At 46.5% G+C, this 50,037-nt stretch carries 56 protein-coding genes; 39 read left to right on the top strand and 17 right to left on the bottom strand.

All coding sequences use genetic code 11. From position 1 onward, the window contains the following. The first annotated feature begins 8 nt into the window (after positions 1 to 8). From JHC35_RS00770 to rplS, 12 genes are all read left to right on the top strand, one after another. Positions 9 to 731, top strand: coding sequence for a Nif3-like dinuclear metal center hexameric protein (locus JHC35_RS00770; protein ID WP_295041471.1), 723 nt, complete (start codon positions 9 to 11; stop codon positions 729 to 731). Between the two features lie 61 nt (positions 732 to 792). Beyond that, the gene (locus JHC35_RS00765) at positions 793 to 1,515 is read left to right on the top strand and encodes a C4-type zinc ribbon domain-containing protein (protein ID WP_295041470.1); all 723 of its coding nucleotides are present in this window, start codon (positions 793 to 795) and stop codon (positions 1,513 to 1,515) included. After that, positions 1,508 to 2,695, top strand: coding sequence for a lipid IV(A) 3-deoxy-D-manno-octulosonic acid transferase (waaA, locus tag JHC35_RS00760; protein WP_295041469.1), 1,188 nt, complete (start codon positions 1,508 to 1,510; stop codon positions 2,693 to 2,695). Before JHC35_RS00765 ends, waaA begins: the two co-directional genes overlap by 8 nt. Further along, positions 2,673 to 3,410, top strand: a complete 738-nt coding sequence (locus JHC35_RS00755) for an RluA family pseudouridine synthase (protein WP_295041468.1) — start codon at positions 2,673 to 2,675, stop codon at positions 3,408 to 3,410. Before waaA ends, JHC35_RS00755 begins: the two co-directional genes overlap by 23 nt. A 69-nt stretch (positions 3,411 to 3,479) precedes the next feature. Next, a complete protein-coding gene (locus tag JHC35_RS00750) occupies positions 3,480 to 3,719 on the top strand; it encodes a hypothetical protein (protein ID WP_295041467.1) in 240 nt (79 codons plus the stop codon). A 3-nt stretch (positions 3,720 to 3,722) separates the two neighbouring features. Beyond that, complete coding sequence (locus tag JHC35_RS00745) at positions 3,723 to 3,983, top strand: type II toxin-antitoxin system RelE/ParE family toxin (RefSeq protein ID WP_295041466.1); 261 nt, start codon at positions 3,723 to 3,725, stop codon at positions 3,981 to 3,983. Positions 3,984 to 4,142: 159 nt separating this feature from the next. Then, positions 4,143 to 5,489 (top strand): signal recognition particle protein, encoded by a 1,347-nt coding sequence (ffh, locus tag JHC35_RS00740; RefSeq protein WP_295041465.1) that lies wholly within the window; start codon positions 4,143 to 4,145, stop codon positions 5,487 to 5,489. 145 nt (positions 5,490 to 5,634) lie between these two features. Next, the gene (gene rpsP, locus JHC35_RS00735) at positions 5,635 to 5,865 is read left to right on the top strand and encodes a 30S ribosomal protein S16 (protein WP_013459360.1); all 231 of its coding nucleotides are present in this window, start codon (positions 5,635 to 5,637) and stop codon (positions 5,863 to 5,865) included. Between the two features lie 2 nt (positions 5,866 to 5,867). Beyond that, on the top strand, positions 5,868 to 6,107 hold the full coding sequence (locus JHC35_RS00730) for a KH domain-containing protein (RefSeq protein ID WP_295041464.1): 240 nt from the start codon (positions 5,868 to 5,870) through the stop codon (positions 6,105 to 6,107). Beyond that, positions 6,088 to 6,642, top strand: a complete 555-nt coding sequence (gene rimM / locus JHC35_RS00725) for a ribosome maturation factor RimM (protein ID WP_295041463.1) — start codon at positions 6,088 to 6,090, stop codon at positions 6,640 to 6,642. Before JHC35_RS00730 ends, rimM begins: the two co-directional genes overlap by 20 nt. Further along, complete coding sequence (trmD, locus tag JHC35_RS00720; protein WP_295041462.1) at positions 6,642 to 7,337, top strand: tRNA (guanosine(37)-N1)-methyltransferase TrmD; 696 nt, start codon at positions 6,642 to 6,644, stop codon at positions 7,335 to 7,337. The genes rimM and trmD overlap by 1 nt, the downstream gene beginning before the upstream one ends. After that, on the top strand, positions 7,327 to 7,686 hold the full coding sequence (gene rplS / locus JHC35_RS00715) for a 50S ribosomal protein L19 (RefSeq protein WP_295041461.1): 360 nt from the start codon (positions 7,327 to 7,329) through the stop codon (positions 7,684 to 7,686). The genes trmD and rplS overlap by 11 nt, the downstream gene beginning before the upstream one ends. A 390-nt stretch (positions 7,687 to 8,076) precedes the next feature. Here rplS and smpB read toward each other — a convergent pair whose 3' ends face one another. From smpB to JHC35_RS00690, 5 genes are all read right to left on the bottom strand, one after another. Beyond that, positions 8,077 to 8,529, bottom strand: a complete 453-nt coding sequence (gene smpB, locus JHC35_RS00710) for an SsrA-binding protein SmpB (RefSeq protein WP_295041460.1) — start codon at positions 8,527 to 8,529, stop codon at positions 8,077 to 8,079. Between the two features lie 230 nt (positions 8,530 to 8,759). Then, entirely contained in the window at positions 8,760 to 9,521 is a 762-nt protein-coding gene (locus JHC35_RS00705; protein ID WP_295041459.1) for a 4-(cytidine 5'-diphospho)-2-C-methyl-D-erythritol kinase, read from the bottom strand. Next, on the bottom strand, positions 9,518 to 9,748 hold the full coding sequence (gene csrA / locus JHC35_RS00700) for a carbon storage regulator CsrA (protein WP_295041458.1): 231 nt from the start codon (positions 9,746 to 9,748) through the stop codon (positions 9,518 to 9,520). The genes JHC35_RS00705 and csrA overlap by 4 nt, the downstream gene beginning before the upstream one ends. Continuing rightward, positions 9,742 to 10,563, bottom strand: a complete 822-nt coding sequence (gene truB / locus JHC35_RS00695) for a tRNA pseudouridine(55) synthase TruB (protein ID WP_295041457.1) — start codon at positions 10,561 to 10,563, stop codon at positions 9,742 to 9,744. Before truB ends, csrA begins: the two co-directional genes overlap by 7 nt. Then, positions 10,564 to 12,612 carry a UvrD-helicase domain-containing protein gene (locus JHC35_RS00690; protein WP_295041456.1) on the bottom strand — a complete coding sequence of 683 codons (2,049 nt, stop codon included), beginning with the start codon at positions 12,610 to 12,612 and terminating at the stop codon, positions 10,564 to 10,566. Positions 12,613 to 12,776: 164 nt separating this feature from the next. Here JHC35_RS00690 and JHC35_RS00685 point away from each other — a divergent pair, with 164 nt between their 5' ends. After that, on the top strand, positions 12,777 to 13,676 hold the full coding sequence (locus JHC35_RS00685) for a LysR family transcriptional regulator (RefSeq protein WP_295041455.1): 900 nt from the start codon (positions 12,777 to 12,779) through the stop codon (positions 13,674 to 13,676). 112 nt (positions 13,677 to 13,788) lie between these two features. Here the strand turns inward: JHC35_RS00685 and JHC35_RS00680 are convergent, their stop codons facing one another. The 3 genes from JHC35_RS00680 to cysK are packed head-to-tail and all read right to left on the bottom strand — an operon-like array spanning position 13,789 to position 15,761. Further along, positions 13,789 to 14,250 (bottom strand): hypothetical protein, encoded by a 462-nt coding sequence (locus JHC35_RS00680; RefSeq protein ID WP_295041454.1) that lies wholly within the window; start codon positions 14,248 to 14,250, stop codon positions 13,789 to 13,791. An 18-nt stretch (positions 14,251 to 14,268) separates the two neighbouring features. Further along, positions 14,269 to 14,838 carry an aminotransferase class IV gene (locus JHC35_RS00675; protein WP_295041453.1) on the bottom strand — a complete coding sequence of 190 codons (570 nt, stop codon included), beginning with the start codon at positions 14,836 to 14,838 and terminating at the stop codon, positions 14,269 to 14,271. Then, positions 14,838 to 15,761, bottom strand: a complete 924-nt coding sequence (gene cysK, locus JHC35_RS00670) for a cysteine synthase A (protein WP_295041452.1) — start codon at positions 15,759 to 15,761, stop codon at positions 14,838 to 14,840. Before cysK ends, JHC35_RS00675 begins: the two co-directional genes overlap by 1 nt. Before the next feature lie 224 nt (positions 15,762 to 15,985). On the opposite strand from cysK, the gene JHC35_RS00665 reads away from it, so the two are divergent. Then, complete coding sequence (locus JHC35_RS00665) at positions 15,986 to 17,443, top strand: acetyl-CoA carboxylase biotin carboxylase subunit (protein WP_295041450.1); 1,458 nt, start codon at positions 15,986 to 15,988, stop codon at positions 17,441 to 17,443. A gap of 31 nt (positions 17,444 to 17,474) precedes the next feature. Here JHC35_RS00665 and JHC35_RS00660 read toward each other — a convergent pair whose 3' ends face one another. Further along, entirely contained in the window at positions 17,475 to 18,692 is a 1,218-nt protein-coding gene (locus tag JHC35_RS00660) for an apolipoprotein N-acyltransferase (RefSeq protein WP_295041448.1), read from the bottom strand. Between the two features lie 69 nt (positions 18,693 to 18,761). On the opposite strand from JHC35_RS00660, the gene yajC reads away from it, so the two are divergent. From yajC to rlmC, 10 genes are all read left to right on the top strand, one after another. Beyond that, positions 18,762 to 19,028 carry a preprotein translocase subunit YajC gene (gene yajC / locus JHC35_RS00655; protein WP_295041446.1) on the top strand — a complete coding sequence of 89 codons (267 nt, stop codon included), beginning with the start codon at positions 18,762 to 18,764 and terminating at the stop codon, positions 19,026 to 19,028. Next, positions 19,018 to 20,592 carry a protein translocase subunit SecD gene (secD, locus tag JHC35_RS00650; RefSeq protein WP_295041444.1) on the top strand — a complete coding sequence of 525 codons (1,575 nt, stop codon included), beginning with the start codon at positions 19,018 to 19,020 and terminating at the stop codon, positions 20,590 to 20,592. The genes yajC and secD overlap by 11 nt, the downstream gene beginning before the upstream one ends. A 2-nt stretch (positions 20,593 to 20,594) precedes the next feature. Further along, a complete protein-coding gene (gene secF, locus JHC35_RS00645) occupies positions 20,595 to 21,566 on the top strand; it encodes a protein translocase subunit SecF (protein WP_295041442.1) in 972 nt (323 codons plus the stop codon). A gap of 24 nt (positions 21,567 to 21,590) precedes the next feature. Further along, positions 21,591 to 24,038 (top strand): leucine--tRNA ligase, encoded by a 2,448-nt coding sequence (gene leuS / locus JHC35_RS00640; RefSeq protein ID WP_295041440.1) that lies wholly within the window; start codon positions 21,591 to 21,593, stop codon positions 24,036 to 24,038. 3 nt (positions 24,039 to 24,041) lie between these two features. Next, on the top strand, positions 24,042 to 24,539 hold the full coding sequence (gene lptE, locus JHC35_RS00635; RefSeq protein ID WP_295041439.1) for an LPS assembly lipoprotein LptE: 498 nt from the start codon (positions 24,042 to 24,044) through the stop codon (positions 24,537 to 24,539). An 11-nt stretch (positions 24,540 to 24,550) separates the two neighbouring features. After that, on the top strand, positions 24,551 to 26,086 hold the full coding sequence (locus JHC35_RS00630) for a GGDEF domain-containing protein (RefSeq protein WP_295041437.1): 1,536 nt from the start codon (positions 24,551 to 24,553) through the stop codon (positions 26,084 to 26,086). Then, positions 26,083 to 27,246 (top strand): bifunctional folylpolyglutamate synthase/dihydrofolate synthase, encoded by a 1,164-nt coding sequence (locus JHC35_RS00625; RefSeq protein ID WP_295041435.1) that lies wholly within the window; start codon positions 26,083 to 26,085, stop codon positions 27,244 to 27,246. The genes JHC35_RS00630 and JHC35_RS00625 overlap by 4 nt, the downstream gene beginning before the upstream one ends. Further along, the gene (gene mfd, locus JHC35_RS00620; protein WP_295041433.1) at positions 27,224 to 30,211 is read left to right on the top strand and encodes a transcription-repair coupling factor; all 2,988 of its coding nucleotides are present in this window, start codon (positions 27,224 to 27,226) and stop codon (positions 30,209 to 30,211) included. Before JHC35_RS00625 ends, mfd begins: the two co-directional genes overlap by 23 nt. 128 nt (positions 30,212 to 30,339) lie before the next feature. After that, positions 30,340 to 30,774 (top strand): CZB domain-containing protein, encoded by a 435-nt coding sequence (locus tag JHC35_RS00615; protein WP_295041431.1) that lies wholly within the window; start codon positions 30,340 to 30,342, stop codon positions 30,772 to 30,774. A gap of 12 nt (positions 30,775 to 30,786) precedes the next feature. Beyond that, positions 30,787 to 31,905 (top strand): 23S rRNA (uracil(747)-C(5))-methyltransferase RlmC, encoded by a 1,119-nt coding sequence (gene rlmC, locus JHC35_RS00610; protein ID WP_295041429.1) that lies wholly within the window; start codon positions 30,787 to 30,789, stop codon positions 31,903 to 31,905. On the opposite strand, the gene JHC35_RS00605 is transcribed toward rlmC, so the two are convergent. Continuing rightward, complete coding sequence (locus JHC35_RS00605; RefSeq protein WP_295041427.1) at positions 31,872 to 32,114, bottom strand: hypothetical protein; 243 nt, start codon at positions 32,112 to 32,114, stop codon at positions 31,872 to 31,874. The genes rlmC and JHC35_RS00605 overlap by 34 nt on opposite strands. A 43-nt stretch (positions 32,115 to 32,157) precedes the next feature. Here JHC35_RS00605 and JHC35_RS00600 point away from each other — a divergent pair, with 43 nt between their 5' ends. The 5 genes from JHC35_RS00600 to JHC35_RS00580 are packed head-to-tail and all read left to right on the top strand — an operon-like array spanning position 32,158 to position 34,729. Next, a complete protein-coding gene (locus JHC35_RS00600) occupies positions 32,158 to 32,739 on the top strand; it encodes a hypothetical protein (RefSeq protein WP_295041425.1) in 582 nt (193 codons plus the stop codon). Continuing rightward, on the top strand, positions 32,736 to 33,545 hold the full coding sequence (locus tag JHC35_RS00595) for a TIGR00282 family metallophosphoesterase (RefSeq protein ID WP_295041423.1): 810 nt from the start codon (positions 32,736 to 32,738) through the stop codon (positions 33,543 to 33,545). The genes JHC35_RS00600 and JHC35_RS00595 overlap by 4 nt, the downstream gene beginning before the upstream one ends. Before the next feature lie 3 nt (positions 33,546 to 33,548). Continuing rightward, positions 33,549 to 34,190 carry a 3-methyladenine DNA glycosylase gene (locus tag JHC35_RS00590; protein ID WP_295041421.1) on the top strand — a complete coding sequence of 214 codons (642 nt, stop codon included), beginning with the start codon at positions 33,549 to 33,551 and terminating at the stop codon, positions 34,188 to 34,190. Further along, positions 34,187 to 34,537, top strand: coding sequence for a VanZ family protein (locus JHC35_RS00585; protein ID WP_295041419.1), 351 nt, complete (start codon positions 34,187 to 34,189; stop codon positions 34,535 to 34,537). The genes JHC35_RS00590 and JHC35_RS00585 overlap by 4 nt, the downstream gene beginning before the upstream one ends. Before the next feature lie 60 nt (positions 34,538 to 34,597). After that, positions 34,598 to 34,729 (top strand): hypothetical protein, encoded by a 132-nt coding sequence (locus tag JHC35_RS00580; RefSeq protein ID WP_295041417.1) that lies wholly within the window; start codon positions 34,598 to 34,600, stop codon positions 34,727 to 34,729. Between the two features lie 212 nt (positions 34,730 to 34,941). Here JHC35_RS00580 and JHC35_RS00575 read toward each other — a convergent pair whose 3' ends face one another. The 5 genes from JHC35_RS00575 to rho form a co-directional block, all read right to left on the bottom strand. Then, positions 34,942 to 35,127 carry a hypothetical protein gene (locus JHC35_RS00575; protein ID WP_295041415.1) on the bottom strand — a complete coding sequence of 62 codons (186 nt, stop codon included), beginning with the start codon at positions 35,125 to 35,127 and terminating at the stop codon, positions 34,942 to 34,944. A gap of 174 nt (positions 35,128 to 35,301) precedes the next feature. After that, positions 35,302 to 35,520, bottom strand: a complete 219-nt coding sequence (locus tag JHC35_RS00570) for a cold-shock protein (protein WP_295041413.1) — start codon at positions 35,518 to 35,520, stop codon at positions 35,302 to 35,304. Positions 35,521 to 35,708: 188 nt separating this feature from the next. Next, positions 35,709 to 37,367, bottom strand: a complete 1,659-nt coding sequence (locus JHC35_RS00565) for a DNA polymerase III subunit gamma/tau (RefSeq protein WP_295041411.1) — start codon at positions 37,365 to 37,367, stop codon at positions 35,709 to 35,711. Between the two features lie 19 nt (positions 37,368 to 37,386). Then, on the bottom strand, positions 37,387 to 38,172 hold the full coding sequence (murI, locus tag JHC35_RS00560; protein ID WP_295041409.1) for a glutamate racemase: 786 nt from the start codon (positions 38,170 to 38,172) through the stop codon (positions 37,387 to 37,389). Positions 38,173 to 38,275: 103 nt separating this feature from the next. After that, positions 38,276 to 39,601, bottom strand: coding sequence for a transcription termination factor Rho (gene rho, locus JHC35_RS00555; protein ID WP_295041407.1), 1,326 nt, complete (start codon positions 39,599 to 39,601; stop codon positions 38,276 to 38,278). Positions 39,602 to 39,798: 197 nt separating this feature from the next. On the opposite strand from rho, the gene JHC35_RS00550 reads away from it, so the two are divergent. Next, the gene (locus JHC35_RS00550) at positions 39,799 to 40,599 is read left to right on the top strand and encodes a formylglycine-generating enzyme family protein (protein ID WP_295041405.1); all 801 of its coding nucleotides are present in this window, start codon (positions 39,799 to 39,801) and stop codon (positions 40,597 to 40,599) included. Between the two features lie 3 nt (positions 40,600 to 40,602). Here the strand turns inward: JHC35_RS00550 and JHC35_RS00545 are convergent, their stop codons facing one another. After that, entirely contained in the window at positions 40,603 to 41,010 is a 408-nt protein-coding gene (locus JHC35_RS00545) for a YchJ family metal-binding protein (RefSeq protein WP_295041403.1), read from the bottom strand. Between the two features lie 62 nt (positions 41,011 to 41,072). Between JHC35_RS00545 and rmuC the strand changes: the two genes are divergently transcribed. Beyond that, a complete protein-coding gene (gene rmuC, locus JHC35_RS00540; protein ID WP_295041400.1) occupies positions 41,073 to 42,383 on the top strand; it encodes a DNA recombination protein RmuC in 1,311 nt (436 codons plus the stop codon). Here the strand turns inward: rmuC and JHC35_RS00535 are convergent. Beyond that, positions 42,378 to 42,926, bottom strand: a complete 549-nt coding sequence (locus tag JHC35_RS00535; RefSeq protein WP_295041398.1) for a CDP-alcohol phosphatidyltransferase family protein — start codon at positions 42,924 to 42,926, stop codon at positions 42,378 to 42,380. The two genes, rmuC and JHC35_RS00535, sit on opposite strands and share 6 nt — an antisense overlap. 140 nt (positions 42,927 to 43,066) lie before the next feature. Between JHC35_RS00535 and JHC35_RS00530 the strand changes: the two genes are divergently transcribed. From JHC35_RS00530 to JHC35_RS00495, 8 genes are read left to right on the top strand one after another with little or no spacing between them, the layout of a single operon-like run. Then, a complete protein-coding gene (locus JHC35_RS00530; RefSeq protein WP_295041396.1) occupies positions 43,067 to 43,705 on the top strand; it encodes an OprD family outer membrane porin in 639 nt (212 codons plus the stop codon). Continuing rightward, positions 43,702 to 44,274 (top strand): porin, encoded by a 573-nt coding sequence (locus tag JHC35_RS00525; RefSeq protein WP_295041394.1) that lies wholly within the window; start codon positions 43,702 to 43,704, stop codon positions 44,272 to 44,274. The genes JHC35_RS00530 and JHC35_RS00525 overlap by 4 nt, the downstream gene beginning before the upstream one ends. Before the next feature lie 8 nt (positions 44,275 to 44,282). Then, a complete protein-coding gene (locus tag JHC35_RS00520) occupies positions 44,283 to 44,522 on the top strand; it encodes a FeoA family protein (protein ID WP_295041392.1) in 240 nt (79 codons plus the stop codon). Beyond that, entirely contained in the window at positions 44,512 to 46,626 is a 2,115-nt protein-coding gene (gene feoB / locus JHC35_RS00515; protein ID WP_295041390.1) for a ferrous iron transport protein B, read from the top strand. Before JHC35_RS00520 ends, feoB begins: the two co-directional genes overlap by 11 nt. Positions 46,627 to 46,661: 35 nt before the next feature. Beyond that, positions 46,662 to 47,324 (top strand): response regulator transcription factor, encoded by a 663-nt coding sequence (locus JHC35_RS00510; protein ID WP_295041388.1) that lies wholly within the window; start codon positions 46,662 to 46,664, stop codon positions 47,322 to 47,324. Continuing rightward, positions 47,324 to 48,622, top strand: a complete 1,299-nt coding sequence (locus JHC35_RS00505; RefSeq protein WP_295041386.1) for an ArsS family sensor histidine kinase — start codon at positions 47,324 to 47,326, stop codon at positions 48,620 to 48,622. The genes JHC35_RS00510 and JHC35_RS00505 overlap by 1 nt, the downstream gene beginning before the upstream one ends. After that, entirely contained in the window at positions 48,623 to 49,390 is a 768-nt protein-coding gene (gene surE, locus JHC35_RS00500) for a 5'/3'-nucleotidase SurE (protein ID WP_295041384.1), read from the top strand. Next, positions 49,387 to 50,022, top strand: a complete 636-nt coding sequence (locus JHC35_RS00495; protein WP_295041472.1) for a tRNA threonylcarbamoyladenosine dehydratase — start codon at positions 49,387 to 49,389, stop codon at positions 50,020 to 50,022. Before surE ends, JHC35_RS00495 begins: the two co-directional genes overlap by 4 nt. Positions 50,023 to 50,037: the final 15 nt, after the last annotated feature.

The raw sequence follows: 50,037 nt of genomic DNA, 5'->3' as shown, positions 1-50,037 counted from the left end.
TATGAAAAATGACGGTCAAAGAGATCTACACCTATTTAGATGCCCTCTCTCCGTTTGCGATGCAAGAGGGGTGGGATAACTCCGGATTGTTGGTCGGCGATTTTGCCCAAAAGATCACCCATGTGGTCCTCAGCATCGACATCGACGAAGAGCTGATCGCATCAATCCCTGAAAACGCGTTGCTGATTACCCATCATCCGGTGATTTTCGGCGGGCTGAAACAATTGCAGTTCAACCAATATCCCGCAAAAATCGTAGCACCGATGATCCGAAAAAATATCACCAATATCGCAATGCACACCAATTTCGACCAAACGCACCTAAATGATTATGTTGCGAGTGAAGTTTTGGGGTACCCCATCATCGCCAAAGAGGGGTTTGTCGCCTATCTGGGGATAGATGAGCCCTACGATACCTTTGCCGCAAAGATCAAAATGGCATTAGGATTACCGCATACCCGAGGGGTGAAATGTCATGAGCATATCCGAACGTGCGCATTGGTCACCGGATCGGGGGCATCGCTGATGCGCAATATCGAAGCCGATTGTTTTTTGACGGGTGACATCAAATACCATGATGCTATGGAAGCGCAGGTGCTTGGATTGTCGATGATTGATATCGGTCACTATGAGAGCGAACGCTATTTTGGCGAGGTTTTAGAGAGACATTTGGAAAAATTAGGATTGAGTGTTATAATTTCACCATCAAAAAACCCCTTCACCTATCTTTAAGTGTAAAAGGGCATCTTAAATGCCCTGTATTAGGTAATTGTGTAACTCCAAAAGGAACCGTATGAACAAACACCTTGAACAACTGATCGAACTCTCACAAGTAGACAAAGAGATCGACGCGTTTGAACCGCAAATCGAAGAAGCCAATCTTCAATACGAAGCGTTGATGGCGACAAAAAACGGCATTGCCAATGAAATCAACACATTGAAGCAAGAGATCAAAGACGAACAGATCAAAAAACACAAAAATGAGCTTCATCTTGCAGAACTCTCTTCAAAATTAGAAGAGAACGCTAAAAAAAGCGGTGAAGTTAAAACTGAACGTGAAATGAAATCGCTTCAACTCGAAGAAGAGATCGCAAAAGAGCAAGTGAGCTTCGCGAACGAAGAGATTGAACGTTTGGAAAAATTGATCGATCACAAACAAAGCAAAATCGACGAGCTTGAAGCGAAAGCAGCTGAAATCGATAGCACGCTCTCTACGGTTAAAGCCGATGTCGATGTTAAATTGGCACGTATTGACGAAGAGCGCAAAGAGGTATTTGCTCGAAAAGAAGCATTGGTCGGCACTATGAACCAAAAAGGGTTGTCGTTCTACCAAAAAATTCGCCGCTGGGCAAAAAATACCACTGCCGTACCGGTTCGTAATCAAGCATGTATGGGATGTTATATGGCAGTTAGCGATAAAGTCTATTCCGATGTTATCAAAGGCGAAGAGATCACCATGTGTCCTCACTGTGGTCGTATTTTATTTTTAGAGCCTTCTGACGCTATCGGTGCGTAACGTAGCGTTCGATCTTTTTTATACTTTGGTTGCGGCGGTTTTTTACGCCGTAGCTTTCCCCTTATTGCTCCTCTTTTCGTTCAAGAAAAAATATCGAGACTCGATTCCGGCACGATTTTTTGGCATCAAAAACCCTCCTTTTCAACCGCATGACATTTGGTTTCATGTGTGTTCTTTGGGGGAAGCAAAAGCAATCGCTCCTATAGTGGAGAAATTGGGTAATAAAAAGATTGCTATCAGTGTCATAACCCACACGGGGTATGAAGCCGCGTCTAAATACGTTGCACAGGTGCGCTACCTCCCCTATGAAATATGGCTATGGTTTTGGATTGAACGTCCTAAAACTGTTGTCGTCTTGGAAGCGGAGTTTTGGTATTTGTTGTTTCGTTTGGCCCATACGCGCGGCGCGCGGGTTGTTGCGCTCAATGCCCGCATCAGCGATCGCAGTTTTCCGAAGTATTATCGTATGCGGTGGTTTTATCGGATTTTATTGTCACAGTGTGACCGTGTCTTTTGCCAAAGTGCAGAGGACATGGCCCGTTTTATCGCTTTAGGGGCTGCGAATGTCGAAGTGGTCGGGAATATCAAACTCTCCCAAAAGATCGAAGCGACAAAGCATTATGAGAAGCCGACGGGGACGGTGATTGTCGCCGCCAGTACCCATGAGGGGGAAGAGGAGGGGATACTCCGAGGTTTTATCGCCTATCGCGAGCATAACCCCTCCGCCAGATTGTTAGTGGTTCCTCGCCATCCTGAGCGGTTTGCCAAAGTGGGAGAGTTGATTGAGAAAAGTGTGCCTCAGATGAGTGTTGAGCGCTGGAGCCAATCGCAATCGTTGGAGAGTGATATTGTCCTCATCGATGCGATGGGGGAGTTGAATAACCTCTATGCCATCAGCGATGTAGCTATCTTAGGGGGAGCATTCGCACCGATCGGAGGGCATAACCCGCTTGAGCCGGCAACGTTCGGATGCAAGATTATCACGGGCGAGCAGATGTTTTTACAGCGGGAGCTGTTTAAATACGTCTCTCATGTGCAGTTTACCTCACTGGAGGGGATCGCAGATGCGTTGAAAAATGCGGAAACGATGCCCCCTTCGCAGATCAACGGAAGCGTCGATCTGCAAAAAGTACTCAATTATTTAACGGAGAATGAAAATGGAAAAACCAAAAGCGTATAAGCTCTTAGCGGAGCAAGAGGGAATATCCAACTCTGAGGCCAAATCACTGATCGATCGCGGTTTGGTTTATGTCGGAAATCACAAAGTGATGATCGCACGGGGTGAAATCAGTCCCAAAACGGTCTTTATCGTCCAAAAAGTGGAAAAAGTGCGTCCGATATTTGAAGACGATAATCTTATTGTTGTCGATAAACCGGCATTCGTCAACTCCGATGAGATCGAACGTCAGTTCAAAGGCTCACAGTTGCTCCATCGACTTGACCGCGAAACGAGCGGTGTGCTGATGCTGGTGAAAAACGAAGAGTTCCGTTTAAAAGCGATCAGCGAGTTTAAAAAAGACCGTGTCTACAAAGAGTATGTCGCATGGGTAGAGGGATTGGTAACCGAGCCGATGGTGATCGATCAACCTCTCATTACCGAAAAAAAAGGGAACAAAGCCCATACGAAAGTGGCAAAAAAGGGTAAACCCGCTATTACTGAAGTGACCCCGCTCGAAGTGTCGGGGAAAAAGACCAAAGTGCAGTTGATCATCCATCACGGACGAACTCACCAAATCCGTGCCCACATGAAATACGCGCAACACCCGATCATCGGGGATGAATCATACGGCGGACGACAATCCAAACGTGTAATGCTCCATGCCAAAAAAGTGACGTTGCTCGGACAAACATTTGAAGCACCGGAGCCGAAAGTATTTGGGCATTTCGGGAGTTAAATAAGTTTCGTCGTTGTTGACAACTCTCTTTATTGAATGTATAATTGTCCATATAAATAGAGGTGCATAATGGGCAAATATGTTAATGTAACAAAAATGAGTATTACTTTAGACAATGATGTAGTGACGGAGCTTAATGCAATTGCCAAAGAACTCAATGAAAAGAAAAGTCATCTTATTGAGAATGCATTGATGATTTATTTTGATATGCTAGATGAAAAGCTAGCGGATAAGCGTTTACGTGAACTTGAATCAGGAACAGTTAAGGCAATACCGGCTAAAGATGTGTGGAAAGAGCTTGGACTGTAGTCGATGTACGCTATAGAGTTTTTGCCCTCTGCCAAAAAAGAGCTTTCAAGCTTGGATTTTGCTATTCAAAAACAGCTTAAAGAAAAAATTATCCTTCTAGCAACCGACCCCTCACAGCTTAAAAATAATATCAAAGCACTCAAAGGGGAGTACGCAGGAAAATTTCGTCTGCGTGTTCGAGATTATCGGATTATATTTCGTATCAAAGAAGAAAAAGTTCTTATTATGATTGTTCGTATCGGACATCGTAAAGAAGTCTATTGACATTTAACGCCTGACCTGTATTTTGACCTGTATTTTGTATTTTGATGGAAAAGCTGGATTCCCGCCTTCGCGGGAATGACGGCAAAGCATAGTTGAAGAAAAAATTAAGTATAATTTGAAACTTTTTAAACCCTGTAACCAAAGCATTTAGGAGCTGAAGTGTTTGATACACTAACCGAATCGTTTACCTCCGCCATTCGCAAAATTCGTTTTCACGACGATGAAAAGGCGCTGACTAAGGCATTGGGCGAGCTGAAAAAAGCACTCCTCAAAGCCGATGTAAATCATAAAGTTGTAAAAGAGTTGATCGACTCCGTCGAGATCAAAACCAAACAAAGCGGCATCGGTAAAGATCAGTTCTTGGATGCGTTGCGTACCTCTTTGTATGCACTTTTGGATGTCAAAGGCAAATCAGGGTTTGTCTACGCTCCGGTATCCCCAACCGTTATTTTGATGAGCGGTTTGCAAGGTTCGGGTAAAACAACGACAACGGGGAAACTCGCAAATTGGCTCAAAGTGCGCCAAAAGAAAAAAGTTCTCGTCGTAGCGGCAGACTTGCAGCGTCTTGCGGCGGTTGAGCAGCTTCGCCAAGTGTGCGCAAGCATTGATGTTGAACTTTATGCCGATGACGCAACAAAAAATCCGGTCGAAGTCGTCAAAGCGGCACTCGATCATGCTAAAAAAGTGCTTGTCGATGTCGTATTGATCGATACCGCAGGACGTTTGGCGATTGATGATGAGTTGATGGGTGAATTGGCGGAAGTCAAAGCGGCTGCCAACCCGCATGAGATTTTCTACGTCGCCGACTCCCTCTCGGGTCAAGACGCGGTTCGTACCGCCGCGACGTTTAACGAGAAAATCGGGATTGACGGGGTTATCCTCACCAAATACGACGGGGACTCCAAAGGGGGCGTTGCTCTTGGGATCGCTTCTCAAATTCAAGTCCCGCTTCGCTTTATCGGTGCGGGCGAAAAAATGGAAGATCTCGAAATCTTCTTGCCGGATCGTATCGTCAACCGTCTTATGGGGCTCGGTGATATCGAAGGGCTTGCGGAGCGTACCGCTTCGGTTATTGATGAGAAAAAAGCAAAACAGCTCAGCAAAAAGATCAAAAAGGGTGAATTTAACTTTAATGACTTTTTAGAGCAAATGGAGAGTCTCAAAAAGATGGGAAGTATGAAATCAATTCTCGGTATGATTCCGGGAATGGGGAACATGGCTTCCGCGCTCAAAGATTTCGATTTGGAAAACTCCAGCCAGCTCAAACAGATCAAAGCACTGGTCTCTTCAATGACGGTCAAAGAGCGCGAAGATCCCGAATTGTTGAACAACAGTCGAAAAGCCCGTTTGGCAAAAGGGTGTGGGCTGGACATTATCGAGGTGAACCGTATTTTGAAACAGTTTAAAAATGCCTCGAAAATGGCGAAAAAATTCTCAGGCAAGCAGGGGATGAAGGAACTTCAAAGCATGATGGGACAGATGCAGGGGATGCGTTTACCGCGCTAACCCGTGCAAAGAACGCTAAGATAGCCGCTTTTCGAAGCGTTTATCTCAGCGTTCAAGCGATTTTGCGGTTTTTCTTTTGCTTTTGTGGGCAAAACACTCTGCAAAGTTTCTTTAACGCGAAACAATATAACATAAGGAACACACCATGGCAACAGTCATCCGTCTTACCCGTATGGGACGTAAAAAACAACCTTTCTACCGTATCGCAGTAACCGATAGTCGCAAACGCCGCGACGGCGGTTGGATCGAATTGATCGGTTACTACAATCCGATGACAGACCCTATCACTACAAAAGTAGATGAAGAGCGTCTAAACTACTGGTTGAGCGTCGGTGCTCAAATGTCAGACCGCGTTAAAAAAATTACCGGTAAATAATCATGGTTGCGGACTTCGTCGCAGGTTTTGCTAAATTAATAGCGTCTTATCCCGAAGAGATTCGGGTAGAATCGTTTGATGGCGACGAAGTGACCGAAATCATTTTGTATGCCAATCAAGCCGATGTAGGCAAGCTGATCGGAAAAGAGGGAAAAATGATCGGAGCGATCAAAACCGTCATTTCCGGATGCAAAGCCAAAGACGGAAAAAGTTACCGAATCAATGTCGAACCGCTTTCGTAATTCAGCTTCGGCAGATCTTCTTCATGTTGCCACTTTGGGTCGCACCGTCGGCTTAAAAGGGGACATGAAATTGAACCTCTTCACCGATTTTCCCGAACAATTCATCCCGAATGCTACGTTTAGCCTTGAAAACGGCAAAGAGGTGATTCTCTCCTCCTATAACCCTGAGCGGGAACTCGTTCATCTCAAAGGGATCGATACTCCAGAAGCGGCAAAAGCTCTCACAAACGCAAAATTATTCACAACGTACGAAGCGACGCGCGAGCGCTGCAATTTGAACGATAATGAGTTTTTTTGGTTTGATTTATTGGGTGCCAGTGTTGTTGAGGGGGAAATCCGTTTAGGTTCCGTGCAGGAGATTGAACGGATCGGTGCACAGGATTACCTTTTGGTCAAAACGGATGAAGCATTGGTATCCAAAGGACTTCCTTCCACCTTTTTAATTCCGTATATTGATCATTTCGTGATCAAAACGGATGCTGTCGCAAAATTGATTAGTGTAACGGGCGGGTTAGATCTGTTAGAGGCGTCTTGATGCGCTTTACCTACGTCACTATTTTCTCCAACTTGATCGAGGGCTATTTTCAAGATTCTATCCTCAAACGGGGGATAGAATCAGGAAAATTTTCGGTCGATTTTCTCAATCCCAGAGATTTCAGCGCATCCAAACATCACAAAGTTGACGATACTGCCGCAGGCGGCGGTGCGGGAATGGTGATGACACCGCAACCGCTGTTTGATGCGCTGAATTCATTGCCGAAAAATGCCCATATGATTTTCGTCGCTCCGGTAGGAAAACAATTTACCCAAAACGATGCAAAACGCCTCTCCAAAAAGGAGCATATCGTATTCGTCAGCGGACGGTATGAGGGGATCGATGAGAGGGTGATAGAACGTTTCGCCGATGAAGTATTCAGCATCGGCGATTACGTCCTCACCGGTGGAGAACTTCCCTCTTTGGTGATGACCGACGCGATCGTTCGAAATATCGACGGAGTGCTCGGAAATAGCGAGTCTTTGGAGTATGAGAGTTTCGAATCTCCACTCTTGGAAGCTCCGACGTTTGGAAAACCCCCGATCTATGAGAATATGAGTGTTCCATCAGAATACTTAAAGGGAAATCATAGTAAAATCCGTGCACTAAAATCGTCTCTGTCTGAATGCAAAACTGCATACTTCAGGCCGGAGCAGCTTCAAAAGCATAAACTAAGGACATCTTATGAAAAATAAGTATATTGCAAGCTTCGAACAAGCGCAAATCGCTAGTAAAAACATCCCTGAGTTCCGCGCAGGTGACACTCTTCGTTTGGCAGTAACCATTACAGAAGGTGATAAATCACGCGTTCAAAACTATGAAGGTATCTGTATCTCTATCCGTGGAGAAGGTACTGGTAAAACTATTACTGTACGTAAAATCGGTGCTAACGGTGTTGGTATCGAGCGTGTATTCCCAATCTACAGTGACAGCCTCGAGAAAATCGAAGTTCTTCGCCGTGGTCGTGTACGTCGTGCGAAATTGTTCTACCTTCGCGACCTTGCCGGTAAAGCAGCGCGTATTAAAGAAATCCGCCGCAAATAATCTCCCTGCCGCTTTTCGAAGCGGTACTTTTCTTTTCACTTTGGCCTTTTATTATTCCATTTTGTAAAAATAACAAACTGACTTTGTTTCTTATCATGATAATAAATGGTGTTTTCTGAAACGATAAATCCGTAGGAGTAGATTTTGGATTTTTTCCCGATCTGTTTGGGAAGATGGAGAATGAGTATGGAGTAATTATTAGACTTCTTGTATAGCCTCTAAAATGTATTTTTTACACCGTTCTCCCTGAGCCTGTCGAAGGGTGTTTTGTTCATGGTTCGACAAGCTCACCACGAATGGAAAGCTGGGTTATGCAATATTCTTCATACATTGAGGGGTGAAAGGGGGTTTTGTAGATCTTTGAGGTGAAGCTCGTCTATGTCTACCATGTTACTCCCCTTTGAGTGCCCGTTCAATATCGCGTTTGATGCTTTTTTCTTTTAGATCATCCCGTTTATCGTAAAGTTTTTTCCCCTTGGCGATAGCGACTTGCATTTTAGCGATATTTCGATCGTTGAAATAGATGCTGAGCGGTACGAGGGTAAATCCCTCTTTCTCTACCGCTTTGAACATTTTATCGATCTGTTTTTTGTGAAGGAGCAGTTTGCGGCTTCCCCGCTCTTCATGCGCATAAAAACGGTGGGTTGTATCAAGTACGCCGATATGTACGCCGAAAACGAACGCTTCGCCGCGAACAATTTTGATGAATCCGTCTTTGAGATTGACACGACCGGCACGGAGTGATTTGACTTCACTCCCTTTGAGTACTAATCCTGCTTCGAATTTTTCTTCGATGTAGTAGTCAAAAAAGGCTTTTTTATTGGTGGCGATATTTTCACCCAAAACGTTCTCCTTGAAATCCCGTTATATGGTGCAACGATAAATCTGGTCGCACATAGATATAGGATGATAGCGCATGTTCCCTTGTAGTTTCTACATAAGAATATAGCTTGAATTGATGATTTGCATAATCTTTAAAGCAAAACGAAATAAAATGAAACATAAATTATTTTAGGTCGCCAAAATCTACCGAAACTGCAAGTAAATAATTTTCGGCACATTGTGCCAAAATTCTATATTTTTTTAAAAAAACTGCTTCCGCTACCGGAGAAAAACCACCCCTCTTTTTCAGTAAGCTCAGCATAACATCCCAGTGCAGAAAGATACAGATCGTTTGCCTCTTTAGGGCTCATGGAAGCGAGTATATCGCGCGAAGAAGTTGATTCGAGGCGTATCGCCTCCTCGGGAGTGATCGGATTATAAAGGTGCTCTCGGTAATAACGGTAGACCGCAGGGGTACTGATCTGGATGTCGGGGGTGACGATCTCTAAGTCCAAAAGTGGTTCGTCATAGCGTTCGACAATCTCTCCGATGCCGCGTACATTAGCACTCTCATAGCCGTAGACGAAAAAAGGGACATCCGCACCGACGGATGAACCTATCTCTGCTAGCTCATCAACACTTAGCCCCAACTCAAGCTCTTTGTTACACATTCGCAAAAAAGTTGCCGCATCCGAACTTCCACCGCCCAAACCTGCGAAAGAGGGGATTTTTTTATCGACACAAACGGCATGTTCTTCGAAGAAAACGGACAGCTTATTGGAGCGTGTAGAGCTTTGGAGATATTTATAGGCTTTGTAGATGGTGTTGGAGTGAACTTCGCAATCAAAGTTACCCCGAATTTCAAATTCGGGTGTCGATTTTTTTTCAAACCATAGGGTATCAAAAAGAGAGTTAACGCGCATAAATCGGGAGGAGAGGGTGTGATAATCGCCTCTCATACCGGTAATTTTGAGGAAAATATTGACTTTTGCGTAGGCTTTATAACGGATCATAATTTGAATTTTTGGGCGAGTTGGTGCAGTAAAGATTCATCTTGATGGGTTGAAGCTTCTTTGTTGGAATCTTCTACCGCACGGATCAATTCGCTGCGTAGAACTCGTATATTGTGAGGCGCATCGATCCCGAGTTTTACGACCCCTTTTTCGATGGATACCACTTTGACCGTAATCGTATCGGCGATAATGATCGATTCTTCGGCTCTTCTGGAGAGAATCAGCATGCTTCAACCTTATTGAGAATATAACGGACACCATCAGGGGCTATCTCGATGATAGAGATAGTTTCACCGTTGTCGATCCAATACGTTCCATCATCTTGCAGATCAAAATCTTGACGTTGCAAGGGTTGCCCCAACAGAACGGTTTCTAATCTGCCATTATAGCGGTTTTTCGTGATTCCGAGAGAGGATTTGACGTCAAGTTCTTTCTCGTTTTCAAAAATGAACTCTCCTTCATTGAGGCGTTCCAGTGCCGTAAGGGCACCGTTTACTCCAAGCGCTTCGGCGATAATTTCACCCAGTGAGCGGATATAGCTCCCCTCTGATACGGTGGCTTCAAAGGTAATGAAAGGGTGGCAATAGTGAATGAGTGTGAGATCGTAGATGGTTGAGGTGATGGAGCGCATATCCACCTCTTTACCTTCACGTGCGAGTTCATAGGCCCGCTTACCGTCAATCTTTTTGGCACTGTATTTCGGCGGGAGATAGGTAAGTTCACCGATCAATGAAGCAAAAAGAGAACGGATTGTATCCTCAGATACGGGAGATACGTCATCGATCGTTTCAATTTTTTCAATATCGAGGGTCGGTGAGTAGGCTCCGAGCCACAATGTCGCGCGGTAGCGTTTGGGGGCTTTGTTCAAAAAACGAAACAATCGTCCGTGATTGCCGAATGCGACAATCAATACCCCTTTTGCAAAAGGATCTAGTGTTCCTGAATAGCCCGCTTTTTTGACACCGTAGCGCCGTTTTAGACGACCGAGGAGTTGATTCGAGCTGATTCCCGTAGGTTTATAGGCGACAAAGAGACGGTTCAATCAGAGTTTCTCCACGAATGAGGCGAGAATTTCCCGTTTGTTGCCCCCGAAGTTGATGCTGAGTTTAAATTCGCGTCCCGCTTTGCTCACCCCCTCAACCCGACCAGCACCGAAGATTTTATGGCGTACCAAATCCCCTTTTTTATAGGAGGTATTTTTTTCGAGGATCAAAGAGCCTTCGCACAATCCCGCTTCGTTGATAAAGCGGCTTTTTTGCAGTTCGGTACGGCGCCCTTTGTAAAAACGGCTGTTGACGCTGGAGAGGGTGAGGTTGGTTTTGGCACGGGTGAATGCGACATACCCAAGACGCCGTTCCTCTTCGAGATCGCTTCCGTCCCCGATCAGCGGCAAGAATCCCTCTTCCAAACCGATGACGAAAAGGTGTTCGAACTCCAGCCCCTTGGAGGCGTGGATACTCATGATGTAGATACTCTCCCCCTCGACCTGATCTTGTTCGCTTTGTAGGGTGATGTCGTTGAGGAACTCCGCGAGTGTCGCCTCGGGATTTTGTTTGACATAATCACGAAAAAGTCCGTAAAACTCATCAATATTGGCGATCTTTTCCGCTTCATCTGGGAGCCCTTTTAGGGTCTCTTTGATTTTGAAACGCTCTTCGAGCAGATCGATAAAACGGTAAATCGCCTCATCGGCCACGCGGCGAAGTTCAAGAATTTCAGCGACAAAATCACGCAACTCTCCGGCACTTTTTTTCCGCACCAATGCTTCGAGATCCACGTCGCTGATGGTCGAGATAAACTCGAACATCGATTTGCCCGCTTCGATCGAAGAGAGCTCTATTTTATCGATGGTGGCTTTACCCAGACCCCGTTTGGGTTTATTGATAATCCGTTTGAGGGAGAAGTTATCGTGGACATTGGTAATGACACGCAGGTAGCTGATGAGATCCTTGATCTCAGCACGATCATAGAATCGTAATCCCCCTACGAGTTTGTACGCAACTCCGGCGCGGTTTAGCCCCTCTTCGAGAGAGCGGCTGAGGGCGTTGATCCGATACAATACCGCTATTTCGTTGGGACGGACCCCTTGGTTAATCAACTCTTTGATCGCTTTGGCGATCTTTTGAGACTCTTCACTCTCATCGTTGGAGCTGATGGTTTTGACTTCATCTCCGCCGCTTTTGGTAGCGATAAGGGTTTTTCCGAGTCGTGAGCGGTTATGCTCAATAAGAGCATTGGCTACGGTGAGGATCGGTTGTGTCGAGCGGTAATTGTGCTCAAGTTTCACCACCATTGCATCTTCAAAATCTTGATCAAATTCGAGAATGTTGCGAACATGCGCACCGCGCCAGCCGTAGATGCTTTGATCGTCATCCCCTACGACGCAGAGATTGTTATGGGTGCTGCACAGTTTTTGAAGGAGTCGTAGTTGCAATTCATTGGTATCTTGATATTCATCGATCATGATGTAGCGGTATTTCTCCGAGGTTTGTTTACACAGATCGGGATGTTCATCGAGCAGTTTATAAGTGAGACACAGCAGATCGTCAAAATCGACAAGGTTGTTTTTAAGAAGATAGGCTTCGTACTCTTCATAAATTTTGGCGATGTGTTTGTAGTTGGTGAGTTCTGCCTGAGCATAGGCCTCTTGCGGATCAATCAAGGAGTTTTTATAGCGTGAAATCTCCGAAGCGACAAGGGCGGTAGGGAGATCGGCATTGATCTTTTTAATGATCTTTTTTTTATCGTCGGTATCGATGACGACGAAATTATTGGCACGGCCGAGCAGATGGATATGAAATTTTAAAAAGAGCAGACCAAATTTGTGAAATGTACAGAGTAAAGGGGGGTAGGAGTTTTGACTAATCAGATTCATTGCCCGCTCACGCATCTCTTTGGCGGCTTTATTCGTAAAAGTGAGTGTCAGCGTGTTGCTTGCCGGGATACCGACTTGATCGAGCAGATATGCCAAACGTGTTGTAATGGTTTTGGTTTTTCCGCTCCCCGCCCCCGCTAAAATGAGCAATGGACCGTCAATCTGCTCTACCGCACTGCGCTGCGCTTCGTTAAGGTCTGAGAGAATTTTATCCATGCCGCTGTTATCCTGCTTCGATGTATATAGTTAATTTATTATAGCCCAACTTTTCTGTTTTTAAAATTCCATGGCGAATTGTCAGAAAAAATGATAGTAAACTCTTGAATTGGTTATAATTATGAGTTATAATAGCACTATTCATTCAACTTATAGGAATTATTATGTTAAAAGATTTTGCCAAACTGATGACGTTTTTGACGGTAGTTCGGGAAAAAAGCTTTTCGAAAGCATCGGCGAAGCTCGGTATTTCTCAGCCTGCGGTAACACAACAGATCAAATTTATCGAGGATTATCTCGACACACGCGTAGTCGAGCGTAAAAAGAACGGGATTAAACTTACCAAAGAGGGGGAAGACCTTTATCGTATCGCCGCAAAACTCGAAAAAGCGATTCAGGTCTCCGAAAAAGAGGTTCTGAAGATCATCAATAAAGAGTTTACGTTTGTTGTCGGTGCGTCCTATGCGATCGGAAACTATGTGCTCCCATCCTATATCGCGCAGCTCAAAGAGAAAATCAATAACGAAGTTCACATCCGTGTAGCATTTTCCGAAGAGATCATCGATCAGCTTTTGGATAAAAAAATCGATATCGCATTGATTGAATCACCTATTTTCAGGGACGGTTTGATTTACCGCGAATGGGAAGAGGATGAATTGGTCATTTTCTCAAATCAGCCGATCCCAAAACAGCTTCGCAAAGAGGATATGTACAAATTCGACTGGATTTGCCGTGATGAAAATTCACACACCCGCAAATTGACGGCGGAAGTGTTCGAAGAGATCGGAGTAGAGTGTTCGGGATTCAACGTTATCGGGGTAGTTGCCAGCTCTACAGCGATCAAAGAGACGTTGATGCGCTCACCGAAAGATGCGGCACGCCCTGTCGTATCGGTTATCTCACGCCATGTCATCAAAGATGAAGTGGAAGAGGGGAAACTCTTCGAAGCGCGGATCAAAAATTTCAAAATCAAACGAAAATTTTATATCGCTTACAGTAAAGAGCGTAAACACGATGCCTTTATTGACAACGTTGTCACCTATCTATTAGGATTGAAATTATAAATTGATTCCGTTCGCCCTGAGCTCAAGGAAACATCGCGTCGCGAGCGGTACCCTTGTTTTGTCAAAGGGTGTTTTTGGTTCGACAAGTTTCACCATGAGCGGACTACTAAAATCACTTCTTTTTCAAAAACTTCTGATTTTCGGGATTCGAGAGTAGGGCGCTCATCGAGTTTTGAACCCCTTCGTGCTTTTCAATATTAATAGCTGGATGCTGCTCTTGGGGAAGTGCCAGATTGACAAATGCCGGTGTATCGTCGATGATGATTTGCACAATCGAGAGAAGCGGCACGGAGACAAAACTGCCGATGTTTTCATGACCGAACCCCGCTTCGAAAATGAGGGTATCGTTATCGATTCGAGCGCTTTCAAAGGTGTATCCGGCAAGAAAAAACAGTGTCATCGCGCGAAACTCGTCGTTGATGTGCTTCGGAAGGGGTGGATCAAACGTGACGTGTTCAATTTTGCACAAAATACCGAAATTTTGGTCATTTTCAAAAAGATAAATAAGCATATCGCGCACATGATTTTCCATCAAACGTGCGAATGAAGAGCTTTTGATAATATCGAATAACATGAGTTTTGACCTGTTTTTTTAGGTAATTATACCATTATCCACTTCAACGAATCCCACCATCGCATTCATGATGGCTACTTTGGTCGCTTTTGTACAATCTGAAGGGGTGAGATACGCCGTAGAAAGAGTACCGTTATCGATCAGTCGTGCACGGGTTGTCCCCTCTAAAATGGGTGTTGAGGGGGTTACCCATTTGCCCTGAATGTATAACGCGATGTTGGCAATAGTCGTGTCTGCGATGAGTCCATTTTTGATGATAAGGATGTCATCGCACCCGTCGCGTTTTTCATAGAGGAGATTTAATGCATCCCGATCGGCAAATTTAAGGGAATACTCCACTTCATCGCCTTGAACCAATCGCAATGAAGCAATTTTTTTAGGGACATAGGGGTGATATTCAATACGGTATCCGTTTTGATCGTAGAGAAAACGGCAGCGATAGAGTCCATTATCGGGGGGAGAAATAAGGGTTTGCAGCGGATAACTCGTATCGTATCCGAGAGTTTTGAGAGCGTTGTCCAGCCTTGCTTGATGATAGGGGAGGTGGTGTCCCTCTCCTGACTCACAGCGGATGGTTTCTAAGAGCATCAGGCGTCGAATAACGGGGTGCTGAGGTAGCGTTCGGCGGTATCGCAGAGGATGGTGACGATCGTCTTTCCTTTGTTCTCAGGACGTGCGGCGATCAGCGAAGCGGCATGGATGTTGGCTCCGGCAGAAATGCCCACCAGTAGTCCTTCAGTTTTCGCTAACGCTTTGGCTGCCGCGATCGCGTCGTCGTTGCTGACGGTGATAACCTCATTATAAAGGGTGGTATTGAGGACTTTGGGAACAAACCCCGCTCCGATCCCTTGAATTTTGTGCGGTCCGGGTTTTCCACCCGAGAGGACGGCAGAATCTTTCGGTTCAACGGCGATGATCTGAACGTTAGGGAGTGTTTCTCTGAGCGCTTCGCCTGTCCCTGTCAACGTTCCCCCCGTTCCGACGGCAGCAACGAAAATATCGACGGTATTATCGGTGTCGCGTAAAATCTCTTGTGCTGTAGTGACACGATGAATGGCGGGATTCGCGGGATTGGCAAATTGCTGCAAGACGATAGCGTTAGGGTGAGATGCGACGAGCTTATCTGCTTCGTCGATCGCCCCTTTCATCCCTAATGCGGCTGGGGTCAGTACCAGATTGGCTCCGAGCGCTTTGAGGAGATTGCGGCGCTCGATCGACATCGATTCGGGCATCGTGAGGGTGAGCTTGAGCCCCAATGCCGTACAGATAGCCGCGAGTGCGATACCGGTATTGCCGCTGGTCGGTTCGATGATAAGCGTTTCTTGATTGATCAATCCTGTATCCATTGCCGATTTGATCATGTTGAATCCGATACGGTCTTTGACGGAACTGGTCGGGTTCATGAATTCGCATTTACCCAAAACGGTAGCACCGCTCGTGTTGGAGAGAGTATTGAGACGCACCAAAGGGGTATTTCCGATAAGTTCAGTGATATTAGCCGCTATGTTCATTAGATATCCCCGTTTTTTTGACCCTAAGTATAATAAAGAATGCTAAAAAAACCAATAATTATCAGTGAAACGGTGGGAATAAACGAATCTCGCCGTTCAATCTCCTAGAGATAAGGTAAAAAGTTTTGCATTCACAGGAGAATTATCCTATAATTTCGTTTTTAAATCGGATATCGGGTATCAGAGTCTTTAATACTCAATGATGTTCAAATGAGGAATAAGTAGTGGAAACTAAAAAGATCAGCAAAGTATTGATTGCAAACCGTGGTGAGATCGCACTTCGTATTATTCGTGCTTGTAAAGAGCTGGGGATTAAAAGTGTTGTCGTGTTTTCAGAAGCAGACGTAAACGGCGTTTGGGTTCGTAAAGCTGATGAGTGCTATCCGATTATGGGTGACCCGATTGCCGCGTATCTTGAGTACGATAAAATCATCTCGTTGGCGAAAAAAGCCGATTGTGACGCGATCCATCCGGGGTACGGATTCCTATCTGAGAGTGCTGAGTTTGCGCAAGCGTGTGCGGATAACGGTATCATCTTCATCGGACCGAAACCGGAGCATATCGCACTGTTCGGGGATAAAATGGCTTCAAAAGTAGCGATGCGCGCTGTCGGTGTTCCGATGCTTCCGGGTACGGATGAGCCGATCGACAACATCGAAGATGCGGAAAAAATCGCAACCGGTATCGGATTCCCGATCATCATCAAAGCGGCATTCGGGGGCGGCGGACGCGGTATGCGTATCGTAGAACGTGCCGAAGATTTCAAAGAGATGTACGAATCTGCAACCAAAGAAGCACTCCGTTTCTTCAGCCGCGGTGAAGTGTTCATCGAAAAATACCTCAAAAACCCACGCCACATTGAGATCCAAATCGTTGCGGACAAATACGGTAACGTGGTTCACCTCGGAGACCGTGACTGTTCGATCCAACGCCGTCACCAAAAAGTGATCGAAATCGCTCCATCACCGCTCTTGAACGAAGCGACTCGCCGTGAGTTGTACCGTATCTCTACCAAAGCGATGTTCAAACTCGGCTACGAGAGTGTCGGGACCATCGAGTATCTGGTTGACCAAGACGACAACATCTATTTCATCGAAATGAACACCCGTGTTCAAGTAGAACATCCGGTTACTGAAGCGATCTCAGGGATCGACTTGATCCAACGTATGATCCAAATCGCTGAGGGTGATCCGTTGATCTTCATGCAAGAAGAGATCAAATTCCGTGGATACGCGATCGAGTTCCGTATCAATGCGGAAAACCCGAAGCTCGGTTTTGTACCCTCACCGGGTCTTATCACGAACTACCTTGCACCGGGCGGTCCGGGAGTGCGTTTGGACTCTATGGCGTATACCAATTACCAAATTCCTGCCAACTACGACTCAATGATCGGTAAATTGATCGTTACGGCGTTGACATGGGAAGATGCGGTTCGTAAAGCGCGACGTGCATTGGATGAGTTCTTGATCGAGGGTGTGCCGACCAATATCCCGCTTCACCGTCAAATCGTTCGTGATGAGCACTTCATCAAAGGTGAACTCGATACGGGATACCTTGATACGAAATTGCAACACTTTAACCTCGATGCGATCCACAACATGGATGACGAAGAGGCTAAAATGAAACATATCGCAGCGGTTATCGACGCTATTAAGAAAAACAACCTCAACGTTCGCCACTAAAAAAATCAAGCCCGAGGGCTTGATTCTCCATTTAATACACTATCCCAGTTCCTCCGCCGTTCGCCGAATGAAACACCATCGTATTATTTTGTCGGGCATAAAAACGGATTAATAGTTTTTGCAGTGTCGGTTCGATGGAGGGTTTGAACCATCCGTTATTACTGACCGCTATCATATAACGAACATTCGGAGTATAGAGCTCTTTGCGGGTTGCCTCGTAGCAGACGGCATTGCGGAACGTCACCCCTTTGATAGTGAAATCGGTCGGTTTTTTGGCGGTAACGAAATCGGATACTCCCCCGAAAATATGGCGATTAACCCACTCTTTTAAAAAACCGGGGAGAGGGATATATTCTCCAAAGGGTACCAATACTGTTTTTTTGGCGACGGTAATATTTCCACTATTAAACAAGTACGAAACATTGTAATTAAGACCGTGTTCTTTGTGCAGAGTACCCGTGAGGATTGTGATGTAAAAAGAACGTTTTTTAAGTGCTTCGGAAATTGCAGGATGTCTGTTCATAAAAAGGGGGAATGCTGCTTCGGGGAGGACAACAAGATCGTATCCTTGTTGAATCGCCTCATCGATAGCGATGAAATCATCGTCTATCGTTTGCGGTAATTGTTCACTTTGCCATTTGAAATTTTGCGAAATATCGGTTGAGACCAGTTTGATTTTTAACTCTGGCATCGGAGGAGGAGTATAAGAGGTTTGAATTGCCCCAAGGAGTAATAGTAGCGGGATCGGTTTTTTCCATCCTTTAAAATAGGCAGTTGAAGCAAGGGCAAAAAGGATCAGAGCAAACTGCCATTTGGAAAATCCGAGATAGCTCTCCACAAAGATAATTTCGGGTTGCATCCAGTTGAAATCCATCGGCCACACAAAGGTGAGACCGAACAAGATAAGCGCACGGAGCAGGGCATTGGCGGTGAGTGCCATTGTCCCGTAATAGAGGGCATAGACGAATCCAAATCCCAGCGCCACAAGCCATGTCGCCCATCCAAGACCGTAGTATTGGAAGCTAAAGCCGATCCAATAGCACCAGAGCCATCCGATCCAAAACCCGCTGATGACAACCACCCGTTTAGGTGCGTGCAGCAGGGCATAAATCGCCAAGACTCCCGAGAGGGTATTGAGCGCTTTTGAGGTGAGGGCAAAATGTTCCCAATAGATAAACGCGGAGAATAAAAGGGCGATAAGCAACGGAGCGATAATGAGTTCAATAATGGGGGTTGATCGATATTTCATGGGGGAATTATAGCGTTGTTAGCCACATTTGAGTATAATGCCCCAATTTCACATTACCCAAGGATATCCATGGAAATTCTTCAACAAATTCTCCCATTCGTCTTTTTGATCGCTATTATGTATTTCGTGATCATTCGTCCTCAAAATGAGCAGGCAAAAAAGCACAAAGCAATGCTTGAAGCCCTCACAAAAGGGGACAAAATCGTCACCAGCGGCGGACTAATCGTCGAAATTAAAAAAGTCGAAGAGAGCTATTTCTTGATCAAAATGAATAACGAAACCGAAGCACGCCTCGTCAAAGAAGCGGTTGCGAGAAAGTACGAGGATGAAGCTTAATTTCCGCGTCGTATTACTCATAGTCGCCGCTGTTTTCGGGATACTTTTCTCGATACCGTCTTTGACCCAAAGCCAACATGGTGCAAAAGTTACCCTAGGGCTTGATCTTCAGGGGGGATTGCATCTTCTTTTGGGGGTTAAAACCGAAGAAGCGGTCAACTCGCAACTCAAATCGGTCGCATCGGGGATCAAACATTTTACCGAGCAAAATGATATTCTGATCGACGGTTTGAGCGTCGAAGAGGGGACGGTGGTGTTCACCGCACTCGATGCCGAAGACAAAGCAAAAATCGACGAATATCTCAAAACGATTCAGGGTGCTGCGGTAAAAAACTCGGGCGAATCGTACAGTGTCTCGTTCAAACCTGAAGAGGTAGAGAAACTGAAAACCCAATCGGTCGATCAAGCTATCGAAACGATCCGTAACCGGCTTGACCAATTTGGATTGGCGGAGCCGGTTGTTGCGCGTCAGGGTGTCGATAAAATTTTGGTGGAGTTGCCAGGGATCAAAACGCAAGCCGAAGAGCAGCGTGCGCGTGAGTTGATCTCTCGTGCGGCCAAGCTCGAACTGATGGCGGTGGATGAAGACCGTGCGATGCGTGTTAATGATCTCAGTGACGCGGAAGCGGCAATGTATGGAGATAAAATTCTCGAAGATGCGTTGTTGCCAAAAACAAAACATTTGGTCAACGAGATCCCGATTTTGGATGGGACGATGCTCACCGATGCTCATGTCGGATACGATCAAAATAACCGTCCGGTAATCAACTTCTCGCTTAATTCTGCGGGTGCGCAGATTTTCGGAGATTTTACCGGTAAAAGCGTCGGTAAACGGCTCGCGATCGTATTGGACGGAAAAGTTTATTCCGCTCCGGTCATTAATGAGCGTATCGGCGGCGGAAGCGGACAAATCAGCGGAAACTACAGTGTTGCCGAAGCGAACGATTTGGCGATCGCTCTTCGTTCCGGTGCACTCTTGGCTCCGATTTATATGTTGGAAAAACGCTCTGTCGGACCGAGCCTTGGGGCAGATAGTATCAAAGCCTCTTCTTTGGCATTGGTGAGTGGATTCGTGCTAGTATTGGTTTTCATGATCATGTATTACGGCTTGGCGGGGATTATCGCAAATCTTGCCGTTGTGATCAATATCTTTATTATTTTGGCGATGATGGCGCTGCTGGGTGCGACGTTGACCTTGCCAGGGATGGCGGGGATCGTTCTGCATATCGGTTTGGCGGTCGATGCGAATATCATCATCAACGAACGTGTACGTGAACAGATCCGTTTGGGTATCGGATTGAAACGGGCACTCCAAGAGGGATACAGCAAAGCGATGCGGGCGATTTTGGATTCGAACATTACCCAAATCATCGCATGTACAATCCTCTATGTCTACGGAACGGGAGCGATCAAAGGGTTTGCCGTTACTCTTAGCATGGGGATTTTGGCATCTATGCTTACGGCGATTGTCGGGACGTACGGAATTTTCCAACTTTTCACCCCGCGCATCGAAAAATCGAAAAACTACAAACTGTGGTTTGGTATGACGAGAAAGGTTAACTAATCATGGAATTGTTTAAAGAAGATAAGGTCTATAACTTCCTCGGAAAAGGGAAAATCTTTTTCGTAGCCTCATTTCTCCTCTTTTTTGTGGCGATCGGGCTTATCGCAACCAAAGGGTTTTCTTTTGGCATCGATTTTACCGGCGGAACCGTTGTTCAGGTCAAATACCAAGGACCGGCTCCGATTAATAAAGTGCGTGAAGCGCTCGAAAAAGACGAGTTGTTCAAACATGCGGCGGTCAGTGAGTTCGGTTCACCCGAAGAGATTGTCATTAAAACTGCCGCGTCGACGGACGGTTTGAGCAAAGATATCGGTGACGTAACCCGTGAGGTTCTTAAAGGGACAGGAGAGTTCGAAATCCGTCGTGTCGATATGGTCGGACCGAAAGTCGGAGATGAGCTCCGTGTCAAAGGGCTTACTGCGTTTTTGTTGACACTGGGTGCAATCATGGCGATGGTAACATTTCGCTATGAGTGGCGTTTTGCATTGGCGGCAATTATCGCGATTGTCCATGACATCGTCATAACATTCGGGTTTGTCTCCTATTTTGAGATCGATTTTAATATCGAGAGTGTCGCGGCAATGCTGATGATTTTGGGGTATTCGATTCACGATACCATTATCGTCTATGACCGTATTCGCGAGCATATCCAAGAATCCAAAAGCAGTGATTTCGTCATGATCGTTAACGAAGCGGTCTCCCGCACTCAGTCGCGAACGACATTGACCTCTTTGACGGTCTTTTTTGTCGTCTTGACCTTGTTCTTGTTCGGTGGCGATATTATGCTCGGATTTAGTTTCCCAATGCTTGTCGGGGTTATTATCGGAACCTACAGTTCTATTTTCGTTGCGGCACAATTGGTTGTTTGGACTGGATTTAGCGTTGCACGCTACCGTGAAAAAATGGCTGAAAAACAAAAAATGCAAGCCGAAAAAGAGAAAATGCGCGCTCAGTTTGAGCAAGGCATAGTGTAAAAAGCAGTATTTTAGGAGTTTTGTTTGAATTATTCCCCAGCATCGATTGAAGCCAAATGGCAGCGCACTTGGAGTACGACAAAAGCGTACGAACCGTCTAACGATTTTAGCAAACCGAAAAAATATGTCCTCAGCATGTTCCCCTACCCATCAGGTCGTATCCATATGGGGCACGTTCGTAACTATACGATCGGTGATGCGTTTGCCCGCTATTACCGTCAACAAGGTTTTAATGTCCTCCACCCGATCGGTTGGGACAGTTTCGGTATGCCGGCAGAAAATGCGGCGATCAAACATGGTGTCCATCCGAAAAAATGGACCTATGAGAACATTGCGACAATGCGCGGCGAACTTGCCGGCTTGGGACTCTCATTTTCAGAAGATAGAGAGTTTGCCACCTCGAATCCTGAATACACGGCATTCGAGCAGGGCTTTATCATCGATATGTTCAATAAGGGTCTCTTATACCGTAAACAAGGGTTTTTGAACTGGTGTCCGCACGATTTGACCGTTTTGGCGAATGAACAAGTTGTCGATGGGGGATGCTGGAGATGCGGAACACCGATCGTTCAAAAAGAGATGTATCAATACTATCTCAAAATCAGCGATTATGCCGAAGAGCTTCTCGAATCGCTTAAAACACTAGAGGGGAAGTGGCCGAAACAGGTTTTGACGATGCAGGAAAACTGGATCGGGAAATCGTACGGACTTGAATTTAAATTCAAATTTGATGCAGAGAGTGAAGCGCGTTTGGGTGCGGTGTATGAGGGATTTGATGTTTTTACCACACGCCCTGATACCATTTATGGGGTAAGCTACGCGGCATTGGCACCGGAGCATGAGATCGTCCGTCATATGCTCTCTTTCGGTCTTCTCGATGAGGCGACGGCGGATGCGATCAAAGCGATGCAGCGCGTTAGCGCGCGCGACCGCGCGACCAGCCCGAAAGAGGGGGTTTCCTTGGGGATGAATGTCCTCCATCCTCTCACCGGCGCTGAAGTACCGGTGTGGGTGGCGAATTTCGTCCTCACCGATTACGGCTCGGGTGCGGTTATGGCGGTACCTGCGCACGATGATCGCGATTATGAATTCGCGACCAAATATAACCTTCCGATCAAAGCAGTGATTTTCCCGACGGAAGGTGAACTCCCAAGTGGATGCGCCTATACTGAAACGGGTACGCTTCATGAGAGCGGAGAGTTCAGCGGTTTGGATAACGTTGCCGCCAAAGCGGCTATTATGGACTATTTTGAAGCCAATAAGCTTGGAAAAAAAGTGATCAATTTCCGTCTCAAAGATTGGGGAATCAGCCGTCAGCGCTATTGGGGTGCTCCGATTCCTTTGATTCATTGTGACTCGTGCGGCATTGTCCCTGAGGATAAAGCTGCGCTTCCGGTTGCATTGCCCGAAGATGTAGTAATTAACGGTGAGGGGAACCCGCTTGAACACCACCCGACATGGAAACACTGTACCTGCCCGAAATGCGGCAAAGCGGCAATCCGTGAGACCGATACGATGGATACGTTCATTCAATCTTCATGGTATTTTCTCCGTTATACGGTCAAAAACGACTTCAAAGAGGCATTTGATAAACAATCACTCGATTACTGGATGGGTGTCGATCACTACATCGGCGGGATCGAGCATGCGATTTTGCACCTCCTGTATGCCCGTTTCTTTACGAAAATGTTGCGGGATTTGGGATACGTTAGCTCCGATGAGCCGTTTGAGCACCTTCTGACGCAGGGGATGGTTCTCAAAGACGGTGCGAAGATGTCAAAATCTAAAGGTAACACCGTCGATCCGGGAGCATTGGTTGAAAAATACGGTGCCGATACGGCGCGTCTTTTTATCCTTTTCGCGGCACCTCCGACCCAAGAGTTGGAGTGGAACGACAGTGCGGTCGAGGGGGCATTTCGCTTTTTAAAACGGTTCGCCGATCGTGCTTCGAATGTCAACGTTACCGAAGCGTTACCGACGATCGATCATGCTTCTTTGAGCAAAGAAGAAAAAGCGGCACGGAAAAAAGTGTACGAAGCGCTGAAACGTGCTCAAGAGGTGTACGGAGAGCGCCACACGTTCAATACGATGATTGCGGGTGTGATGGAAGCGATGAATGCACTGAATGAGCAGACAAACCGTGACGTATGGACGGAAGGGTACTGGATTTTGACCTCGATATTAGAGCCGATTGTCCCGCATATCTGCTGGGAACTCTCGGAGATGTTATTTAAAGGGAAAAACTTCGGGATTCAAAAAGTATGCGAAGAAGTTTTCGAAGTAGAAGCGCTTACTCTGGGTGTATCGGTCAATGGGAAAAACCGCGCAACCATTGAGGTAGGTGTCGGTGAAGACGAAGCAGCCATTATTGAGATGGCAAAAGCATCCGTAGGGAAATGGATCGAAGGCAAAGAGATCATCAAAGCGATCGTTATTCCGGGCAAGCTTGTGAATCTTGTCATAAAAGGGTAAGTGATGAAATACTGGATACTGAGTGCTCTCATTTTTTTTGCCGGTTGCGGGTATCAACCTGTTAGCCATTGCACGAAAAATGTGTTGGGTGAGAGTGTCAGTACCGAAGTGGTTGTTTCGATGGAAGATCCTCAAAATACGGCGATCATCAAAGACGCGGTCGATACGGCCGTCATTACGAAATTCAGAACTTCTCTCGTCGCTAAAAATGAATCTAAAACCCATCTTAGAATCGCGATTGAATCGGTCGTATTCACTCCGCTTCGTTACGATACAAATGGTTATGTAGTAACGTACCGAACAACGGTAAATTTGTCGATTCAACAAACCAAAGAGGGGAAAAATACCAATTATTCTACCCATGGGATGTATGATTTTGACATTGAACCAAACGCAATCATCTCCGATCAAGCCCGTTTTGATGCAATTCGACAAGGAGCCCAAAAAGGGTTGGATGGATTTGTGGCTCAAATTGCCGCTTCGGGTGTGAATTCTCATTAAGGGGGAATAAAATGACTATCAATCAAATCGTTCGTAACACGGTTGAACGGCTCAAGGCCGAAGGGAAAGTATGGACTCCCGATGCGTATAGTGAAACGTTTTGTTCAGAAGCGAAAAAAGCGGGATTCGCTGTTGAGGATTGTAGCGGAATCGATCGCTTTGTTCCATTAATGGACAAAAAAACTCTCGATGAGATAAAACAATACCGAGTCCGTACAACAGCGGAATTGATCCGTTTTTTGATTTCCAAACTCAATCGGCTCAATCCGAGTGAAGCATCGATTCTTGTCGAAGCGTTTAGCGGATTGGCTAAAAAAATGGCCGAAAGCATCGATGTGCTTCACAATGCCGAAGCATCCGCTTTAGCGAAAAAAACCATTGCTACGCTTGATGAGAGGGGCGGTTCGACACAGATCGAATTACTCAAACAAGCGTGGACTAATTTTTTGAGTATTTACGATGATTCGTTTTTAATGAAGCTTTCGGGATTCGGTTCAGTCGATACCGCTAATCTGCGCAATACGATTGAGAATTTGAAATTTCAGGTTAATCCGGGAAGTGGTTCGGATCATTCGAAGATCGTACAGATGCTGATCTCTTCGTTGGTCCCCTCTATCGCCCCTAAAATGGACGATTCGATTACCGAACTTTCTAAAAAATTGAGTAATAATCCCTCATATATAGAAACGGAAGGATTCGAAAAAGAGCTGAAAACGGCTATCGCGATGAGGATAGCCCTGGATAAACAAAGTGTTGAAGATATGGTCAATACGCTGGACGCGTTGTTGGAAAAACTCTCTGTTCAACTGATTGAATTGATTGAGAGAAGCGAAAGTTCAAGCAGTGAAATCCGGGAAGTCAAGCGTGATTTAGAGGCTTTGGAGACCAATAGACCGACCGATTTTAAAACGGCACACAAGCGTCTTTATGCAATTGCCAGCACACTGGAAGAAAAAGTAGAAGTGTTGAGTAAAGATTTGAAAGTACATAACGAAACAGTGACCGATATGGGAAAAAAAATTGCGGCACTCGAATCGGAATTGGCTGCTGCGACGCAAGCTTCACGTGAAGACTTTTTGACCAAACTTTTCAACAAGCGGGCGATTGAGGAGTATTTGAACCTCAAAGAATCCGAATATGAGCGTCACACCCATCCCTATTGTATTGCGATGTTGGATTTGGATCATTTTAAATCGGTCAACGATACCTATGGACATGAAGCGGGCGATGCCGTTTTGATCGCATTCGCGAAAATCCTGAAGCTTGAAGCCCGAGCCACTGACATTGTAGGCCGTTTCGGCGGAGAGGAGTTTTTGGCTATTTTGGGAGATACCGATTTGGAAGGGGCAAAAGTTTTTTGTGAAAAAGTTCGCGCTCACGTCGAGGCTGCCCATTTTATGTATCAAGGCCAGCGCATTGCCGTGAGTGTCAGCATCGGCGTTGCTGAGCGGATGGCTTATCCATCGATGAAAGCGTTGTTGAACGGAGCGGATGAACGTCTTTATGACGCTAAGCGAAAAGGGCGAAACCGCGTCGAGCCTGCATGAATTTAGACGATTTCCTCGCTGCAAAGCCCCTCTTTTATGACGTGATCGATTATGAGCGCTTCCCTAAAACGTATCGAACGATTGCTGCATCCTTGCCAAATCCAAAAATACTCCATCTCGTCGGAACTAACGCAAAAGGCTCTACGGGGCGATTTCTTGCTACCGCGTTGTACCGAGCGGGAAAAAAGGTGGGACACTATACGTCGCCTCATATTCTTCGTTTTAATGAACGGATATGGATCGATGGTACGGATGTTAGAGATGAAGCATTGGAGATAGCGCATCAAAAGCTCCTTGCACTACTATCACACGAAGATGCAGAAGCTCTCAGTTATTTTGAATACACGACGTTACTTGCTATGGTTGTCTATGAGGGGTGTGAGTATGTTGTGATGGAGGCGGGTCTAGGGGGCGAATTTGACGCTACGGCCGTTTTCCCAAAAGTACTCAGTATCTTTACCCCGATCGATTTCGATCATGCCGCTTTTTTGGGGACGACGATTGATGCGATCGCTACGACAAAGCTTCGCAGTATGCAGCATGAGGCACTGCTTGGGACGCAAAAACATTCTGAAGTGGAACGGATCGCCAAAGAGATTGCCCATACAAAGGGATGCCGCCTTTATACAGTAGAAGAGTGCCTAAACCCACGACTCACAGGGATGGCATTGCATCTTGCCACAAAAAACGGTCTCAGTGAGTATTTGCGCGATAATCTCTTGTTGGCAATGGCAGCGTATGAGCTTTTGGGATACGAGGTGAGAGAAGAGCTCTTTGATCAACGCGCTCTGTTCGGTCGATTGAGTCCGATAGCGCCCAATATCACTCTCGATGTGGGGCATAACCCTTTGGCGGCACGGGAGATCGCCCGTTCTTATAAAGGGAAAAAAGTGGTACTGATCTATAACACCTATAGGGATAAAGATTACCGAGAGATACTGGGAATTTTAAAACCGATCATCGAGTCGGTCGAGATTATCGATGTCGATGAAGCCAGAATCACTCCAAGAGATCAACTCGAAAATGCGCTGAATGAACTTCAAATAGAGTTTCGATCGTTTGAGGCGATCGATCAGGATAAAGAGTATTTAGTCTTCGGCTCGTTCAGTGTTGCCGAGACATTTTTAAAGAGGATGAATGTCACAAGCACGATGGTATGAATACGCCAAAAACAACCCGAAAAATCTCCCTGAAATCCTTGTGTGCGAGGATGCCAAAGAAGCTACTGAGCTGAGCGATGTATCGGCATTTTTAGGGATTAAGCATATCATATTGCCCGATTTTCGTGCGGCGTATATGGATGATTTACGTCCGTTTGGAGAGGAACTTTTTGCCCTTTTTGCGGCATTGCGTTCTTACTACAATGCATCCAAAAAACCGCTCATCATCTCGCCGCTTAAAACACTTTTGTTTCCGATGCCGCGTGCGGAATTGCTTCAAAGCGAGACCATCGAGTTTGCTTCCCGTATCGATTTGAATGCGTTTAAAGAGAAACTGATCCATTGGGGCTATACGTTTGTCGATATGGTGGAGATGGAGGGGGAAGTATCCCATCGCGGGGACATTCTTGACATTTACGTCCCAAACCAAAGCAATCCGTACCGTATCAGCCTCTTTGACGATGAGGTTGAAGAGATTAAAGCGTTCGATGTCGAAACCCAGCGTACCGACAAAGAGGAGTTGGCCTCTGTTGAAATTACGAGCGCCTTTTTCTCTTTAGATTCGGAGCAATACCGCTATTTTGAAAAAGCGGTTGCCTCTTCCCAAAGCGATAGCTTTGTCAAAGACATCGCCTCGCTCGGGTTTTGGGTGTTGGGTGAATACGGCATCGATCTATGTGAGGGAAAAAGAGTTGCACGTATCCGTGAGATGAAAAGCGTCCTCGATGAAGCGTACGGACTCAATCAACCTGTGCTTCCGCGTGCAAGGCTCGAAGTCGAGATACTTCCCGAATCACAGCACTATATGCCGCTGGGCGGAGGGAATTTCGAGACGCTCCGAAGCATCCATAAAACGAAAAAATTTACCCTCATCGCCGCGAGCGATACCCAGCTCAAAGCCGCCGGTATCTTTGATCTCAAAGAGATCACTCTCAAAACCTCAGGGATTGTCCTCAATCTCATTAGTGAGAACGAGATTATCTTCTCTCTCAACCGCCATGAGAAAAAGCGCCGTCGCCGCCGAACGTCGATTCTCCTCGATGATCTGAAAGTGGGCGATTATGTTGTCCATGAAGAGTACGGAGTCGGGATATTTGTCGGGATCGAGCAAGCCGAAATCCTCGGAGGAGTCAAAGATCTTGTCGTGATCAAATACATGGGGGATGACAAACTCCTCCTGCCCGTCGAAAATCTCGATGCGATCGATCGCTATATCGCGACAGGATCTCTGCCGGTGCTGGATCGTCTGGGCAAAGGGAGCTTCGGCAAGCTCAAAGAGACGGTTAAAGCGCGATTGTTTGAAATCGCCTCCGAGATTGTCGGGATTGCGGCGAGCCGTGCACTGATCAAAGCCTCCGTGATAAGCGTGGACGCAGGAGAATTGCGTGCCTTCCAAGCCGCTGCGGGATTTGAGTACACTGCCGATCAAGCCAGTGCCATCAACTCCATTGTCCGTGATCTGGCATCGGGGCATATCATGGATCGGTTGTTGAGCGGGGATGTCGGTTTTGGAAAAACCGAGGTAGCGATGAATGCGATTTTCGCCGCCGCAAAAGGGGGGTTTCAATCGCTCCTCGTCGTTCCGACGACATTACTCAGCTCTCAGCATTTCCAATCGCTCAAAGCGCGTCTTGCACCGTTCGGGATTCGGGTGGCGAAGCTCGATCGCTTCGTCAGTACCAAAGAGAAAAATGCGACCCTGAGGGCGCTGGAAGCGGGGGAGCTCGATTGTGTCGTCGGAACCCACGCACTTTTCGGGGTAAATTGTGCGAAGCTGGGGCTGGTGATCATCGATGAAGAGCACAAATTCGGAGTGAAACAAAAAGAGAAACTCAAATCGCTCTATGAGAACGTTCATTTGCTCAGCATGAGCGCGACCCCGATCCCGCGAAGTCTCAATCAGGCGCTCAGTTCGATCAAAACCATGTCTGAACTTCTCACTCCGCCGTCTGAGCGCCTCGGGGTGCGGACGTTTGTGAAAAATTACGACGAGAAACTGATCAAAGAGGTGATTTTGCGGGAACTCCGTCGCGGGGGGCAGGTGTTTTATGTCCATAACTCGATCGATTCGATGGTAATCAAGTCGGGAGAACTCAAAGCGATCCTCCCTGATCTGCGTATCCTCATTCTCCACTCCCAAATCAGCGCGACCCAAACTGAAGAGGAGTTGGCAAAATTTGCCAATCGGGAGTACGATGTCCTTTTGGCGACCTCGATCATCGAATCGGGGATCCATATGCCGACGGTCAATACGATGATCATTGACGGAGCCGATCGGTTCGGTATGGCGGATCTCCACCAGCTTCGCGGACGGGTCGGACGGGGACATATCGAGGGGTACGCGTATTTTATCGTGGATGACAAAGATCACCTCACCGAAGAGGCGAAAAAACGGCTCGTCGCACTCGAATCCAACTCATTCCTCGGCAGCGGATCGATGCTCGCGTATCACGATCTCGAAATTCGCGGCGGTGGAAACCTCGTCGGCGATGCCCAAAGCGGACACATCAAAAATATCGGGTATGCATTGTATTTGCGGATGTTGGAGGATGCAATCAAACTTCTCACCAACCAAACGAGCAGCGTCCGTGCCAAAGTGGACATCAAACTCACCGTCAGTGCGTTCATCAGTGATGAGGTGGTGAGCGAAGATCGTTTGAGATTGGAGCTCTATCGCCGCCTCAGCCAATGCGAATCACCCAGCGAGATTTATGATATCGAAGAAGAGGTGAATGACCGCTTCGGCAAACCCGATACCCCGACGAAGCAGTTTTTCGAAATCATGGTGATCAAACTGCTGTGTATCGAGAAGAAGATCAAAATGGTGAGTAATTTCAACCAAAACATCACGATCGAATACCAAAGCGGAGTCAAAGAGACGCTGCAAAGCAAGAGCAAAGACGATGACGATCTGATCGGTGCCGTATTACAGTATTTACGGGGATTGAAAACCAAACAACCGTAGTTGTTTTTCAGGGTATAAATATAACTTTTTGTGTTATATTTATGATATTTGCTCGGTATAATTGTACTATTACATCAAAGGTGGATGACGTATTATGGACAAAACTATTACATTGCAGCATTTAAGCGATGCAAAAAAAAGCGCACGTTAAATGGGTACAAAGAGCGAAGCTGTTGATCGAAGGGCTTTCCGTTGATGAGAGTGCGATACCTTTGAGCTATACCGACTGTAAATTCGGCGAATGGTTTTACAGCGACGGTCAAAAACTCAATGCGTTGGGGAATATGACCTGTTTGGGAGAGATTGAAAAAGCCCATGTCACGTTGCATGATGAATACATGCATATTTTTAAAATCTTTTTTGTCAATACCGACCGATCATTTTTCTCCAAATTGTTTAACACGAAGAAAAAGATCACCGATGCGGAGCGAGAGATCGCCAAAGAGCATTTCATCAAACTCCAACCGGCTTCCGAGGAGATATTAGAGCATATCGGACGGCTTGAACGACGGTTGTATGCGATACCGCAAAGTTCGTTTGACGCCAGTATTACTGGGATATAAATAAAGGAAATTATGAGTTTTTGTTCTTACTTTGATGCCAATTTTTGTCACTCGTGCGGATGGATTGATTACCACTATGCCGAACAGCTAAAACTAAAAAGCGATCATCTTCACACACTACTAGATGCACACTCCCCAAGAGAGTGGCTTAAGCCTGCCACATCAACCCTCAAAGGATTTCGTAATAAGGCCAAAATGGTCGCTTCCCCTTCATGGGACGGTGTCGTACTCGGCATCGCCGAAGAGGTGAGTTTGATCGAATGTCCTCTGTATCCCGCATCCATGCAAAACGCACTTCATTTGATCCAAGAGTGGCTTCGCGGTTTGGGCGTCAAGGGGTATGATGTACGGTTGAGAAAAGGGGAACTGAAATATGTCCTCCTCACCCGTAGTCATTCCAGCGGGTCGATGATGCTCCGTTTTGTCCTTCGCTCTCACGGCATCATCGGACGGTTAAAAAACGGACTCGATGATTTAATGGAAAAAATCCCCGATCTACAAGTTGTTTCAGTCAATATCCAACCGGTACACATGGCGATTTTGGAAGGGGATGAGGAGATATTTCTTACCGAACAGGAGCGCATCGAAGAGCGGCTCAACAATGTCCCTCTCTTTATCCGTCCAAAAAGCTTTTTTCAAACCAATCCCGAAGTAGCCGAGAAACTTTACCGCACCGCAAGCGGATGGGTAAACGAGAGCAGCCCGAAATTGTTATGGGATCTGTTTTGCGGAGTAGGGGGGTTTGCTTTGCACTGTGCCACACCAGAGCGGTGTATTGTCGGGATCGAGATCGAGCGAGAGGCGATCGAATGTGCCCGTGATTCGGCCAAGATGCTGGAAATTGAGAGCATAGCGTTTGAGTCGCTCGATGCCGCAACCTTTAGCGCTACGTCGGGTGAGAAACCTGATTGTATTATCGTCAACCCTCCCCGTAGGGGATTGGGGGAACAGATTTGTAAATGGCTGGGGCGGATCGGCGCGGAGAGAATCCTCTATTCGAGCTGTAATGCGATGAGTTTAGCGAAAGATCTTGAGATGTTGGGCGGCTATGGGATCAACAGAGTTCAACTCTTCGATATGTTTCCGCATACCGCCCATTATGAAGTACTAGTGGAGTTGGTGCGAGAATAAAGTTCTCCGAATCGATCGAGGTAGGTGAGATAGAGCCGCACCTCGAATTCGAGCTGGACGTAGTCGTAGAGGGCTTTGTCGGTGCTCTGGTTATGGGTATCGGGATATTTGGCTAATAGACGCTCACCCAATCGATCGGCATCGATCAGTTCTTGAACCTGTTGACGTATCTCTTGGCTGTAATTGGCTAAGTATTTAAGCGATTGCATGCGTAATTGTAGTATAGTTTTACACTTTATCCAAAGGCCCATAATGGAACATCACAAGATTGACGAGCTTGTCGCCAAGATCAAAGCGCTCGAATCAGAGTTGGAAGTCGAATTGCATCAGGAATACGAAAAATTTACCTGTGAAATTACCAAAAAACGCGAAGAGCTTCTCGCTTCCTATCGACACGATCGCCAAGGGCTTATCTCTTATTTTGCGACCACTCCGATATTGCATCTGCTCAGCGCACCGGTGATTTGGGCGGTATTGATTCCGGCATTTGCTCTGGATCTGTTTGTCTGGGTGTATCAGGCGGTTTGCTTTCCCATCTATAAAATTGCCAAGGTTAAACGAAGCGAGTACATCATCATCGATCGCCATCAGCTCGGATACCTCAATGTTGTTGAGAAACTAAACTGCCTCTATTGCAGTTATTTCAACGGTTTGATGGGGTATATTTCAGAGATTGCCGCCCGTACTGAGCAGTATTGGTGTCCGATCCGTCATGCTTCGCGTGTCAAATCGATCCATTCACGCTATCAGCGGTTTTTTGAGTACGGAGACAGTACTCGATTCCGTCAGGAAGCGTCCGCATTACGACATGAACTCATAGAGGAGAACGAGTGAAAATAGCCTTTATCGGAGACATCGTCGGCCGTCCTGGACGGGTGATGATCAAAGAACACCTCATGAAACTCAGACGCGAACACGAGGTTGATTTCGTCGTTGCCAATTACGAAAACGCCTCTCACGGATTCGGGGTGACGATGAAAAACGCGCAGGAGCTTTTCGGCATGGGGATCGACTGCATGAGCGGCGGAAACCACACATGGGATAAAAAAGAGATCGAACCGTTGTTGGAATCACTGCCTCTTTTGCGCCCTCATAACTACCCTGAAGGGGTTAAGGGGACGGGATGCCGCGTATTTGAGGTAACGGGGGAGAAACTCGCCGTCCTCAATATCATGGGGCACTACGGGATGCCCTATGTCGACAACGCCTTTCGGTGCGCCCGCGATACGGTTGCACAGCTGAGAGAAGGGGGGATTGCGCATATTTTCCTCGATTTTCATGCCGAGGCGACCAGCGAAAAGCGCTCTATGCTGATGCTCCTCGCAGGAGAGGTAAGTGGGATCATCGGAACCCACACCCATGTGGGGAGTGATGATTTTCAGATTGTACGCGGGACGGCGTACATGAGCGATATCGGTCTCAGCGGATGCCGTGACAACGTCATCGGTATGGATTCAAAAGTACCGCTGGAACGCTTTATTACAGGGGTGTCTGGACGGTTCGAAGTGCCTGAAAAATGCCGCAAGATTCTCCAAATCGCGGTGATGAACCTCGAAGAGGGAAAATGCACCGAAGCCTTCAAGCTCAAAATCTTCGATGATGGACGCGTTTACAAAACCGATGCGTGGGTAGAGGAATAGTGGATGGAGTTGCAGGACTCTTGGGAACTTTTCAGCGCACTTGAAAAACTGAAACTTTTGGAGAACTCTCCGCCGTTGTGGTGGCCAGCGTATGGCACGTTTGAAGTCGTTGTTGGGGCGGTATTGACCCAAAACACGCAGTGGGAGCGGGTTCAAATCTCTCTGGACAATCTCCGAAACGCCGAGATTTTAGCCCCCGATCTCCTCGCTCAAGCCTATCCGGAAATTCTGATGGAGCTGATCCGCCCCAGCGGGCTGTTCAAAGCCAAAGCGTCCAATATCATCCGATTGTCTCACAATATGATCGAGGAGTTTGGCGATTTCGAAACTTTTGCTCTCTCGGTCGATCGCGACTGGCTGTTGCGCCAAAAAGGGGTTGGCCCTGAGACGGCGGATTCGATCCTCTGCTATGCGTGCGCCCGTCCCGCTATGGTCGTCGATGCCTATACGGCACGGCTTCTCAATGCGTTCGGATATGAGTTTGAGAGTTATGATGAGCTTCAGGAATGGTGTGAAGCGGGGATGAGAGGCTATTTCGACACGGTTCAGCTCCCTGCCGCATTTGCACGATTTCATGGGATGATATTGGAATATGTGAAGATGAATAGTCGGGGAAAAATAGTAAATGTCGAGATATTAGGATGAAAAATACTCTTCAAAAAATAGTATTTTACATAGCTTTTGGAGCAATCGAATACCTTGCCCTTACGTCCCGCCACATCGAAATCGTCGAGAGCTTTTGGGATAAACAAAACCATTTCATTGCGTTTTGTACTCTGTACGTCTTGCTGAGCTTGGCATACAGCCACTTTTCAACACGCCTCAAAATACTCCTCTTGCTTTTGGTCGGAATTCAAATCGAGATCACGCAGTATTTTATCCCCGCTCGGAGCTTTTCTGTGATGGATGTAGTCGCCGATAGTGTCGGGATCGTCATGGGGATTGGGATATACGCGTTGTATCAAAGATCACAACCGATTGTAAGCGAATGAGGCAAAGTGTGAACGACAGACACGCTATAATTTCGATGTTTTTAAGATATAGGAGAAACAATGATCCGTTTGGTTTTGGCAAGTATGATAGCAATGGTTATGTTGAACGGATGTACCGTGAAAGAGTTCAGTGACGGTGTGGGTGACGGAATCAACGATGTCAAACGTGTCGTTCGCGGGACCAATAACTGATCCCGTACCGCCCGCATCGATAATGAAGTTACGCATCGCGAAGGACGGAGATTCGTCAGGGGATAGAAGCATTTTCATGCTAACGCCGCGACCTGCTTTTTGGGGAGCTGCTTCGATGGTTTCGACCTGTTTGTGCAAAAACATAAGTACCTCGTATTTTCTAAATACAGGAGGGTAGCACAAAAAAATATAGGGGAGTTAAAAAGAGAGGCTCAGTCTCGGAGATTGAGCCAAGAGGGGGGATTGTCAAAGCAAAGTTCACTTTCGTGCCAATCGGTTTTTTCTCCGCTGCGTGCATGAAGCTGACCGCCGATAAGGGTGTATTGCAACCCTGTTACGTTACTGGTCAGTTTTTTCCCCTCTTTGAGTGCGTTTAAAACGGCTTCCTTGCTTTCCATGGTATATTCCTTTTAAATCGATTCGGAAAAACACCTAGTAGTGTCTTAGTAAAATGGATTCAATATGTGAATCTTCCGCATTTATGCGGAAAGCTTTAGGGGATTGCAAAGGACAAAATTGTCCTTGCCATCTAAATGGGCTTAGCTCATTTAGATGTGCAACACAAGTAGAAGTTACAGTGCGGTAACGTTTTCGGCTTGTGGGCCTTTTTCGCCTTGACCGACTTCATAAGTCACTTTTTGACCTTCTTCGAGGTTAACACGTCCGTAACCTGAACGATTTACTTGACGGAAGTGTACGAATACATCTTTGTCGCCGTTATCTTGTTGGATAAATCCAAACCCTTTTTCGCTGTTGAACCATTTTACGGTTCCATTTTGTAGTTCTGCCATGTGAGATCCTTTGGGTAGATATACACCCCGCAAGCGAGGTGGTCGAAAATATAAAGTGGAGCATTCTTATGGCAGATCGTACTGTTAACTAAAAGGTCTTCAATAAAGAGCAAACCAAAGATGAAACTCTAAATCATCTTTCTATGCAAGCAGTATAGCTGAAAAAAAGCTTAATAGCAAGGAAAAGGCTAAACTTTCGACTGCACGGTGATTTTAGTCGCTTCGAAAAGCGTCGCCGCTTTTTCAATCATCGGCTCTTTTAGAATATCGCTTCCGTCGAACTCTTTGACACTGCTCTCATCGCATTGGCTGACACAGCTTCCGATACCGATTTCCGCCTCTTCAATCATCGAATCGGGCACGATCTCGGCAAGAGGCTCATCGAGAGTGGGTTCTGAGGATTCCGAAGCGCTAAAGGGCTCTTCTGAAACACTCGGTGCAGGTTCCTCTTTGGGTGTTTTTGTGCATCCGTTGGATTTGATCTGGGTTGTAACCCCGTAAACGTCCCGAACGAACTGGCGGATGATGCCGAAACTGTTTTTGAGCAGCTCTTTGTCGTCCCCCTCGGCACAGCTCTCCCACGTGAGGGTATCGTTTTCGTAGGAAATAAAAGTGACATTGTTTCTAAAACACGCCCCCAGTTCGGCACTGCGGTCGCTGATCAGGACGCACAACTGCTCGTAAGGAGATTTGGTCGCAGGAGCGGCAGGGGTGACGTGGATGGTCGGAGCCTCATTTGCCGATACGCTTGTAGGAGGCGTTGGTGTTGATGAATGAAGAGTGACGCGGGATTCGAGCGACTCGATCATCTCGTCGATCTCTTTGATCTTGAGCGCTTCGATCATTTTAAACAGCGCAAGACTCACCACAAACCCGCCGTCGGCATTGATCGCAAAAAGGGTTTTCGCATCGCTGAGGATACGGAAAAAACGCTCAATAACCAATGGGCTGAACCGGTGATCCCCCTCATAAAGCCGCTCTTTGAGATAGGCGATCAGCTCATCGATCACCATCTCCGATTCATACGACTCGAGTTCTTGGAGCATTACCGTAAGCATTGAACGGTCTTTGGCAAAAACGGCGTCAAAAAGACGGCTGATATAATCGGGATCGAGAAGCCCCAACATATCGGCAACGGTTTTGACATCGACGAACCCTTTGGAATAGATGATCGCCTGATCGAGGAGGGTGAGGGTGTCGCGTAGACTTCCAGACCCGCTGCGTGCCAAAATATCGAGCGCTTCGGCTTGATACTCGATATTCTCCAAATGGAGGATATGGCTCAGATGGTGGACGATGTTGGGATGACTGATCCGTTTGAAACGAAAGTGCTGGGTACGGCTCAAAATCGTCGGAGGGAGTTTGAGCGGATCGGTCGTCGCGAGGATGAACTTGACGTATTCCGGCGGCTCTTCGAGGGTTTTGAGCAGTGCATTGTGCGCCTCTTTGGTGAGCATATGGACTTCGTCGATGATGAAGATTTTGACATTGGCGCTCGCAGGGCGGTATTTAGTATGTTCGATCAGATCGCGGATATCGTCGATCTTGCGGCTCGATGCGGCATCCATCTCGATGATGTCGATATGACGCCCTTCGTTTGCCATGACACAGTGGCTGCACACATCGCAAGGGGCGGAGGTAGGACCGTTTTCACAAATGAGCGATTTGGCAAAAATACGGGCGGTTGAGGTTTTCCCCGATCCGCGAAGACCTGAGAAGAGGTAGGCATGAGAGAGACGCTTGGAATCCAATGCGAGAGAGAGGGTTTGGGAGATACTCTCTTGTCCGATCAGCTCTTCGAAACGTCGAGGACGATATTTGAGTGCCAGTACTTCGGATGTGCTCACAGAATTTCCTTGAAATGTATTAGATAGAGTTTAACATGGTTACGCTAAATTTTTCGCCTAAGATTCTCTCAATCATCTCAGATTGAATATTTCCCGTAGCCAATATTTCGAGTGAAATGGAGCCTCGGTTGATATGTCCTTTTTGCTCCAGTAGAAAGAGGAGCCTTTTTGTGACCCCTTCGGCGCTGTCGACAAAGATGATCGGGTGTCCCATCACTTTTGCAATGCTCTCTTTGACTAAAGGATAGTGGGTGCATCCCAAAACAATCGTGTCGACGTTGGCGGAACGCATCGGTGAGAGCCATCCCTCCAGCATAGAGAGGGTCTCTTGCGTATCGGTTTTTCCTGCTTCGATTTGCTGGACGAGACCGGGGCAGGGCTGCTCAAAGACCTCTACATGGTAGTGGTTGCTCAGCATGGCGACGAGAGCTTTGTATTTTTCCCCCTCCAGCGTTGCAGGGGTGGCTAAGACGCCTACTTTTTTCGTCACGGAGTGGGAGATAGCCGGTTTGAGCCCCGGTTCGGTTCCGACGATGATAAGGTTCGGATATTTTTCCCGAAGTTCGGTAATCGCCGCAGAGGTGGCGGTATTGCACGCGACAACGAGGGCATCGATGCGGTGGTGTTCAACCAGATAGTCGGTGATGCGGATCGAATAGTCTAAAATTTGGTCTTTGGTTTTTTCGCCGTAAGGGGCATTTGCCGTATCGGCGATGTAGATGATCTGTGCTCCTCGCAGGAGTGAGCGCATAGTGGCGACGATTGTGAGACCTCCCAGTCCCGAATCGAATACGCCGATAGTCATTGGTGGTTAAATTTCTCCGGCACTTGTGCCGGTAGCTTCAGGGGGGGTGCAGAGGACATTCGTCCGGCCACTAAAATGGGTTTTGCTCATTTTGGTGTTGCCATTATTTGGAATCCGCGTTCATGCTCTCAAGAAATTCGATATTCGATTTTGATTTGAGCATCGTGTTGTAGAGGAAGCGGAGTGCTTCGACTTCATCCTCTTGTTTGTGAAGCATTGAACGAAGGACAAATACTTTTTGCAAGATTTCAGGGCCGATGAGAAGCTCCTCTTTACGGGTTCCCGATTTGAGAATATCGATCGCAGGGAAGATACGGCGATCGGAGATTTTACGGCTGAGGACGATCTCGGAGTTTCCGGTTCCTTTGAACTCTTCGAAAATGACTTCGTCCATACGGCTACCCGTCTCGACGAGAGCGGTTGCGATAATCGTCAAACTGCCTCCGTTTTCGATGTTACGCGCCGCACCGAAAAAGCGTTTCGGTTTGTGCAATGCGTTCGCATCGACCCCACCTGAGAGAACTTTTCCCGAACTTGGGGTGACGGTGTTGTACGCACGTGCTAGACGGGTGATCGAGTCGAGGAGGATGACAATGTCTTTGCCCAGCTCGACACGGCGTTTTGCCCGCTCGATGACCATTTCGGCCACTTTGACGTGATTTTTTGCCGGTTCGTCAAACGTGGAGCTGTAGACTTCTCCTTTAACAGAGCGCTCCATATCGGTAACCTCTTCAGGGCGCTCATCTACAAGGAGAACCATCAGCTCGATCTCGGGATGGTTGTTGGTGATACCATGCGCGATCTCTTTCATCAGTTCCGTTTTACCCGATCGGGGCGGTGCGACGATGAGACCGCGCTGCCCTTTACCGATCGGAGCGAAAAGATCCATCATACGACCGGTAAGTTTGGTCGGTTGGTACTCGAGTTTGATTTGCTCTAACGCATAAAGCGGTGTGAGGTTTTCGAAGAGAGGACGTTTTTTGGACTCTTCAGGAGGGAGGTAGTTGATCGCTTCGACTTTGAGGAGGGCGTAGTAGCGCTCTTGATCTTTTGGTGCGCGCACCTGTCCCGTGACGATATCCCCGTTACGGAGAGCAAAACGGCGGATTTGGGTGCTGGATACGTATGCGTCGTGCATCGAGTCGCTGAAGCTCTGATCGACGGCTCGGAGGAAGCCGTAACCGTCTTGCATGATCTCCAAAATACCGGTAAAGAGGATAAATCCCCCTTGCTGGACTTGTGTTTTGAGAATTTCAAAAATCAGATCTTGACGTTTGAGTTCGTTGGGGTCTTCGATATTGAGTGACGCAGCAATCTCGAGGAGATCTTCGAGCTTTTTGGTACGGAGGGCTTCAATCGTGAATCCGTCAACGGGGATATGGGTACGATTTTTCGAGTTATTGCGGGGAGTTTTTGAGTTTTCGCTCATGCGGTGAATGCCTTACTATAGAGTGTGGATTTTATCGGCGAGTTTTAGGTGAGATGTCATTGACAGGTCATTATTTTATGACGACATTATAAACTATAGCGAAGTGCCTTGTCAAGAAAAGAGGTGTTTCTAAAGTGTGAACGATTTTTGCTATATCATTGTCCAGAGATAAATAAACATATTTCAAAAGGTTCATCTTGTTCGATTTTTTAAAAAAGAAAAACAAAGCTGCTGAATCGGCGGAGACGGTAGAAACTCCCAGAGATTTTACCAATTCGATCGGTATGGAGTTTTTGTATATCGATGCCGGAGAGTTTATGATGGGGCGTAATCCCCAGTATAACGAAGGGGGAGAGGTTGAGTCCCCTGAACATCCTGTTAAGCTGGAGGGGTTTTGGATTTCGAAATACCCTGTGACGCAGGAGCAGTATTTTAAATTGACCCGTGTTAATCCCTCTTTTTTTAAAAATGACAAAGTAGAAGAAGAGAATTCCCGTCGCCATCCGGTAGAGCAAGTGAGCTGGTTTGATGCCAAAGCCTACGTGGAATTGATTAACCGTTATGAGGGAAAAACGCGCTTTTATGCGCTCCCTACCGAAGCGCAATGGGAATATGTCGCCAAAGCGGGGGGGAATACCCGATTTACTTTCGGAGACTCCGAAGCGCAGTTGGACGATTTCGCTATCTACGAATACACCGCAAATTCCCGTACGGCTGCTGTGGGATCGAAGCAGCCCAATCGGCTCGGGATTTATGATTTGCTCGGAAACGTATGGGAGTGGTGCGAGGATGATTTCTTTGCTAACTACAACGGCGCACCCACCGATGGAAGCCCTCGCATCGGCGGGGCGGAAGCCGAGTCGTTTAAGGTTCGGCGCGGAGGAAGTTATAAGACGGGTTATATGTGCCTTCGCAGTTCGTTTCGCGGATATTCCCGTCCCGATTATGCATCGAACGAAACGGGGTTTCGTTTGGTGATCAACGGAAATCCGTTTTAACCCTTACGATTCTTCACCAAAATCACCACTTTCATAAAGCCATTTTCCGTCTTCTTTGACGAAACGGCTTTTCTCTTTCATCGTATACTCTCCCAGCTTTGCTTCGAACGTGACGAACGCTTCATTCTCTCCGCCCGTAAATTCGAGGATTTTTAAACCGCTAAAATGGGTAGAACGGCAAAAAGAGAGGATACTCTCTTTCCATTCCGCGCTATTCGGGGAAAAGTCGGGATTGGCAGGGTGGGTGGTTTTCATAATGTATTCAGCCATTTCCAGAACGTAGGCACTGTAGCGTGAACGCATCAGTAACATCGCGTTGAAAGGGAGTATCCCTTTGTGGTAGGGTTGGCAGCACTGTTTGTATTTTTTGCCACTGTGGCAGGGGCAGGGAGTATTGGGAGATATCTTCATGCCGTATCTTACAAAATGACATCTTTTTAACCTCTTAGCCGCAATGGGCTATAATCTCTTCCATGATATACGAAATAACGACCATAATAGCCTTTGCCGCCGCCGGAACACTCGGATGGATGTGGAACCAATCCCGCCAACACTACGCGCTCCTCGAAACGCGCGCACTTCAACTCCAAGAGCTCTATGCGCAGGAGCAAACCCTCAAAGCAAGACTTCAAACTCAGCTTGATACCACTGAAAAAGAGTATCACGCGTTGGAACGCGATTACGCGGTACTCCATACCCGCCACGAGGAGTCCTCACGAAGTTTCGAAGAGAAAATTCGCCTTTTAGACGAAGCCAAAGGGCAGATGAAAGTGCAGTTTGAACAACTGGCGGCACAGATTTTCGAGCAAAAAGCAAAAACGTTTGATGAAGCGCATACCAAAGGGCTTGATTTGCTCCTCAAACCGTTTCGTGAACAGATTGCGCAGTTCGCGACCCAGAGCAAAGAGCAGTTTATCCACGATGCTAAAGAGCGCCAAAGCATCAAGGATGAAATCCTCCGTCTCAAAACCCTCAATGAACGGCTCAGCCAAGATGCGATTAATCTCACCCAAGCCCTGAAGGGGGAGAACAAAACCCAGGGGAGCTGGGGGGAAATCGTCCTAGAGCGTATCCTCGAAGAATCAGGATTGCGAGAGGGGCATGAGTATGAGATCCAAAGCACTCTGAGTGATGAGGAGGGAAAAAAATTCCGTCCCGATGTTATCGTTCATCTGCCGCAGAACAAAGACATCATTATCGATTCCAAAGTTTCTCTCGTTGCGTACGATGCATTTATCCGTGCCGAAAATGAAGAGGAGCGTTCTCACGCCCTCAAACAACACCTCTTCTCCATTCACTCTCATATCAAAGGGCTCAGTAATAAACGCTACGAACAGCTCAGCGGAATTCGAACGCTCGATTTTGTCCTCCTTTTTATGCCGATCGAGGGGGCATTTCTCCTCGCACTGGAGCAGGATAATACTTTCTTTAAAACAGCATACGAGCAAAACATTGTCGTCGTCTCTCCTTCCACACTTCTCGTGACTCTTCGCACCATCGAGCATATTTGGCGAAGCGAGTACCAAGAACGCAATGCCAAAGCGATTGCTGAATCGGCCGAAGCGTTGTATGAGAAACTGGTGGCGTTTGTCGAAGATATGGAAAAAATCGGCGAACAAATCGGACGGACGCAGAAAAGTTATGAGGGGGCGATGAACAAACTCTCCACCGGAAAAGGGAATTTGATTCGCCGTGTCGAGTCGATGCGAAAATTGGGATTGAAGCCGAAGAAGATGTTGCCCTCATCCCTCACGGAAGCAGACGAGGACGAAACACTGTTATAAGTGCGGAATTTTCACCTTTGAATTCAACAATGCACCGATGACAACCATCAAAATCATCACGGCATAAACTCCGATATAAGCTGATCCGAGCCACACGATCCACAAGAATATCGCTCCAAGGGGTGTCGGTACCCCTGTAAAAAACTTCGCTACTTCTCCCGCATCGGTGTTGATGTTGAACTGAATCAGACGGCGAAGCCCGCTGATGACGTAATAGATCGAAATCATTGATGCGACGATCAATAATACCCCTGAAAGCTGTGAGTAGACCCCTTGGAAAATAAAAAAGGTTGGTACGAGGACGAAGCTCAAGAAATCGGCGAAGGAGTCGAGCTGAACGCCGAATTCGTTAGAGAGATTGTATTTACGAGCAACTTTTCCGTCAAAAATATCGAATGCTCCCCCTGCCCACGCTAGTGCCGCAGCGATAACAAAATGATTTTGAGTAATACTGTAAGTAGCTAAAAGACCGCAGGTGATATTGGCCATCGTAATGAGATTAGCAAGGTTGAAGTGACTGGTAGAACGCCAGAGAAATTGCATAAAAGTCCTATTGGTGTATTATTTGGTTTGAAATTATAGCTAAAGCAGAAAAAATGACATAATTGAAAAGGGTTATCATTATTAAGAATAGTATAAGTTGATAATGAATATCATTCTGTAACATGTAAAGAGGGAAAACAATGAAAAAAGTAATAGTTCTGAGCATGGCTGCAGTTGTCGTATTGAGTGCAAGCGGTATTGACGATGCATTCAAGAGTGGAAAAGTGAGCGGACAACTTCGTGCGGCATATGTGGATCAAGACAATGCGGTCGATACCGATACTTATACGACATCATTGGGTGGTATTTTCAAATACGAAAGTGGCGATTGGAACGGGTTGAAAGTAGGAATCGGTTCTTATATTAGTCAAAAAATCGGATTTGCAACGGGGGATGGCGATAATGCAAATATGGACGTTTTGTCCAATAATGCAAAATCGTATGTATATGTCGGTGAAGCGTATATCGATTACAGTGGAAATGATTTCAGTTTACGTATCGGGCGGCAGTTGATCGACACCCCTTTAGCCAATACGGATGACATCCGTATGCATCCCAATACATTCGAAGCGGCCATCGCGACTTACAGCGGAATTGATAAAACGACATTGATCGGCGGTTGCATCAAACGTTGGGCCGGTTATGATTCTGGTGATGACATATCTGAATTTAAAAGACTCAACAGGGGAAACAGTAATGGATCATCGCTTTTTGGTGTGACTAATGAGAGTATTGAAAATCTGGCATTGCAAGATGGTATTACGAAATTGACAACATGACAAATGTTTTTTACGGAGATGCGACCTACTCTTTGGCTATCAATGAGGGAATGGGAGTCGAGTTCTCAGGACAATATGGCCGTTTTAACGAACTCTATGCAAGCAATATTGATGGCAATGTGTATGGAACAAATGTAAATCTCAGTATTGGAATGGTAACTTTCGGTGCTGCATACAACAAAGCAACCAATGACAGTGGAAAAGCGGTCTCTATCGGATTTGGGGGAGGGCCGTATTACACATCCATGGAAGAGATGACGATTAATGGTATGGAGGATGCACGAGCATATCAATTAAACGCATCGATTGATATGGCGGATGCAGGAATTGAAGGGGCTACTTTGAGCGTACGGTACGGAAATTTTAAAAGTGCACCGATGGATATTAAGGTTCGAGAGACCGATCTGATTGCAGCCTACGCTATCAATGAAGCACTCACCGCCAAAATGAGCTATGCCATGATTGATGATAAAAATAAAAATATCGCGAATACGTCACCGGATGGAAGCAACATCCCATACGATGGTGGATATGACCGCTTTTTGGTTCGTTTGAGCTATAACTTCTAAGGATTACTATGAAAACGATGACGCTTTTAAGTGCATGCACCAAGGGAGAGCATGCAACGGTTGCAAAGATCAATGCTACTGGCGCGTTAAAACAAAGGCTTATTTCGTTTGGATTGATGAAAGGTGCTGAGATTGTCATCCTCGAATGCGGTCTTACTAAAAGTACGTTTGAGATAAAAATCGGGAGTGTTAATATTGCTCTTCGCCGTGAAGAAGCAGAGCTAATCGAGGTGTGTGATGTCCGCTAACAAAAAAATAACCGTAGCCCTTGTCGGACAGCCGAACGTCGGAAAAAGTATGTTGATCAACTCGATCGGCAATGCGCGGCTGCATGTCGGAAATTTCACGGGGGTAACGGTTGAAAAAACCGTCGTGACGTTTGAATACGGCGGATACGAATTTAGTGTCGTCGATTTGCCCGGAACATATGCTTTTACCGATTATTCGATCGAAGAGCGGGTGACACACGATTATTTGTGTCATGAAGAGTATGATTTGATCATCAATGTCGTCGATTCAACGAATATGGAGAAAAACCTCCAATTGAGTGCAGAATTGATGACGATGAGCAAAAAAATGGTGATCGCACTCAATATGTCCGATGAAGCGGACAAAGAGGGGATCGAGATTAATGCTCCCTATCTATCGCAACTCTTGGGGATCCCGTGTATTCGGGTTTCTGCAGCGGCAAAAACTGGGTTGGATGAATTGATGCGCTCCGTGATAAATGTATATGAGACACCGTTCCAAGAACAAAAATTGGTGTTTAGTGAAGCACTCGAGGAGGAGATCAAGCTGATCAGCGAATATTTGGATCGCCATAAATTCAAAGCTTCGATCTCTAATCGTAACATCGCCATCAATTTGCTTCAGAAAGAGAAAAAAACGTATCGAGTATTGCATGATAACCCGATTTGGACCGAATTGCAGCCGATGTTGATCGAAGCGGATCGTCATGTTTTGCTCCATCACGATACCGATGATATGAAAGAGGCCTTGGCCGAAGAGTACCTCTCCTACAATCGGGGGATCATCGCCGAAGCGGTGAAAGTGAAGCCGAAAATGCTTCACGCGAAAACAACGACCGAAAAAATCGATAGCGTTCTGATCCATCCGATTGCAGGAATTCCTATTTTCTTGTTTTTAATGTGGGGATTATTTCAGCTCACTTTTGAGATCGGTTCGATTCCGATGGATTGGATCGATACCTTTTTCGGATGGTTCGGTGCGTTGGTTGGTTCAACGATTAGTAATGAAGAGATACGCTCTTTGGTCGTAGACGGGGTAATCAGCGGGGTCGGTGCGGTTGTCCTTTTTGTTCCGAACATTGTGATTTTGTTCGTCGGTATCGCGTTGCTTGAATCGACGGGGTATATGTCGCGCGTCGCGTTTTTATTGGATGGGTTTTTCCATAAATTCGGGCTTCACGGACAGTCGTTCATTCCGCTGGTAACCGGGTTCGGATGCTCTATCCCTGCCTACATGTCGGCACGTATTTTGAAAAATGACCGCGACCGTCTTTTGACATTGTTTGTCATAGGATTTATGAGCTGCGGGGCACGTCTTCCGGTCTATGTTCTTTTTACCGGGGCATTTTTCGGTCCCGAGATGGCGGGAAATGTGCTGTTTGGAATCTATATCCTCGGTGCAATGATCGGTTTGGTAGCGGCAAAAGTGTTGAAAATGACGGCATTTAAAGGTTCTGATGAGCCGTTTGTCATGGAGATGCCAAAATACCGTCTCCCTTCCGTCAAATTAATTTGGCACACGGTAGTGACCAAGACAATGATGTACCTCAAAAAAGCGGGGACATTTATCGCTGCCGCATCGTTGCTGGTATGGTTTCTCAGCACCTATCCAAAAGATGCGTCTTTAGACAAACTCTATGGAACGAAGATCGAAGCCGCAGCATCGGAAGATGCTAAAAAATCGCTTAAAAATCAATTGGCAGAAGCGCAGTTGGAGCAGAGCTTTTTAGGACATATCGGTCATGCGATCGAACCGGTTTTCGCACCGTTGGGCTTTGACTGGAAAATGGCGGTAGCGTTGCAGACGGGATTGGCAGCCAAAGAGGTTGTTGTTTCGACAATGGGGGTATTGTACTCACTCGGAAGTGATGCGACAGAGGAAGATCATTCACTGATCGCTACCATTAGCTCTCAGATACCGTTTGCCTCTGCAGTGGCGTTTGTGGTTGTCATCATGACCTATCTGCCGTGCTTGGCTGCTTCGGTTGTTTTTACCCGAGAAGCGGGCGGAATCAAATACTTCGGATATTTGTTCGTCTTTACTTCGATTGTGGCATATACATTGGCGTTTCTAGCGTATCATGCGGTATTGTGGATAGGTTAGGAAATCATTAACCCTCTGTGCGTTACAATAACGGCATGAATAAAATATTAATGATTGAAGATGATCTCGAGCTTGCCGAGATCCTCACCGAGTTTTTGGAACAGTACGAATTCAAAGTGACGACGGAAGACGATCCGTTCAAAGCGCTCAGTATCCTCAAACTTGAGCAGTTTGATGCGGTCATTTTGGATCTGACGCTACCGGGAATGGACGGTTTGGAAGTGTGTGAAGCGATTCGCGCGCGTCAGAATATCCCGATTATTATCTCATCAGCCCGTTCGGACGTGACTGACAAGATCAACGCTCTCGAACTCGGTGCCGATGATTATCTCCCAAAACCGTATGATCCGCGCGAACTGGTTTCTCGCATCCATTCGGTTCTACGCCGATACGATGCCGCTTCGATTGCCGCATCTGAGAGCGCATGCGATTTTAAACTCAACGAATCCGCGATGCAAATCAGCTACAAAAACCGTCCGTTGGAACTCACCAATGCCGAATACGGTATCTTGGCGCACATGATTAAAAAACAGGGGATGGTGGTTTCGCGAGAGGATCTCATCCATAACGTCTCCGCGATCAATGAAGATTCCTCAAATAAAAGCATCGATGTGATGATGGGGCGAATCCGTAATAAACTCGGAGATAAATCTCTCATTGAGTCAATTCGCGGTATCGGCTATAAACTCCTAAAATAATGGTAAAAAATAACGCAGTATTAGCAACGGTCATGTTTGCATTTGCGGTTTCGGTCGCGAGTGTGAGCTTCACGTTTTATCAGCTCTATGAGAATAACCGTACCAAGCATATTGACAGTATTTTTGCCAAGCACGCGCTGATCAGTCAGATTTATCACTCCTACATCAACAAACAAATTTCACAACCTGTGTTTGAAGCCAATTTGGCTTTTTACGATTTGGAAGAGATTAATCAAGAAGGTGCGTATACCAAGGTAATACGTCAAGGGAAAGTACTCAAAAGTGATGCAAGCGCCGAAGAAGCAGTCTCTCAGTACTCCCTTCCGGAAGCGTCGTTTGAGATGCATTCGCCGCAGCAGATTATTACGTCAATGATCGAATATCAAGATCATATCTATTTTTGGGTGGAATCTTCTCGTCGCACGATTTTGTTATTGGACCGCAATCTCGCTCCCTATCATCCGGTGAATTTGTTGTCTGCATATGCAACGCTCATCGGCATCTTGAGTATCGCCTTTGCGTTGATTATTTATCGGCTTCATCCGCTTCGCAGACTGCGTAAACAAATTGCCTGTTTCGGCGAAGGGGACATGGGGGTACGTTTCGGTATTGACGGCAATGATGAGATCGCTTTGATCGCCAACGAACTCGAATCGACCCAAAATAAAATCCGCTCGTTGATCGAATCTCGCACCCTCTTTTTGCGTAATATTATGCACGAGCTCAAAACTCCGATCGCTAAAGGGCGGATTGTCACGACCATGCTCAGCGATGAAAAGCAGCGGGGGCGCTTTGAGGGGATTTTTGAGCGGCTTGAATCGCTGATCGGCGAATTCGCTCTCATCGAAGAGATCACCTCCGGCAATCAGTATCTTGAGAAAAAAGAGTACCGTCTTGTCGATATTATTGACGGTGCGATCGATATGGCTATGGTGGAATACGATGCGATCGAGCATTCGATCGATACGTCGGTCAAAATCGAGGTTGATTATCGGTTATTTGTGACGGCAGTTAAAAATTTGATCGATAATGCGATCAAATATTCTCCCGAAAAAAAGATGAAAATATGGATGGAAGGGGAAGAGATTATTTTTGCCAATGAGGGCGAACCTCTTAAAAAACCTTTGAACTTTTATATTGAACCTTTCACCAAAGAACATCCGACAAAAGACAGTTTTGGATTGGGACTTTACATAGTCGATGCGATTTTGAAAGCACATAATTATGTTTTGGCGTATGAGCGACGTGACAATATTAACTGTTTTATTTGTGTACCAGTCAAGTCCAAAAGGAAATAGATGAAAAAAATTTTGATTACAAACGATGATGGATACGAATCAGCCGGTTTGTTAGCACTCGTAGAAGCATTAGAAGGGTTGGGACAAATTACCGTTGTTGCCCCATCAACTGAAAAATCGGCGTGCGGACACTCGTTGACATTGACGCGACCGCTCAGTTTTATCAGTGTCGGAGACGATTTTTATAAACTCGATGACGGGACGCCGAGCGATTGTGTCTATTTGGCACTACATTCGATGTTTGAGGATTCTAAGCCTGACTTGCTCATTAGCGGGATCAACAAAGGTTCCAACATGGGTGAAGACATCACCTACTCAGGGACGGCGGCAGCGGCGATGGAAGCGGTATTGCACGGTGTCCCCGCTATCGCTATCTCTCAGGTGATGGATTTTACTCAGCCTATCGGTGATTTTACCTTGGCAAAGCGGGCGATTCGTCACCTTGCCGACAAAGTTTTGAATGGAAGTTTCCCTTTGAATGAGCGCGAATTTCTAAACGTCAATATCCCCCATGAGGTAGAAGAACTTGAATTTGAAGTGACCTATGCGGGACACCGGTTCTATGCGAACGATGCCCATCTGCACCGTAACCCTCGCGGTATGGAGTATTATTGGCTTGGATTGCATCCGTTGGAATACAAACCGCGCGATAACCGCAAGGCATTGTGCGATTTCGAAGCAATCGAAGCAGGGAAAGTCTCACTCACTCCGATCAAGCTCGATATGAGTGCCTATAAATCGATGCAAGCGTTGCGAGAGTGGCTTTGAGACACGTTCGTACCAAGCTTGTTTTCGGTGACGAGGCATTTGAAAAACTCCGAAGTGCGAAAATTCTCCTCCTCGGTGTCGGAGGAGTAGGGAGTTTTTGTCTCGATTGTCTCTATCGCAGCGGTGTTCACGATATCACGATTATCGATTTTGACCGTTATGATCTCTCCAACCAAAACCGCCAGATGCACTCCGAAGAACATGAGGGAGAGCTCAAGGTGGAAGCGCTCAAAATCCACTATCCCGAAGTGATTGCGATCAGCGATAAAATCACCCCCGAATGGGTCGAGGAATTCGATTTTGAACCGTATGATTTGGTTCTTGATGCGATTGACGATATGCGTGCCAAACTTGCGCTCATCCAAAAATGTTATCCCAAGCTTATATCTTCCGTCGGTTCTGCCAAGAGGCTTGATCCGACCAAAATCGAAGTGCGCTCCATCTGGAAAACCGAAGGGGACCCGTTTGCGTCAAAAATCCGCAATGAACTGCGCAAGCGAAAGTTCAAAGGGGATTTCAGCTGTATCTGCTCTACTGAACTTCCGTGTATCAAAGAAAAGGGAAGCTTCGTAGGAGTAACGGGAGCTTTTGGCTTAGCGATGTGTTCTCTGGCATTGCGGAAAATAGTATAATTAATACATCAAATA

The sequence above is a fragment of the Sulfuricurvum sp. genome, assembly GCF_022759005.1.
GTDB lineage: Bacteria > Campylobacterota > Campylobacteria > Campylobacterales > Sulfurimonadaceae > Sulfuricurvum.
This window is presented reverse-complemented; position numbering and strand designations above follow the sequence as displayed.

What these genes read in the sequence shown, in the direction of transcription:
- JHC35_RS00770 (WP_295041471.1), top strand. Translation starts at nt 9, where the DNA reads ATGACGGTCAAAGAGATCTACACCTATTTAGATGCCCTCTCTCCGTTT.
- JHC35_RS00745 (WP_295041466.1), top strand. Translation starts at nt 3,723, where the DNA reads ATGTACGCTATAGAGTTTTTGCCCTCTGCCAAAAAAGAGCTTTCAAGC.
- JHC35_RS00520 (WP_295041392.1), top strand. Translation starts at nt 44,283, where the DNA reads ATGAAAACGATGACGCTTTTAAGTGCATGCACCAAGGGAGAGCATGCA.
- rpsP (WP_013459360.1), top strand. Translation starts at nt 5,635, where the DNA reads ATGGCAACAGTCATCCGTCTTACCCGTATGGGACGTAAAAAACAACCT.
- JHC35_RS00585 (WP_295041419.1), top strand. Translation starts at nt 34,187, where the DNA reads ATGAAAAATACTCTTCAAAAAATAGTATTTTACATAGCTTTTGGAGCA.
- JHC35_RS00525 (WP_295041394.1), top strand. Translation starts at nt 43,702, where the DNA reads ATGACAAATGTTTTTTACGGAGATGCGACCTACTCTTTGGCTATCAAT.
- JHC35_RS00660 (WP_295041448.1), bottom strand. Translation starts at nt 18,692, where the DNA reads ATGAAATATCGATCAACCCCCATTATTGAACTCATTATCGCTCCGTTG.
- secF (WP_295041442.1), top strand. Translation starts at nt 20,595, where the DNA reads ATGGAATTGTTTAAAGAAGATAAGGTCTATAACTTCCTCGGAAAAGGG.
- JHC35_RS00570 (WP_295041413.1), bottom strand. Translation starts at nt 35,520, where the DNA reads ATGGCAGAACTACAAAATGGAACCGTAAAATGGTTCAACAGCGAAAAA.
- secD (WP_295041444.1), top strand. Translation starts at nt 19,018, where the DNA reads ATGAAGCTTAATTTCCGCGTCGTATTACTCATAGTCGCCGCTGTTTTC.
- feoB (WP_295041390.1), top strand. Translation starts at nt 44,512, where the DNA reads ATGTCCGCTAACAAAAAAATAACCGTAGCCCTTGTCGGACAGCCGAAC.
- lptE (WP_295041439.1), top strand. Translation starts at nt 24,042, where the DNA reads ATGAAATACTGGATACTGAGTGCTCTCATTTTTTTTGCCGGTTGCGGG.
- yajC (WP_295041446.1), top strand. Translation starts at nt 18,762, where the DNA reads ATGGAAATTCTTCAACAAATTCTCCCATTCGTCTTTTTGATCGCTATT.
- JHC35_RS00690 (WP_295041456.1), bottom strand. Translation starts at nt 12,612, where the DNA reads ATGGATAAAATTCTCTCAGACCTTAACGAAGCGCAGCGCAGTGCGGTA.
- JHC35_RS00590 (WP_295041421.1), top strand. Translation starts at nt 33,549, where the DNA reads ATGGAGTTGCAGGACTCTTGGGAACTTTTCAGCGCACTTGAAAAACTG.
- JHC35_RS00580 (WP_295041417.1), top strand. Translation starts at nt 34,598, where the DNA reads ATGATCCGTTTGGTTTTGGCAAGTATGATAGCAATGGTTATGTTGAAC.
- JHC35_RS00730 (WP_295041464.1), top strand. Translation starts at nt 5,868, where the DNA reads ATGGTTGCGGACTTCGTCGCAGGTTTTGCTAAATTAATAGCGTCTTAT.
- surE (WP_295041384.1), top strand. Translation starts at nt 48,623, where the DNA reads ATGAAAAAAATTTTGATTACAAACGATGATGGATACGAATCAGCCGGT.
- rlmC (WP_295041429.1), top strand. Translation starts at nt 30,787, where the DNA reads ATGAGTTTTTGTTCTTACTTTGATGCCAATTTTTGTCACTCGTGCGGA.
- murI (WP_295041409.1), bottom strand. Translation starts at nt 38,172, where the DNA reads ATGACTATCGGCGTATTCGATTCGGGACTGGGAGGTCTCACAATCGTC.
- JHC35_RS00605 (WP_295041427.1), bottom strand. Translation starts at nt 32,114, where the DNA reads ATGCAATCGCTTAAATACTTAGCCAATTACAGCCAAGAGATACGTCAA.
- JHC35_RS00685 (WP_295041455.1), top strand. Translation starts at nt 12,777, where the DNA reads ATGTTAAAAGATTTTGCCAAACTGATGACGTTTTTGACGGTAGTTCGG.
- JHC35_RS00575 (WP_295041415.1), bottom strand. Translation starts at nt 35,127, where the DNA reads ATGGAAAGCAAGGAAGCCGTTTTAAACGCACTCAAAGAGGGGAAAAAA.
- JHC35_RS00600 (WP_295041425.1), top strand. Translation starts at nt 32,158, where the DNA reads ATGGAACATCACAAGATTGACGAGCTTGTCGCCAAGATCAAAGCGCTC.
- trmD (WP_295041462.1), top strand. Translation starts at nt 6,642, where the DNA reads ATGCGCTTTACCTACGTCACTATTTTCTCCAACTTGATCGAGGGCTAT.
- rimM (WP_295041463.1), top strand. Translation starts at nt 6,088, where the DNA reads ATGTCGAACCGCTTTCGTAATTCAGCTTCGGCAGATCTTCTTCATGTT.
- JHC35_RS00680 (WP_295041454.1), bottom strand. Translation starts at nt 14,250, where the DNA reads ATGTTATTCGATATTATCAAAAGCTCTTCATTCGCACGTTTGATGGAA.
- JHC35_RS00510 (WP_295041388.1), top strand. Translation starts at nt 46,662, where the DNA reads ATGAATAAAATATTAATGATTGAAGATGATCTCGAGCTTGCCGAGATC.
- mfd (WP_295041433.1), top strand. Translation starts at nt 27,224, where the DNA reads ATGTCACAAGCACGATGGTATGAATACGCCAAAAACAACCCGAAAAAT.
- rmuC (WP_295041400.1), top strand. Translation starts at nt 41,073, where the DNA reads ATGATATACGAAATAACGACCATAATAGCCTTTGCCGCCGCCGGAACA.
- JHC35_RS00755 (WP_295041468.1), top strand. Translation starts at nt 2,673, where the DNA reads ATGGAAAAACCAAAAGCGTATAAGCTCTTAGCGGAGCAAGAGGGAATA.
- JHC35_RS00505 (WP_295041386.1), top strand. Translation starts at nt 47,324, where the DNA reads ATGGTAAAAAATAACGCAGTATTAGCAACGGTCATGTTTGCATTTGCG.
- JHC35_RS00545 (WP_295041403.1), bottom strand. Translation starts at nt 41,010, where the DNA reads ATGAAGATATCTCCCAATACTCCCTGCCCCTGCCACAGTGGCAAAAAA.
- JHC35_RS00765 (WP_295041470.1), top strand. Translation starts at nt 793, where the DNA reads ATGAACAAACACCTTGAACAACTGATCGAACTCTCACAAGTAGACAAA.
- JHC35_RS00675 (WP_295041453.1), bottom strand. Translation starts at nt 14,838, where the DNA reads ATGCTCTTAGAAACCATCCGCTGTGAGTCAGGAGAGGGACACCACCTC.
- JHC35_RS00625 (WP_295041435.1), top strand. Translation starts at nt 26,083, where the DNA reads ATGAATTTAGACGATTTCCTCGCTGCAAAGCCCCTCTTTTATGACGTG.
- JHC35_RS00630 (WP_295041437.1), top strand. Translation starts at nt 24,551, where the DNA reads ATGACTATCAATCAAATCGTTCGTAACACGGTTGAACGGCTCAAGGCC.
- cysK (WP_295041452.1), bottom strand. Translation starts at nt 15,761, where the DNA reads ATGAACATAGCGGCTAATATCACTGAACTTATCGGAAATACCCCTTTG.
- rplS (WP_295041461.1), top strand. Translation starts at nt 7,327, where the DNA reads ATGAAAAATAAGTATATTGCAAGCTTCGAACAAGCGCAAATCGCTAGT.
- JHC35_RS00705 (WP_295041459.1), bottom strand. Translation starts at nt 9,521, where the DNA reads ATGATCCGTTATAAAGCCTACGCAAAAGTCAATATTTTCCTCAAAATT.
- JHC35_RS00530 (WP_295041396.1), top strand. Translation starts at nt 43,067, where the DNA reads ATGAAAAAAGTAATAGTTCTGAGCATGGCTGCAGTTGTCGTATTGAGT.
- csrA (WP_295041458.1), bottom strand. Translation starts at nt 9,748, where the DNA reads ATGCTGATTCTCTCCAGAAGAGCCGAAGAATCGATCATTATCGCCGAT.
- rho (WP_295041407.1), bottom strand. Translation starts at nt 39,601, where the DNA reads ATGAGCGAAAACTCAAAAACTCCCCGCAATAACTCGAAAAATCGTACC.
- JHC35_RS00750 (WP_295041467.1), top strand. Translation starts at nt 3,480, where the DNA reads ATGGGCAAATATGTTAATGTAACAAAAATGAGTATTACTTTAGACAAT.
- JHC35_RS00535 (WP_295041398.1), bottom strand. Translation starts at nt 42,926, where the DNA reads ATGCAATTTCTCTGGCGTTCTACCAGTCACTTCAACCTTGCTAATCTC.
- JHC35_RS00615 (WP_295041431.1), top strand. Translation starts at nt 30,340, where the DNA reads ATGCAAAAAAAAGCGCACGTTAAATGGGTACAAAGAGCGAAGCTGTTG.